Below are 49,263 nucleotides of genomic sequence, written 5' to 3'. Positions count from 1 at the left end.
CGCGTTGGGTGCGGGCTTGGGGTCTGCAATGGCCACGGGCATGGGGGCGGGGCGGGGCGCCACTTTGGGGGCCGGCTTGGGCGGCGGAGGGGGCGCGGGCGGCGGGGGAGTGACCTTGGGCGGGGCAGGCGGGGCGATGAATTCGCTCAGCAGTTCCGCCGGCACGATCACCTCGGCAGCTTTGCGCACCAGCCCGGACTGCAGAGCCCAGATGCCCGCCACATGCAAGGCCACCACGGAGCCCACGATCACGGCGTTGCGGCTCACGCCCCCAGGGGGGGCAAAACGATCAGGCTGAGACATAAAAATGATAGCTGCCAGCGCTTGCTGGACAAGCGCTAGAAGCCAAAAAGACCTAAATTATTTGCGAAAGATCCACCAGGCCGAGCCTGCGACGAGGATCAGGCTGCCTGCGAGTGTAGAGAGGAGTTCCATGACTTGCTTTCCAGAATGGAGCTGGCAAGCTGGATCGGCTGCGGCGCGGCTTCGTTGTGCAGGGCCGCCACCGGGCTCGACGCACTGCATTGCGCGACCACATCGCGGGCGCAGCTTTCGCAGCAGCCGCATTGGGTGGCTACGCCCAGTTCGAACTGGATCTCGTCAAAGCTCATGCCGGCACGCGCGTGGCGGGCAATTTCACGGTCGGAAATCCGGCGGCAGACACAGACGATCATGGCGGCAGGCAGTTTGGCTGGCTGTTGAAGGAAGTGATCGCATTATAAATACGAATCTATCGCATTTGCAATAAATCATTTCCGGCAACGCGGTCAATCAGGACGCTCCCGAGGTGTCAACGCGGGACTAGCAGCGCCGGGGATGCATCGGCCAATGTGGCGCAGCCGGTAAGCGCCATGGCGATCTCCAGCTCATCGCGCAGCAGCCGCAGCACATGGGCCACCCCGGCCGCTCCGGCGTTGGCCAAGCCGTGAACGATGGGGCGCCCCACCAGCACGGCGCTCGCCCCCAGGGCCATGGCTTTGAGCACATCGGTGCCGCGCCGGATCCCCCCGTCCACCAGCACAGGCATCGTGGGCTGGACGGCCCGGGCAGCCTCCACCACCAATGGCAGCTGGCGGGCGGTGGCGGGGGTGGTGTCCAGTGTGCGCCCGCCGTGGTTGGAAACGATGAGTCCTGCCACGCCCAGGCTCGCTGCCTCGCGGGCGTCGTCCGGGTGCAGCACGCCCTTGAGCAGGACGGGCAGCCGGGTGACGGACTGCAGCCACTGCACGTCGGCCCAGGTGGGGGCGTGGTGCAGCAGGCCGTCGAACAGGGCACTCTGGCCGGGGGCCAGCGCGACCTCCGGCGGGGGCAGCATGCCCAGCAAGTTGGCCGCGCTGACGCCCGCGGGCAGACGGAATGCGGCCCGCCGCTCGCGGTCGCGTGCGCCGTGGCAGGGGGCGTCCACCGTCAGCACCAGGGCTTCGTAGCCCGCGCGCTCGGCCCGTTCGACCAGTTCGCGGGTGAAGTCGCGATCGTGCTGCAAATACAGCTGGAACCACAGTGGCCCACGACCTGCGTCGTCCCGGACCGCATTGGCCACGGCCTCCAGCCGGGTGCTCGCCTGGGTGCTCAGCACCATGCCCGCCCCGAGGGCGGCTGCAGCATAGGCGGAACCCAGTTCGCCATCGGGGTGGGCCATGCGCTGATAGGCTACAGGCGCCAGCAGGATGGGGTGGGCGAGCGTGCGGCCCAGCAGTTGTACGCGCGTGTGCCCGCCCGCCAGCGGGCGCAGCACCCGGGGCAGCAGGCCGATCTGGTCCCAGGCCCGGCGGTTGGCACCCAGCGTGATCTCGTCGGCCGCAGCCCCATTGAAGTAGGCCCAGGCGCCGGGTTCCAGGCGGGTGGCGGCGTGGGTTTCGTGGTCCGCCAAGGTCACGATGCTGGGCGGCACCGCGGGGGGAGGGGCGGGGGCGGGTGGGCTCACGTGTCTGCCCACATGCGCAGCAGGTTGTGGTACGTGCCCGTCAAGGCCACGGTTTCGGGCGATTCGCCGTGCTCCTGCCGCAGGCGCAGCAGAGCCATGTCCATGTTGTAGAGCAGGCGCCGCTGCTCGTCGCTGCGCACCATGCTCTCAATCCAGAAGAAGCAGGCCATGCGGTGGCCGCGGGTGACGGGGCGCACCTGGTGCACGCTGGTGCCGGGATAGATCACCGCATGGCCTGCGGGCAGCTTGACGCGCTGCTCGCCAAAGGTGTCGTCGATGCACAGCTCGCCGCCGTCGTATTCATCGGGCTCTGACAGGAACACGGTGCAAGAGATGTCGGTGCGCAGGCGCTCGCGACGGTCGGCCATCTGGCGCACGGCGCTGTCCACATGGTCGCCATAGTGGTTGGCGCCGCCGCCGTAGCGGTTGATGCGCGGCGGAAATACGCGCTTGGGCAGGGTGGCGGTCAGGAACAGCGCGCTGCGGTCCAGCGACGCCATCACCAGGGCCGAGATGTGCTGGGCGGCTTCGCAGTCGCGCGGCAGTTGTTCGTTGTTCTTGGCCTGGCGCGCCTGGGAGCCCGCGCTGTCCTTGCCATCGGCCCAGGGGGCGTTGCGCAGCAGCTGGCGGGCGGTCTGCAGGTCTGCTGGCGAGAGAAGATCCGGGAGCGTGAGCAGCATGGCGTGGGTTGTAAAGCAAAAAAGCCGCCCCGATAAGGGGGCGGCGAATACCTTGAAGAGACGTTGTGATGCCGGTCAGAACTTGATGCTGGCCGTGACTTGGAACACGCGGCCTGCACCAGGCACGTAGTGGCCGCTGTAGATGGAGTCCGCGTAGAGCTTGTTCGTCACGTTGCTCAGGTTGGCCTTGATCGTGTAACGCTCGCTGATGGCGTACTCTGCCATCAGGTCTGCGGTCACGTAGCCGGGCACTTCCCAGCCGGGGTTGCGGTTGGGTGTCTGCGCGCTGCGGAAGTTCAGGCCGCCACCCACACGCAGGGCTGGCGTGATCTGGTAAGTGGTCCACACCGTGCCGCTGTGGCGCGGTGTGAGCGAGGGGCGTGAGCCCTGGCCTTCGGCACCCTCAGCACCGATATCGATCTTGGCGCTGGGCATCCACATGTACGACCCATAGACCTCCCACTGGGGCGTGAGGCGACCGGTGATGTCGATCTCGGCGCCCGCAGCATGGCGCTTGCCCGACAGCACGGCGATGTTCAGGTCCGGGTCGGTATTGCGCTCGCGGTACTTGGTGGAATGGAACACAGCCAGGCGTGTGGTGAAGCGCTTGTCGGCCGAGTCCAGCTTGGCGCCGATTTCGATGTTGCGGCTGGCTTCGGGCGGGGTGTTCACCGTTTGGGCACTGTACGAGTACGTGTCGCCCGAGGTGTTGAACGATGTGCCGTACGAGAAGTGGTACGACTGCAGGTCGTTCGGCTGGTACAGCACGCCCGCGCGCTTGCTCCATTCCGAAATCTTCTGGCGGTAGCTCGCCGTCGTGACCGGGCCAGGCGCGGTATTGGGAATGCCGAACGTGTTGTAGCTGCCGTCCATGTTGTCGTAGCGCAAGCCCACCAACACCTTCCAGTGCGGAGCAACCTGGATCAGGTCCTGGGCGTAAAAACCATACCCCTTGGCTTCAAAGTCGCTGGAAGTGCGCAGCACGCGGCTGCTTTCGGTTACGCCTGAAGCGCTGTTGGGTGTGGCCACCGTTGTGGGAGGCTTGGGCATGTCCACGCCGCCCTGCGCTGCGCTGCGCGCGGCGTATACGGTCTTTTGTTCATGCGCAAAGTCGGCGCCGGCGAGCAGTTCGTGCTTGAACCCTAGTGCCTCGAACTTCTTGCTGAAGTCGGATTGCAGGTGCACCGTGTCCATGTCCTGGATCTTCAGGTGCGTGCCACGGGTGAGGCGCGTGGCTGGGCCAAAGTTTTCCAGCGTTGCGGCCACACCGCCGGGTTGCTGGGCGGCCGGGGCCAAGCGCACGGCGCCCGCGCGCTGGTCGCGTTCGAAGCGGCCCGCGCGCAACTGGGTCTTCAGTTCCGCATCGCCATCAAAGCGATGGATGTGGCCCAAGGTGGCAAACGTTGCGCTACCGGCGTTGTAATCGCTGGCCGCGCCGTAGTAGTTCCTCGGATCCAGCGGCAGCAAGGTGGTGTCGCTGACGGGGGAGTTGGGGCCGCGGCGGATCCACGGCATGCCGTAGTTCATGCCGTTCTTGTTGTCCAGGTGGTACAAGCTCACGGAGAACTCATCGCGCGTGCCGATGCCGAAGGCGTACGTGCCTGCAATGCCCTTCTTTTCGATGCTGCTGCCTGCGCCGTTGTTGTCGGCCGTGGTGCTCATCGCGTTCAGGCGCAGGGCCGCGTTCTCGCCGGTGAGGATGTTGAAGTCGCCGGTAATGCGGCGGTATTGGTGGCTGCCCAGCGTCAGATCGACTTGGTGCGTGTCGATCAGGCGGGGGGCCTTGCTGACTTGGTTCACGGCACCGCCAGTGGAACCGCGGCCAAACAGCATCGACGCCGAGCCGCGCAGCAACTCGACCCGGTCCAGGTTGAAAGTGTCGCGGTCGTAGAACGCCGGGTCGCGCATGCCGTCGATGAACATGTCGCCCGTGCTTTGCAGCGCAAAGCCGCGCAGGCGGATGTCCTCCTCACCGCCTTCAGCGGCCAGGAAGGTTATGCCGGCGGTGTTCTTCAGGGCTTCCTTGACGGTGTCGAGGTTGCGGTCGTCGATGAGGCGCTCGGTGACCACGGTGACCGACTGGGGAATGTCACGCAACTGCTGCTTGCCTTTGCCAATGGTGGTCTCGGTGGCCCGCACGCTGTCTTTGCCCTCGGGGGCCTCGGCGCGCTCCTTGACCACCACGGGCGCGAGTGTCTTCTCTGCAGGGCCCGTTTGCGCCATGGCCCCCATGGATGCGGCCAGCATCAGTGCGCCAAGGGGCAGGAGAGCTTTGTCGTGCGATGCGCCCAGAGCGGCTGGAGCGGTGGATGTGTTTTTGCGCAGGGCGGTGCTGCGGCGCTGAGCGCGTGATTTTGCCAAGATGGCCTCCGTCGATGGGGATGTGCAGGTAGCGCCTACGGCGCCAGAAAGCGAGCGGGATGCGATGACGCTGGTGAGAAAGACTTCACAAGGTCTGCATCTTTGTGCAGCTTTATGTTACATCAAATGAGGGTCATTCTCATTTGCATTGATGTTTGGAAACCACAATTCATCCCCTCCAGACGAAAAAAAGCCGGCAGAGCCGGCTTCTTTCCTGGGCGCAAAACGCTGACTTACTTGACGTGCTTGCCGATCAGGCCGGCCAGTTCAAACATCGAGACCTGGGGCTTGCCAAACAGCTCCTTGAGCTTGGCGTCTGCGTTGATGTTGCGCTTGTTCGCGGCATCCTGCAGGTTGTTGGCCTTGATGTAGACCCACAGCTTGCTGATGATCTCCGTGCGTGGCAGCGGCGCCGAGCCCACCACGGCGGCCAGCGCGGGGCTGGGCGTGAGTGCCTTCATGAAAGCAGCGTTGGGAGTGCGCTTCTTGGCCGGGGCATCAGCCTTCTTGGCTGCGGGGGCTGTTTTTGCCGGAGCTTTTTTTGCAGTTGCCATGTTGGGTTGTCCTTGTTGGAAGTAAATTGCACCAGCGAAAACCATGCTGTCCCACTGGCAGGCCGATGCTAATGGGAAAAAAACGGGTTTCCAAGGGAGAAACACCTTTTTTTGCCTCGATTTGTAGCTGTGGAGCCCTGCTGCGGCCGATAAGGCAGTGCCAGGGCGCTCCAGCCTTGACAAAAGGGGCTGGCGCCTGCCGTTTTTCCTGGAGCTGGACGACAATGTCCGTCAAGCTCCTGGGCCGCGATGCACATGCGCTCCAGGGAAATTTGTCTCGATTGACCTCGTTCTGAAAGCCCTTTCGCAATGACCACTCCTGCCTCCCCAGCCCCCTTCAGCACCTGCGATTTTTGCGACGCGCACAAGGCAGAGGCCGGCGGCGCATTTCGTGTGCTGCCCCCGGTCTTTCAGAGCTTGGGCGGTCGGGCAACATTTGCTGGTCCGGTCAGCACGGTCAAATGCCACGAAGACAACACACAGGTCAAAGCGGCGGTGGAATCCCCCGGAGAGGGCAGGGTTCTGGTGGTGGACGGCGGCGGCTCGCTGCGCCGCGCGTTGGTAGGGGGCAATCTGGCGGCCGCCGCCGCGCGCAACGGATGGGCCGGCCTTGTGGTGGATGGCTGCGTGCGCGACGTGGCGGAGTTGAAGGAGGCGGGCGTTGGCATCCGCGCACTGGCCGTGATGCCGCTGCCCACCGAGCGCCGGGGGGAGGGGCAGCGCGATGTGGCAGTGCAAATCCAGGGCGTTTCAGTACACCCGGGTGACTGGTTGTATGCCGACGCGGACGGCATTGTGATCAGCGCGACGCCTCTGACTGCGTAGGGTCGGTCGCCATAGGCTGGCTCTCAATGTGTTTATGGCCGCCCGGGGAATGGACTGGCCTGTCACCCCGCCCTGCGCGCACCGATTGTCGGATTGTTGAAGAAAGTCTGCAGCCCATGCTCGACGAGATTCCGCCCTCTGGTCCCCTGCGCCATGTCTTTGTCTACGGCACGCTGCGCCGTGGAGGCATCAATGACATCAACCGGTTGCATCCGCCGCCCCGGTTCGTCGGCGCTGCCCAAGTGAGAGGGGCGCTCTACCACCTGGGGGCCTATCCCGGCATGACGCTCGGCGGCAACGAGTGGGTGCAGGGAGAGGTGTACGCGATAGATCCCGCGCTCGAGCCGGCGCTGGATGAGATCGAGGACCTGGGAGCTCACCCGACGGATGAATATGTGAAGCGCCAGATTTCGGTCAATGTGGGTGGCCAATGCCTGGAGTGCCTTGTGTATGAGATCAATCCGCGGTACGCAATTCCCGCTCTGCGAGTGAAAGAGGGGGATTGGATGAAGGCGATTGCCACCGCGGCAAATGACAGGCCATGAACTCAAGCAGCTGTTTTGCAATGCGAAATCAAAATTTCGCAATACAAAACTTGCCTCATTGTGCATTGCCGCAAATTTTCTCGATATGGAAAATTTGATCTCATATTGAGAAAATTGGACAACAAGTTATTGATTTATAAGAGAAAAATTTATCTCTTGTATAAGACATAAGAGCTTGCGCAAGTCTTATAGAAGACTTAAAGTTGTCTCCAAGGGCCGCATCAGCAGCCCGGCGTTTCAACCAACCTCTGGAGTGATCTCATGCCCCAATCTCTCAATGAACAACTGAGCCGCGAACAGCAAATTGCAGCCCTCGAAAAAGACTGGGCCCAGAATCCCCGTTGGAAGGGTGTGAAGCGCGGCTACTCTGCAGCTGATGTGGTGCGCCTGCGTGGCTCGCTGCCCATCGAATACACGCTGGCCAAGCGTGGTGCCGAGAAGCTGTGGGACAAGATCAATGGCGGCGCCAAGAAGGGCTATGTGAACGCCTTCGGCGCCATCTCCGCCGGCCAGGCCATGCAGCAGGCCAAGGCGGGCCTTGAAGCCGTGTACCTTTCGGGCTGGCAAGTCGCGGCAGACGGCAACACGTCTGAAACGATGTACCCCGACCAGTCCCTGTATGCGTACGACTCGGTGCCCACCATGGTCCGTCGCATCAACAACACCTTCAAGCGTGCTGACGAAATCCAGTGGGGCCGCGGCATCAACCCCGGCGACAAGGAATTCATCGACTACTTTCTGCCCATCGTGGCGGACGCTGAAGCCGGTTTCGGCGGCGTGCTGAATGCCTTCGAGCTGATGAAGAACATGATCGCCGCAGGCGCAGCCGGCGTGCATTTCGAAGACCAACTGGCTGCCGTGAAGAAGTGCGGCCACATGGGCGGCAAGGTCCTCGTGCCTACGCAAGAAGCCTGCGAAAAGTTGATTGCCGCGCGCTTTGCTGCAGACGTGATGGGCGTGTCCACCATCGTGCTGGCTCGCACCGACGCCGAAGCTGCCAACCTGATCACGTCCGATCACGACGCCAATGACAAGCCCTTCCTGACTGGCGAGCGCACGCAAGAAGGCTTCTACCGCGTGAAGAATGGCCTGGAGCAAGCCATCAGCCGTGGTGTCGCCTACGCTCCCTACGCCGACCTGGTGTGGTGCGAAACCGGCGTGCCGGACATCGGCTTCGCCCGCGAGTTCGCCCAGGCCGTGCACGCTGCATGCCCTGGCAAACTGCTCTCGTACAACTGCTCGCCTTCTTTCAACTGGAAGAAGAACCTGGACGACAAGCAGATTGCTTCGTTCCAGGAAGACCTGTCCGCGCTGGGCTACAAGTACCAGTTCATCACCCTGGCTGGCATTCACATCAACTGGTTCAACACCTTCCAGTTCGCCCATGCATACGCCCGCGGCGAAGGCATGAAGCACTACACCGAAATGGTGCAGGAACCCGAATTCGCAGCACGCGAAAAGGGCTACACCTTCGTGTCGCACCAGCAGGAAGTGGGCGCAGGTTACTTCGACGACGTGACCACGGTGATCCAGGGCGGCTCGTCCAGCGTGAAGGCGCTGACGGGTTCTACCGAAGAAGAGCAGTTCCACTGATCGTTCCAGGCATGCGCTGCTTCGTGTGGCGCAACTGCACCGAACGTCTAGCCCGAAGCGCCTGCTTCGGGCTTTTTGCTTTCGGCGGGGTTAAAATGCATGGAAATTCACTGCACAAGAGCGAGAAAGGCAATCTGGTTATGACACCGCGAACTACATCGGAGATGTTGACCAGCCGCTGAGGCTGGCTGTTCGCGCCTGCACGAGATTGCACACCTCCCTCCAAAGCGCGGACCTGTTCCGCGCTTTTTTGTTTTGGGCTTGGCGCGTGCCCGCACCCTTCCGTACTGATTGAAAAGAAAGAGTAGGAGTCCATGATCCATATCACGCTTCCAGATGGTTCGCAGCGCGAGTTTCCGGGGCCCGTCACTGTGGCCGAGGTGGCCGCATCCATCGGGTCGGGTCTGGCCAAGGCAGCGCTGGCGGGCAAGATCGGCGACAAAGTGGTGGACACCAGCTACCAGATCACGGCCGACAGCCCGCTGTCTATCGTCACGGCCAAGGATCCTGATGGCCTGGAAGTCATCCGCCACTCCACTGCGCACTTGCTGGCCTATGCCGTGAAGGAGCTGTTCCCCGACGCCCAAGTGACCATCGGCCCCGTGATCGAGAACGGTTTCTTCTATGACTTTGCGTACAAGCGTCCTTTCACGCCCGAAGACCTGGTAGCGATCGAGAAACGCATGGGGGAACTGGCTGCGAAGGATGAGCCTGTGGTGCGCCGCGTGCTGCCACGCGATGAGGCTGTGGCGTACTTCAAACGCCTGGGTGAAAACTACAAGGCCGAGATCATCGCCAGCATCCCGACCAATGAGGATGTCAGTCTGTATCGCGAAGGCAACTTCGAAGATCTGTGCCGTGGCCCGCACGTTCCCAGCACGGGCAAGCTCAAGCATTTCAAGTTGATGAAAGTGGCTGGTGCCTATTGGCGCGGGGACCATCGCAATGAAATGCTGCAGCGCGTGTACGGCACCGCGTGGGCTACCAAGGAAGAGCTGCAGCAATACCTGACGATGCTGGAAGAGGCTGAAAAGCGCGACCACCGCAAGCTGGGCCGCGAACTGGACCTGTTTCACATGGACGAGCATTCGCCCGGAACGGTGTTCTGGCACCCCAAGGGCTGGGCGCTGTGGCAGGAGGTGGAGCAGTACATGCGCCGCGTGTACCGCGACAACGGGTACCAGGAGGTCAAGGGTCCTCAGATCCTGGACAAGAGCTTGTGGGAGAAGACGGGCCATTGGGACAAGTACCGCGACAACATGTTCACGACCGAATCGGAAAAGCGCGACTATGCGCTCAAGCCGATGAACTGCCCTGGGCACATCCTGATCTACAAGCAGGGCATCAAGAGCTACCGTGACCTGCCGCTGCGGTATGGCGAATTTGGCGCCTGCCACCGCAATGAGCCTACGGGCGGCCTGCACGGCATCATGCGCGTGCGCGGCTTCACGCAGGATGACGGCCACATCTTCTGCACCGAAGAGCAGGTGCAGGAAGAGTGCGCCAACTACACGGCCCTGGTGCAGAAGGTCTACAAGGACTTCGGCTTCACCGACATCATCTACAAGGTGGCCACGCGGCCCGAAGCGCGCATCGGAACCGACGAGGCGTGGGATCGCGCAGAGAAGGCGCTGATGGACGGCTTGCGCCATTCGGGCTGTGAATTCGAAATCGCCGAAGGCGAGGGGGCGTTTTATGGTCCCAAGATCGAGTACACCCTCAAGGACGCGCTGGGCCGCCAGTGGCAGTGCGGCACGATGCAGATCGACCCCAATTTGCCCGAGCGTCTGGATGCCGAGTACGTGGCCGAGGACGGAAGCCGCAAGCGTCCGCTGATGCTGCATCGCGCCACAGTGGGCAGCATGGAACGATTCATCGGCATGCTGATCGAGCACTATGCGGGTGCGTTCCCGGTGTGGCTGGCACCGGTGCAGGTGGCGGTGCTCAACATTACCGATGCACAGGCCGATTACTGTCGCGAAATTGCCGCAAAACTGCAAAAAGCGCTGCCGAATCAAGACCTTAGGGTGGTGACGGATCTGCGCAATGAGAAGATTACGTATAAAATACGTGAGCATTCGTTGCAAAAGCTGCCCTATATCCTCGTCGCTGGCGACAAGGAAAAGGCGGCTGGCGCCGTCGCAGTGCGTGGCCGGGGCAATCGTGACCTCGGCGTGATGTCCGTCGAAGCGTTCGCAGAGTTGATCGCCCAAGACATCGCCACCAAAGCCTGATTTGAGTTCAAAAACTTGCTTTGGCGCTTGCCAAGTGTGCGGTATTTGCTACAAGTATTGTAGTGTTTTGATTGAAGGAAGATAGCCATCGCTACTGAATTTCGTGATCGTCGTCAGCGCGAAGAGCGCAAGCACCGCCTGAACCGTGAAATCATGGCTCCGGAAGTTCGTCTTTCCGGTCCTGACAACGAGCCGCTGGGCGTTGTGAGTCTGATGGAAGCCCTGCGCATGGCGGGTGAGCTGGATGTGGACTTGGTGGAAATTGCCGCTACGGCGAACCCCCCGGTTTGCCGCCTGATGGACTACGGCAAGTTCAAGTACCAGGAGCAAAAGCGTGCTGCCGAGGCCAAGGCCAAGCAGACGGTCATCGAGATCAAGGAAGTCAAGTTCCGTCCGGGCACGGACGATGGCGACTACAACATCAAGATGCGCAACATCCGCCGGTTTTTGGCGGATGGAGACAAGTGCAAGATTACGCTGCGGTTTCGTGGCCGTGAAATCACGCACCAGGAGCTGGGTTTGGCGCTGCTCAATCGTATCCGCGACGAGTTGGCCGACTCCATCATCATCGAGCAGTTCCCCAAGTTGGAAGGCCGCCAGATGATCATGATGATTGCCCCTGGCAAGAAGAAGCCTGCGGCTGCAAAGCCTGCAGCAGAAAGCGCCTCGTCGGCGGGTAACGCGGCCTGAGGCAGCGTTGTCGATGTGATTGAGATTTGAGTGCGGCGTCCGCAAAGGCGTGGCGCTCAAAAGGCGGCGCTCAGGCGCCGCCGAACGAAAGGCGGAAGTCTTTCGATAAAAGTGGCTCGGGGCCAACAAGTTTGCAGATCGGTTTGCAAACGCCTCGCGAGCACAATGAAGAAGGAGCATTCACATGCCCAAAATGAAGACCAAGAGCAGCGCGAAAAAACGTTTCCGCGTTCGTCCCGGTGGCACCGTCAAGCGCGGTCAAGCCTTCAAGCGTCACATCTTGACCAAGAAGACCACCAAGAACAAGCGCCACCTGCGTGGTGCAGTGAATGTGCATGAGACCAACATGGGCTCGATCGCACAAATGCTGCCCAGCGCTGGCCTGTAATAACTGACGAACAAGGAGTACATACATGCCTCGCGTCAAACGTGGTGTAACGGCCCGTGCCCGTCACAAGAAAGTTCTCGCCCTTGCCAAGGGCTTCCGTGGTCGCCGCGGTAACGTCTTCCGCATCGCCAAGCAGGCGGTGATGAAGGCTGGGCAATATGCCTACCGTGACCGCCGCACCAAGAAGCGCGTGTTCCGCCAGCTGTGGATCGCCCGTATCAACGCCGCTGCTCGTGAACTGGGCCTGACCTACAGCCAGTTCGCCAACGGCCTGAAGAAGGCATCCATCGAGATCGACCGCAAGATGCTGGCCGATCTCGCCGTGCACGACAAGGCTGCCTTTGGCAGCATCGTGGAGCAAGTCAAGGCCAAGCTGGCTGCTTGAGTTCACGATGAGCAGCTATCGTTCTGATAGCTGCTTGCGCAATAACAGCAAGGGCTAGGGCTTGAAAAGGCGCTAGCCCTTGTTCATTTTCACGAGTCGATAAAGAACGATTTACGCAAAGCAGGTTCCGGCAAGACGCTTGCCGCATGGAGATGTTGCTTGCTTGTGCGTCCTTGTTTGCGTAAATCTTGAAAGAGTCGGTATGAACGAGTTGGATTCCCTGGTCGAGAGCGCGACGCAGTTGTTCGCCCAAAGCGCCACCCCTGCAGATCTGGAAAACGCCAAAGCGCAGTTTCTGGGCAAGTCGGGCCGCGTGACCGAGCTCATGAAAGGCATGGCACAGCTGTCCGTGGAGGAGAAAAAATCCCGCGGCGCAGCCATCAACCTTGCCAAGCAGGCCATCGAAGGCGCGCTGACGGCACGCCGCCAAGCCCTGGCCGATGCCGAACTGCAGGCCCAGCTCAAGGCCGAAGCGCTGGACGTGAGCCTGCCGGGCCGCCAGCGCGGGCAGGGCGGACTGCACCCCGTGTCGCTCACGCTCGAGCGCATCGAGGGCATCTTCGGCTCGATGGGATTCGACGTGGCCCAGGGCCCCGAGATCGAGACCGACTGGTTCAACTTCACCGCACTGAACACGCCGGAAGATCACCCCGCGCGTTCCATGCACGACACCTTCTACGTAGAGGGCGGCACTGCCACCGCCCCCAACCTGCTGCGCACGCACACCAGCCCGATGCAGATCCGCCATGCGGTGCAGCATGTGAAGAAGCACCGCGCTCTGCTCGACGCCGGCCAGGCCATGCCCGAGATCCGTGTGATCGCCCCGGGCCGCACCTACCGCGTGGACAGCGACGCCACGCACTCGCCCATGTTCCACCAGTGCGAGGGCCTGTGGATTGGCGAGAACGTGAGCTTCAAGGACCTGAAGGTGGTGTTCACCGACTTCTGCCGCACCTTCTTTGAAAGCGATGATCTGGTGCTGCGTTTCAGGCCCAGCTTCTTCCCCTTCACGGAGCCCAGCGCCGAGATCGACATCCAGTTCCAGACTGGCCCGCTGGCCGGCCGCTGGCTGGAAGTGGCCGGCTCCGGCCAAGTGCACCCCAACGTGGTGCGCAACATGGGGCTGGACCCCGAAAAGTACATCGGCTTTGCCTTCGGCATGGGCCCCGACCGCCTCACCATGCTGCGCTACGGCGTGAATGACCTGCGCGTGTTCTTTGACGGCGACATCCGTTTCCTGTCGCAGTTTCAGTGACCCTGCCAACCTGCCCCAGCCAAGCAAAAAAGTGAGCTGCCAGCGCTTGATTTCATTGGAATTCAAAGCCGTTTCATACTGAAACCAAGCCCCGAAAAGCGCAAGCAGCTATCTTTTCAAGAGCAAACGCCTCGAGCACAAGAGTTTCTACACCATGCAATTCCCCGAGTCCTGGTTGCGCGAATTCTGCAACCCCCCGCTGAGCACGCAAGAGCTGGCCGATACCCTCACCATGGCGGGCCTGGAGGTCGAAGAGCTGCGCCCCGTGGCGCCGCCCTTTACCAAGATCGTCGTGGGCGAGATCAAGGAGGCCGTGCAGCATCCTGACGCCGACCGCCTGCGCGTATGCCAGGTAGACGTGGGGCAGGGCGCGTTGCTCAACATCGTGTGCGGTGCGCCCAATGCGCGCGTGGGCATCAAGGTTCCGTGCGCGCTGGTCGGCGCGGAACTGCCGCCCGGCGACGACGGCAAGCCCTTTCTCATCAAGGTGGGCAAGCTGCGCGGTGTGGAAAGCCAGGGCATGCTGTGCTCGGCGCGCGAGCTCAAGCTGTCGGAAGACCACGGGGGCCTGCTGGAGCTGGATGCTTCCGCGCCTGTGGGGCAGGACATCCGCACGTACCTGAATCTGGACGACACGCTGTTCACGCTCAAGCTCACGCCCAATCTGGCGCATTGCCTGAGCGTGTATGGCATCGCGCGCGAGCTGGCGGCGTTGACCGGCGCACCGCTCAAGCAGCCGTCGTTCCCCGCCGTGCAGCCCACGCTGAATGACAAGCTGCCCGTGAAGATCAGCGCGCCCGACCTGTGCGGTCGTTTCTCGGGCCGCATCGTGCGCAACGTGAACACGCGCGCGGCCACGCCGCAGTGGATGCTGGATCGCCTGGCGCGCTGCGGGCAGCGCGGCGTGTCGCCACTGGTGGACATCTCCAACTACGTGATGTTCGAGCTGGGCCGGCCTTCGCACATCTTCGACCTCGACAAGATCCACGGCACGCTGGATGTGCGCTGGGGCCAGCCCGGCGAGCAGCTCAAGCTGCTCAACGGCAACACCATCACGGTGGACGAGAAGGTGGGCGTGATTGCTGACGACAACCAGGTCGAGTCGCTGGCTGGCATCATGGGCGGCGATGCGACGGCCGTGTCGGACGACACCCAACACATCTACATCGAAGCTGCCTTCTGGTGGCCCAAGGCCGTGGCGGGGCGTTCGCGCCGCTTCAATTTCTCCACCGACGCTGGCCACCGCTTTGAACGCGGCGTGGACCCGAGCCTGACGGTGGAGCACATCGAGCGCATCACGCAGCTCGTGATCGACATCTGCGGCACGCCCGAGACTGCCTGCGGCTCCATGGACGACCAACAGGTGAACCTGCCCAAGCCCCAGCCTGTGACGCTGCGCGTGGCGCGTGCGGCCAAGGTCATCGGCATGCCGCTCACGCAGGCACAGTGCGCCGATGCACTGCGCGGTCTGGGCCTGCCGGTGACGGAAGGCGATGGCACGCTCACCGTCGCGCCGCCCTCGTACCGCTTCGATATCACCATCGAAGAAGACCTGATCGAAGAAGTGGCCCGCATGGTGGGCTACAACAACCTGCCCACCACGCCGCCACTGGCGCCAATCACGCCCAAGCTGCCGCCCGAAGCCACGCGCAGCCCGTTTGCCGTGCGCCGCCAGCTGGCCGGCCTGGGCTATCAGGAAACCATCAACTTCAGCTTTGTGGAAGAGCGCTGGGAGCACGAGCTGGCTGGCAACGCCACGCCCATCAAGCTGCTCAACCCCATCGCCAGCCAGATGAGCGTGATGCGCTCCACACTGCTGGGCTCGCTGCTGCAGGTGCTCAAGTTCAACCTCGACCGCAAGGCCGGGCGCGTGCGCGTGTTCGAGCTGGGCCGCGTGTTCTTGCGCGATTCCAGCGTGCAGAACACCGACACCACGGTGGAGGGGTTCCACCAGCCCATGCGCGTGGCGGGCCTGGCCTATGGCGCGGCCGACACGCTGCAATGGGGCCGCAAGGACCAGCCCATCGACTTCTTCGATGTGAAGGGTGATGTGGAGGCGATGCTCGCGCCGCTGCGTCCCACCTTCGAGGCTGCCACGCATCCCGCCATGCACCCGGGCCGCTGCGCGCGCGTGATGGTGGGCGGCCGCGCCATCGGCTTTGTGGGTGAGCTGCATCCCCAGTGGCGCCAGTCGTGGGACCTGCCCCAGGCGCCCGTTTTGTTCGAACTCGAGCTTGATGCCGTGCTGCAGCGCGCTGTGCCGCAGTTCAAGCCGGTGGCCAAGCACCAGGCCGTGGAGCGCGATGTGGCCGTGGTGGTGGCAGAGCGTGTCACGCACGCTGACATCATGGCCGCCGTTCACGCCGCAGCACCCGCGGGCATGTTGCGCTCGGCCGTGTTGTTCGACGTGTACCGACCCAAGGCACTGCGTCCCGGTGAAGAAGCCCCTGCGGGCGGCTTGGCTGCGGGAGAAAAGAGCTTGGCCGTGCGCCTGACCTTGGGCCGTGATGAAGCTACCTTGACCGAGGCCGAGATTGAAGCTGCCGTGCAGGCAGTGGTGGCACGCCTGGTCCAGGATACAGGCGCGCGGCTGCGCATTTAACGATGAGCTTGATGGGGAGTGATGCAGTGATGGAATTTGCTGTCGAAAGCCTGGAGACCCCGGCACTGACGAAGGCGCAATTGGCCGATCTGCTGTTCGACCAGATCGGTTTGAACAAGCGCGAGTCCAAAGACATGATTGACGCATTCTTTGATCTGATTGCGCAAAGCCTCGTTGAGGGCAAGGATGTCAAGCTGTCGGGGTTTGGGAATTTCCAGATCCGTACGAAGGCGCCACGCCCGGGGCGCAATCCGCGCACCGGCGAAGCCATTCCCATCAAGGCGCGCCGGGTGGTGACTTTCCATGCCAGCAGCAAGCTCAAGGAGCAGATCCAGACCTCGGCCGCAGGGTAACTATGTACCGATTTTGTGTCCTATTTGGCGGCTGCGGCTGGCGGGATGACCGCGTCTGCAGTACCCTTGTCGGCTTTCCCGTCTGAATCCCGATTCCATGGGCACCACCCTTCCTTCCATTCCTGCCAAGCGGTACTTCACGATTGGTGAGGTAGCGGAGCTGTGTGGCGTGAAGCCGCATGTCTTGCGCTATTGGGAACAGGAGTTCACGCAGTTGCGGCCCATGAAGCGGCGCGGCAACCGGCGCTATTACCAGCACCACGAGGTGCTCATGATCCGGCGCATCCGGGATTTGCTGTATGACCAGGGTTTCACGATCAGCGGTGCGCGCAACCGGCTTCAAGAGCTGGTCCACGCGGGCCGTGCCGATGCACAGGCGGATGGTGGCATGGACGGCGCTCATTCTGAGGGGGAGTGGGTCGAGCCACCGAGCATGCTGGTGGACAACGCGCGAGATCTTTCCATTGATGCGAAAGGGCTCGCGCTGGACTCCAATGCCATGCGCAAAGAATTATTTGAAATTCGTGCGCTACTTTCTCCGGGGTGACCTTTTTTGTGCATATAATCTAAGTCTTGTCGGCGTGTAGCGCAGCCTGGTAGCGCACTTGCATGGGGTGCAAGGGGTCGCGAGTTCGAATCCCGCCACGCCGACCATTGATAGCAAGAGCCCAGAACCGAAAGGTTCTGGGCTTTTTTGCTTGCAGCAGCCGATTTGGCGGCCTGGGTTGCACCGTTGGGCTGCATGGCCGACTTGCCCGCTGGGCGAAGGGATTCAATGATCGATGGACTCGTGGCGGGTCGCCTTTACGGCGACTGCGAACAACGTACCGACAAGACAGGGCGGCCTTTCTCCGTGGCCAAAGTCCGCGCCAGCACGGCAGAAGCCGAAATGTTGTTCGTGAACGTGATCGCCTTTGAAGCGAGCGTGTGCAGTGGCCTTCACCAATTGCGCGATGGGGATTCGGTAGCTCTGGCCGGAAGCCTGACACCCCGGGTATGGACGGACAAGCAAGGGATCACGCGGCCAGCACTCGACATGGTGGCGCATCGACTGCTCACATTGCAGGCCGGCTGATCGGCATTGGTGAATCGGTTGGCGTTGGCCCAACCTGTGCATTGTGCAGGCAGCCGGCAGGCGCTTGCTCCATGCGTTCAATTGGAATTTTTCGAGCCGGACGCGCCCGGCATGAATCCCAACGCCCGGAGTTCTTCCTCGCTGAGGTGTAGCTCGGTAAGCTCCGGTTGCCGAGGTTCCACGGCGCGCCGACGCTCGTAGCCCGCCGGTGGGCCATCCTCCTTCTTGCGTCTGTCTTGTCCACTGCGGCGGTCGTTGGTGGTCCGTCGTTCGACACTCATCTTCTAGCTCCTGGGGAAGGGAATCTCCACGGGCGGCGCTGGGAACAGCCGGAGCGGCCGCGGAGTTCTGGTCACTTCTGTGCAGGCAGTCTGCCGCAGCCGGAATCCTTTGCAAGCAAAAAGATGCCGGGATGACGGCGGGAGGACCATCCTTCGCCCAGCTTTGGTGACGCGCTGCACCGCCTTGAGGCGGTCGCCAGTATGGAAAGCAGGTCATCGAACGGCTGGGAGTCATCCATGCATCTGCGTGCGCCGCGAAGGTGCAGGAATGGTGCGGCACGGAATTTGCGATCTTCCGAGTACGTCCATGGGTGAGGCTGCCCGTGGACGGTTCGATCCCTCCGCTAATGATGGCGGAACCCCGGCTAGGAAGGATGTGTTCCTCCTCGCTGGCTCGTTCCATCCCCGCCGTGCCATCGCGGAGGATGCGCTGCGTTGATTGCCTCCGTGAAGGGGCGACGCACGGCATTCTCACCTGCCCTTCGAGATGGCCGGATCCCTTGCAGGAGATCCCGCATGAAAATCGTTCTTATCGGCCACGGCATGGTAGGCCAAAAGTTCCTCGAAAGTCTTGCCGACACCGGTCTGTCCGATGTGGAAGTGACCGTGCTGTGCGAAGAGCCGCGTGCCGCCTACGACCGGGTCCATCTTTCCGAGTTCTTCAGTGGCAAGGCCGCAGATGACCTCTCGCTGGTGGAGCCCGGCTTTTTTGAGCGAACGGGTTTTTCGCTGCGGCTCTCCACCCGTGCTGCGGCCATCGACCGGCGCAGCCGCACCGTCACCACCGCGGATGGCGAGGTGCTCAGCTATGACAAGCTGGTGCTCGCCACAGGCTCCAATCCTTTTGTGCCCCAGGTTCCGGGGCGCGACCGTGAACACTGCTTCGTCTATCGCACCATCGAGGATCTGGAGGCCATGCTGGCCTCCGGCGCCAAGTCCAAGACAGGCGTGGTGGTGGGCGGTGGGCTGCTGGGCCTGGAATGCGCCAAGGCACTGCGCGACATGGGCCTGGAAACCCATGTGGTGGAGTTCGCGCCGCGGCTGATGGCTGTGCAGGTGGATGAAGGCGGTGGCCGCGTGCTGCGCGCCAAGATTGAGGAACTGGGCGTGCAGGTGCACACTGGCCGCAATACGCAAGAGATCACCGATGGGGCCCGGGCGCGGCACCGCATGGTGTTTGCCGACGGCTCCTGGCTGGAGACCGACATGATCGTGTTCTCCGCCGGCATCCGCCCGCGCGATGAGTTGGCCCGCCAGTGCGTGCTGGCCATCGGCCCGCGCGGTGGCGTGGCCATCGACAGTGCTTGCCGCACCAGTGACCACAACGTGTATGCCATTGGCGAATGCGCTTCTTGGAACGAGCAGACTTTCGGCTTGGTGGCACCCGGCTACGACATGGCCCGCGTGGCCGCACGCCACATTGCGGGCGATGCCGACGCGGCCTTTGTTGGCGCGGACATGAGCACGAAGCTCAAGCTCATGGGTGTAGATGTTGCCAGCATCGGCGACGCCCACGGCAAGACGCCCCACAGCCGCACCTGCCAGTACGTGGACGAGCGCCGCCAGGTCTACAAGAAGATCGTCATCAGCGAGGACGGCAAGCAGCTGCTGGGCGCCGTGCTCATCGGCGATGCGGCGGAATACGGCACCCTGCTGCAGATGGCGCTCAATGGCATCACGCTGCCGGAAGACCCCGAGTTCTTGATCTTCCCGTCCAGCGATGGCAAGGCCAAGCCCGGCCTGGGCGTGGACGCGCTGCCCGACTCTGCACAGATCTGCTCGTGCAACAACGTCACCAAGGGCGGTATTTGCGCCGCCGTGGGCGAGGGTGCTTGCACCATCGCCGATGTCAAGGCGTGCACCAAGGCCGGAGCGACTTGTGGCGGTTGCGTACCCCTGGTCACCCAGGTCATGAAAGCCGAGATGGCGCGCCGCGGCATGGCCGTGAACAACCATATCTGCGAGCACTTCGCTTATTCGCGCCAGGAGGTCTATCACCTGGTGCGCGTGGGCCAGATCAAGAATTTTGAGGACCTGCTGGCCAAACATGGCACCGGCATGGGCTGCGATATCTGCAAGCCCGTGGCGGCCAGTGTGTTTGCTTCGTGCTGGAACGAGTTCGTGCTCAAGAAGGAACTGGCGGGCCTGCAAGACAGCAACGACTACTACCTGGGCAACATCCAGAAGGATGGCACGTATTCGGTGGTGCCGCGCATGCCCGGCGGCGAAGTCACGCCCGACGGCCTGATCGCCGTGGGGCAGGTGGCCAAGAAGTACGGCCTGTACACCAAGGTCACCGGCGGCGCGCGCGTGGACATGTTTGGCGCGCGGGTGGAGCAACTGCCACTGATCTGGGAAGAGCTGATCGCCGCAGGTTTCGAGTCGGGCCATGCGTACGGCAAGTCGCTGCGCACTGTCAAAAGCTGCGTGGGCTCAACTTGGTGCCGCTATGGTGTGCAGGACAGCGTCGGACTGGCCGTGGAGTTGGAGAACCGCTACAAGGGCTTGCGGGCACCTCACAAGATCAAGTTCGGCGTGTCTGGCTGTACGCGCGAGTGCGCCGAGGCGCAAGGCAAGGACATCGGTGTGATCGCGACCGAAGAGGGCTGGAACCTCTACATCTGCGGCAACGGCGGCATGAAGCCCCGCCACGCCGAGTTGTTCGCGTCCGACCTGACGAAGGAGGCGTTGGTGCGCCTGATCGACCGCGTGTTGATGTTCTACGTGCGCACGGCAGACCGGCTTCAGCGCACCAGCACCTGGCGAGAGAACCTGGAAGGCGGTTTGGCCTACCTTCAGGACGTACTGCAAAAGGACAGTCTGGGCCTGTGCGCTGAGCTTGAAGCCCAGATGCAGCAGGTGGTGGATAGCTACCAGTGCGAGTGGAAGACGGCCGTGACCGACCCAGAGACGCGCAAGCGCTTCCGCTCGTTCGTGAACAGCGACAAGGCCGATGAAAACCTGCTTTTTGTCGAAGAGCGTGGGCAGATTCGCCCTGCGCGCGCGGAGGAGCGCAGCCAGGCCAAGGTCATTCCCATCCGCCAGGCAGCATGAGCAAAGAAGAAGGAGAGAACATGAGTGCACTTTTGTTGAGCAGCACGCATCCCCTGTGGACCGACATCTGCACGGTCGATGACATCCTGCCGGGTACAGGCGTTTGCGCCTTGGTGGCTGGCCAGCACGTCGCGGTCTTCCGCACGAGCGACGACCAGTTCTTTGCCATCGACAACGTGGATCCGAAATCTGGGGCCAGCGTGCTCTCGCGCGGGCTGATCGGCAACCTGGGGGGGCGCATTGTGGTTGCCTCGCCGCTGTACAAGAACCACTTCGACCTGCGCACGGGGGAGTGCCTCGAGTTGCCTGAGCACTCCGTGCGCGCCCACGGCGTGCGTGCGGATGGTGGGCGAGTCCAGGTGGCGATGGTGTGATGCTGGGAAAAGCACTGAGCGAGGCGTGGCGAGTGAGTGGCCGGCGGTAGCATCAGCGAGATCGAGCCCTGGAGAAATGATATGCCCGACGTGGCCCTCGCACCCCTGACCGTTTCCAACCTTGTCCTGCGATCACGCCGGCTCGAGATTGACGCTGTGCGCCATCTGGCCGATCGTGCCATTTTGGTGGACGTGGTCGGCCAATTGATCGAGGGCCTTCAGCGGGAACGGGGCGCCTCGGGTGCCTACCTGGCGTCCAATGCGCAACGGTTCGCTGAGTTGCGCGCCAGCGTAGTGCAGGAAGTCTGCGCACTGGAGTCCAAGCTCAGGGAAGAGTTTGCGCGGCATCTGGAACCTGAACAGGGCGCCACAGCTAAAGCCCTCTCGCTGATGGCGTGGGTGCTGCTGGGGCTGGACTCGCTGCCGGCGCTGCGCAGCCAGATCGACAAGCATGCGATGACGGCGCACGACTCTGTCGCGGCGTTCAGCCACTTGATCGCCGGGCTGATCGAGCTGGTCTTCCATGTGGCCGACGCTGCCGGTCTGCCCAGCGTGTCCCGACAGTTGGTGGCCCTGCTGCACTTGGTCCAGGCCCAGGAGGAGGCGGGCCAGGAGCGGGCGATGGGTGCCTTGCTCTACGCATCGGGACAGGGCAGCGAAGCGCACCAACAGCGTGTGCTGCACCTCATTGACGCGCAAGAGCGCAGTCTGCGCGTGTTCACCGAGTTTGCCGATCCGCCGTTGCGCGCGCGCTGGGAACAACAGCAGCAACAGCTGGTACCCGCGATTGCCCAACTCGAGCGCCTGCGGCGAACCCTGTGCGTGGTGCGCCCTGGGGCTGCGCTGGACAGCAACCTGAGCGACCTGTGGTTTGACGTCTGCACCGAACGCATCACTGCGCTGTGGCAGTTGCAGGTCGAACTGGTCCGCTGCCTGCGGGAGGATTGTGCGGCCCTCATCCTTTCCTCCGAGAAAGAACTGCAGGACTCGCAAGGCTTGCTGCGTGGGTTGCGCGACAACCCGCCACAACGTACGCACGCCGTCGACCGCTTTTTTGACATGGCGATGGAGCCTGCCGCCGCGGCGTCCGACAACGGGCCACACGGCGCCGAGGCGACCTCTCTCATGGAACTCCTGCGGGCACAGTCGGTGCGCATGGCCAGCATGGAGGCGGAGCTGGAGGCCGCGCGCCGCGCGCTCAATGAGCGCAAGATCATCGAACGTGCCAAGGGGGTGCTGATGGCGCGGCTTGGCATGAACGAAGAGGTTGCCTTTCGCGTGTTGCAAAAGACCTCAATGGACCAAAACCGCCGTCTGCTCGAGGTGGCCGAGGCGACGCTGGCGCTGCCCGACCTGGCCTTTGCGAACCAGAGCCGCCGGGGGGACAAGTCCGCATGAGTTCTGCGACTGATGGCCAGAAGGTGTGCACCGCAATGGCGCTGAGGGCTTGGCACAGGCACGTCCTGATGGCGCACAGACAAGACACTCCGCCAATTGTTGTGGAACTGGTGAAATGCCGCCTCTCAAGGCCATGGAAGAGAGGGGGGCAAGCACCCGTGCGCTGGCCATGAAAAAAGCCCTGACTCTTGCGAATCAGGGCTTTTCATTTGGTGCCGGAGAGATGAATCGAACACCCGACCTTCTCATTACGAATGAGCTGCTCTACCGACTGAGCTACACCGGCGTAAGCCTCAAATTATAGCGCGGAATGATAGCTCGTCACGCGCTCTACTTCATTTTTTGAGCCCAGGATGACGCTCACGCGTTCGTGCAACTGGGTGGGCTGGATCTCCAGGATGCGTTGCTTGCCGTTGGTAGCAGCGCCGCCGGCTTGCTCCACCAGCCAGCCCATGGGGTTGGCTTCGTACATCAGGCGCAGTTTGCCGGGCTTGTTGGGTTCGCGCTTGTCCCAGGGGTACATGAAGATGCCGCCGCGGGTCAGGATGCGGTGCACGTCGGCCACCATGCTGGCGATCCAGCGCATGTTGAAGTCTTTGCCGCGCGGGCCTTCCGTGCCTTGCAGGCATTCGTCGATGTAGCGCTTCACAGGGGCATCCCAGTGGCGCATGTTGCTCATGTTGATGGCGAATTCCTTGGTGTCTTCGGGAATGCGCACGTTCTCCTCGGTCAGCACGAAGGAGCCTTGCTCGCGGTCGAGCGTGAACATGGCCACGCCGTCGCCCACGGTCAGCACCAGCGTGGTCTGCGGGCCGTAGATGCAGTAGCCTGCTGCCACCTGCGCGGTGCCGGGCTGCAAGAAGTCGCCGGCCTCCACGCCGCGGTCGTCGTCGGGCTTCTTGAGCACGCTGAAGATGGTGCCGATGCTGACGTTGACATCGATGTTGGAGGAGCCGTCCAGGGGGTCGAACAGCAGCAGGTACTCGCCCTGCGGGTAACGGTTGGGGACGAGGTAGATGCCGTCCATTTCCTCGGACGCCATGGCCGCAAGGTGGCCGCCCCATTCGTTGGCTTCAATCAGCACCTCGTTGGCGATGATGTCCAGCTTCTTCTGGATTTCGCCCTGCACGTTCTCGCTGCCTGCAGCGCCCAGCACGCCGCCCAGGGCGCCCTTGTTCACGGCATGGCTGATGCTCTTGCAGGCACGGGCCACCACTTCGAGCAGCAGGCGCAGCTGCGAGGGGATGAGGCCGTCCACCCGTTGTTGCTCAACGAGGTAGCGGGTGAGGCTGATGCGCTTCGTCATGGATGGATCTCTTTCGTGAAAATCAGTCGGCCAGCGCGCGGGTGACAACCTCGCGCACGTCGTTGGAGAGAGTGGGGCGGGCGGCGATGCGGGCGATGGCCTCGCGCGCGGACGTGCGCCAGGGTTCGGCCAGCTTCTTCCAGCGGTCCAGCGCGCGCGCCAGGCGAGCGGCCACCTGCGGGTTGATGGCGTCCAGCTCTGCCACGCGATCGCTCCAGAACACATACCCTGCGGCGTCGGCTCGGTGGAAGGCGCCGGGGTTGCCGCTGCAGTAGCTGAAGATCACGCTGCGTGCGCGGTTGGGATTCTTGAGGCTGAAGTCGGGGTGCTGCAGGAGCTGGCGCACCGCAGGCAGCACATTGCCGCCCCGGTCGGGCGCGCCGGCCTGCAGGGCAAACCATTTGTCGATGACCAGGGGTTCGTCCTTGAACAGCGCGTGGAAGCGGGCGAGGGCGGGGGCGGCTAGTGGGCTGCCGCTGACCACCAGGGCCGAGAGCGCGTTGAAGCGGTCGGTCATGTTGGCGGCGTCCTTGAAACGCTGGTAGGCCTTGCCGGGCCAGACTGCGTCCCCCGCTTTCTGGGCAGCGATGCACAGCATGTGCAGTGCCAGGCCGCTGAGCGCACGGCGGCCAGACGAAATCGGATCGGGGCTGTAGCCGCCCGTGTCCTGGTGTTGTTCCCAGGCCCATTCCCAGTCAGCCTGCAGCGCCAGCGCAAGTTGCTCGCGCATGGCTTCGCGCACGGTGTGGATGCGCTGGGGATCCACCACGTCCAGCTGCTCGGCAATGTAGGTTTCGGAGGGGAGCGTGAGCACCAGTTCCTTGAAGGCTGCGTCCAGCGCCGGGTTGCGCAGCACGGCCCGCATGGCGTCGACAAAGCCGCTGGGCAGGATGTGGTCGTCAAAATGGCTGCCAGCGCTTGTCTGTTGAGCGCTTCCAGCTATCTTATCGATAGCAATCCGAAGAGCGAGACGCTGGCCGGCTTCCCAGCGGTTGAAGGCGTCCGCGTCGTGGGCCAGCAAGGTCAGCAACTGGTCGTCGGTGTAGTCGATGTCCAGCACCACGGGGGCGCTGAAACCCCGCAGCAGCGAGGGCACGGGTTCGGCGTCCAGGTTGGTGAAGGTCAGCGTCTGCGATGCCTCGGTGAGCACGACCACGCGCGAGGTGGGCGCGGCGGCACCGTCCGCAGAGCCTTCGCCCGACAGCTGCAGGGGCAGGGCCGCTCCGGTGGTGGCGTCGATCAGGCCCAGGTCCACCGGGATGACAAAAGGCAGCTTCTCGCTCTGGCCGGGCGTGGAGGCGCAGCTTTGGGTCAGCGTGAGCGCATAGCACCGCGTGGCGGCGTCGTAGCGGCCCGTGGCGCGCACGCGGGGTGTGCCAGCCTGGCTGTACCAGCGCTTGAACTGCTGCAGGTGCTGCGCCAAGGGGCTTGCGGGGTTGGCGTCGGCAATGGCCTGCACGAAGTCGTCACAGGTCACGGCCTGGCCGTCGTGGCGCTCGAAGTACAGCTTCATGCCCTTGGCGAACCCTTCGCGGCCCACCAGGTTGTGCTGCATGCGCACCACCTCGGCACCCTTTTCGTAGATGGTGACGGTGTAGAAGTTGTTGATCTCGACGTAGCTATCCGGCCGCACCGGGTGGGCCATGGGGCCGGCGTCTTCCGGGAACTGGGCGGTGCGCAGCACGCGCACATCCTCGATGCGCTTGACGGCGCGGGCCGAGGGGCTGCCCGCCAGGTCCATGCTGAATTCCTGGTCGCGGAAAACGGTGAGGCCTTCCTTCAGGCTCAGCTGGAACCAGTCGCGGCAGGTCACGCGGTTGCCTGTCCAGTTGTGGAAGTACTCGTGGCCCACCACGCTTTCGATATTGGCGAAGTCAGTGTCTGTGGCAGTGGCTTCGCTGGCCAGCACGTACTTCGTGTTGAAGATGTTCAGGCCCTTGTTTTCCATCGCGCCCATGTTGAAGTCGCTGGTGGCGACGATCATGAAGCGCTCCAGATCAAGCGGTAGGCCAAAGCGGGCCTCGTCCCACGCAATGCTGGCCATCAGCGAGTTCATCGCGTGCTCGGTCTTGCCCAAGTCGCCAGGGCGCACATAGACCTGCAGCAGATGGTCGGTGCCAGCGCGGGTGCGGATCTTCTGTTCGCGCGCCACCAGCTTGCCGGCCACCAGGGCGAAGAGGTAGCACGGCTTCTTGTGCGGATCGACCCATTTGGCGAAATGGCGCCCGTCTTCGAGCTCGCCGCTGTCTACCAGGTTGCCGTTGGAAAGCAGCACGGGGTACTGCGCCTTGTCGGCGCGCAGCAAGACGGTGTAGCTGGCCATCACATCGGGACGGTCCAGGAAGTAGGTGATGCGGCGGAAGCCCTCGGCCTCGCATTGCGTGAAAAACGTGCCCTGGCTCACGTACAGGCCCATGAGCTGCGTGTTCTTGGCGGGGCAGCAGGTGGTGAAGATCTCCAGTGCAAAGGGCTCGGGTCCTTCGGGCAGGTTCTCCAGAACCAGGCGGGAGCCTTCCATCTTGAACGAAGTGCCCTGGCCGTTGACCAGTACGCGCGCCAGGTTCAATTCATCGCCATCGAGCTTGAGCGGCTGCGCGGCCACATCGGGGTTGCGGCGCAGGGACATGCGGTTGAGCACGCGGGTCTTGGCGGGGTCCAGGTCGAAGGTGAGCTCGACACTGTCGATCCAGTAGGCCGGGGCCGTGTAGTCCTCGCGGCGGATGGCGATGGGCTGGCCTGCGCCGTCGGCACTGCCGTCTGCGCTATGCAGTTGCTGCAACATGGATGCTCTCCAGAAAGTCGGTGTTCATGAGTTCGGTGTAGTCGCGCACGGCGGCAAGCACATGCGGCCCGGCCAATTGCTCGGGTGTGTGGGTGCTGCAGATGGCCACGGCGCGCATGCCCGCGCGGCGGGCGGCCTCAATGCCAAAGGGGGCGTCTTCAAAAACGATGCAATGGGCCGGGTCGGCCGCGACACGGCGCGCGGCTTCAAGGAAGATGGCGGGCTGCGGCTTGCCGGGCAGTCCCTCGTCGCCGCGTACGATGGCCAGCGGTGCGGGTGTCAGGGCCAGGTGGCCCAGCGCAAACTCCACGTTGCCGATGTCGCCCGCCGTGCCTACTGCCACCTTCAACCCGCGCGAATGCACCTGCGCTGCAAACTGCCGAAAGCCCGCCACCTCGGCGAAGCGGGGGGCGAACAGCTCACGGTAGATGGTTTCCTTCTCATGCGTGAGCGCGTCGGCCTCGTCCTGCGAAACAGGGCGGCCCAGCAGCTCCACGATGCATTCGGTGCCGTTCTTGCCCGTGGTGCGGGCCATGAGGTCGGGCACGTCGATGTCCATGCCGTGGCGGCGTGCAAACTCGACCCATGCACGCGCGTGCCAAGGCATGGAATCGATCATGGTGCCATCCATGTCGAAGATGATGGCGTCGGTGCGGGCCGTCATCGGTTACACGCCCTGCTTGAGCGAGGCTTCGATGAACACGTCCAGGTCGCCGTCCAGCACCTTTTGCGTGGCCGAGACTTCGACGTTGGTGCGCAGGTCCTTGATGCGGCTGTTGTCCAGCACGTACGAGCGGATCTGGTGGCCCCAGCCCACGTCGGTCTTGGTGTCTTCCAGTTTCTGCTGCTCTTCCTGGCGCTTACGCAGTTCGTAGTCATACAGGCGGCTGCGCAGGCGCTGCCATGCCACGTCGCGGTTGCTGTGCTGGCTGCGGCCGTCCTGGCACTGCACCACGATGCCAGTGGGGATGTGCGTGAGGCGCACGGCCGAGTCGGTCTTGTTGATGTGCTGGCCGCCCGCGCCGGAGGCGCGGAAGGTGTCGGTGCGCACGTCGGCCGGGTTGATGTTGATCTCGATCGAGTCGTCGATCTCAGGGTATACGAACAGCGACGCGAACGAGGTGTGGCGTCCCCCCGAGCTGTCAAACGGGCTCTTGCGCACCAGGCGGTGCACACCGGTTTCGGTGCGCAGCAGGCCGTAGGCGTATTCGCCTTCGATCTTGATGGTGGCGCTCTTGATGCCGGCCACGTCGCCGGGGGTTTCATCCTCAACCGTAGCCTTGAAGCCCTTGCGTTCAGCGTACTTGAGGTACTGGCGCAGCAGCATGCCGGCCCAGTCGCAGGCCTCGGTGCCGCCCGCGCCGGCCTGGATGTCCACGAAGCAATTCAGCGGGTCGGCCTCATTACTGAACATGCGGCGGAATTCCAGCTCTTCGATCAGCGGGCGCAGCTTGGCGGTTTCGGCCTCGATGGTGAGCAGGCCGGCTTCGTCGCCTTCCTCCTTGCTCATCTCGTACAGCTCGGCGTTGTCGGCCAGCTCGCGCGTGAGCTTGTCCAGCGTGACAACCACGCTGGAGAGCGATTTCTGTTCCTTGCCCAGTTCCTGGGCCTTTTTCGGGTCGTTCCAGACCGCCGGGTCTTCCAGCGATGCGTTTACCGTGCGCAGGCGTTCGAATTTGGCATCGAAGTCAAAGATACCTCCGTAACTCTTGCGTGCGCTGAGCCAGGTCTTCGAGGGTCGTGCCAATGAGGTTGATGCGTTCTGCGTCCATGGTGTTCTGTCCTGTGTGTTCTGTGGAGTAACCCACGATTTTCTCATGGGATGCCGATTCGTCCCGGCAATGCCCCCAGCGGGAACCGTTGGTACGCCCGCGCCAGCCCGCGCGGAGCAGAGTGCTATAAATTTGGTAGCTTCTGTCGCTGGATGGACAAGCGCGACGGCCGATTTTTACTAAGTTCTGGGGCTACGCGGCCAAAAACCGCTCGATCAGCTGCGCCAACTGCACGGGCTGGTCATGGTGCAGCATGTGCCCTGCGTCCTGCACTACAGCGATGCGGCAGTCGCGCACGTGGGTCAGCCGCTGGTGGTACTCATCCAGCGCGTACTTGCCCGCCCACCATTGGCCCAAGCTGTCGTCGCTGGCTTCCACCGCCAGCACGGGGGCGGTGATGGCTTCGTACAACGCCAGGGCTTCGTCCACGCGAAACAGCTGGGCGCTGGTGATCTTGTGGGCGGGATCGCCGAGAATCTCCCACTGGCCTTGCGCGTTGGGATGGGCCCAATGCTGTGCAAGCCACTGGGCCTTGTCTTCGGTGAGGCGGCGGTTGGTTTTCATCAGGCGCTGGGCCACGCCGGTCGAATCGCTGTAGGCCTTCAGGGCCATTTCCCCTCGCTCGAGCTTGCGGATCTCGTCAATCCACTGGGCGTAGCGGCGCGGTGCTTGCGAGGGGCGGGTGGCGGGCAGGCCGAAGCCTTCCAGGTTGACCAGCCGCCGGATGCGCTCCGGGCGCACGCCGGCATACATCATGGCCACGTTGCCGCCCATGCTGTGGCCTACCAGGTCCACGGGCGTGCTGCCCGCATAGTGGTCCAGCAACTGGTCCAGGTCGGCCAGGTAGTCTGCAAACTGATAGTGGTCGCAAGGCGCCGACAGGGAGGAGAGGCCGAACCCCCGCCAGTCCGGCGCAATGATTTGCCGGCCTCGCGCAAATGCCTCGTTGAAGGCGTCCACCATGAATTGATAGGAAGCTCCTACATCCATCCACCCGTGGGCCAGCACCAGAGGCGGCGTGCCTGGCGAGCCTTCGCCCCAAAGGCGAACGTGGTAGTTCAGGGTGCGGATACGGACGAATTCGGTGCGGAAGGCGCGCTGCGGTTGGTACATGCGGCAATTATTCAGCAGCCTCGACCGCCCCGTCAGTCAAGGCAGGGACAAAGCCAGGCACTCCGCGGATGGGTGCATAAGGTGCGTTTCACGTCGGCGGCCTGAGGCTGGCTGCACGCTGGCGCTTTGGCGTTGCGCACGGCCTGCCCTCGTCCCCGTAAAGACTTTGGCAATGGGCGCAGAAGTACGCCTTGCGCTTCGTTTGGCCGAAGGTGGCCTTGGTCAGCGGCAGATCGCAGCGCTGGCAGATGGATTGTCGGTGCGCCAGCCAATGCTGCTTGAGCACAAACGCTTTTTTCCATTCGAGAAAATCAAAGCTGTACTGCCGCGCCTCGCGCACCAGCTCGCGCAGCTTGGGCGCGGGCAGGGCGCCAACGGCAGACAGCGGATGCACACGGATGCGGTACAGCACTTCGTTCTTGATGATGTTGCCCACGCCCGCAAACACGTTCTGGTCGAGCAGTGCGTCACAGACCAGAGTGCCCGGCGCTGCCCGCAAGCGCTGAAGCGCGAGCGCGGGGCTCCAGGCATCCGACATCACGTCGGCCTGCCAGTCGTAGACCTGGTCCAGGGGCTCCTCGATGAACTTGACCGAGCATGTATAGACGTTGATCTCATCACCCCCATCGAACTGCAGGCTCAGGCGTGGCACGGCGTCCTTGCGTTCGTTGATGCGGTAGCTGCCAAAAAGAAGGAAGTGGATGCGCAGGCTGAACGTGGGCATCTCCACCAGAAAGTGCTTGCCCCAGGTGCGCAGGGCCACGATGCGCTGGCCCACCAGCCGGTTCTTGTCGATGGAGGTGTTGCCTTCTACCCGCGCGATCGTGCGGCCCGCAAAGGCGGCGGTCTGCTCACGCAGGATGACGAGGGAAGGGCCTTCGGGCATGGGGGCGGGGCTCTGCGCAATGGGGCGAAATCCATTATTCTGCGCAGTCCCTTCCTTGCTTGTAGTCCATCTTCCACCCTATGCAAAAAATCCAGCTCGGCACCAGCGACCTGCACGTTACCCCCATTTGCCTTGGCACCATGACCTTCGGTGAGCAGGTCAATGAAGCCGATTCGCATGCCATCCTCAGCCGTTCGCTGGAGCGCGGCGTGAACTTCATCGACACCGCGGAGATGTACTCGGTGCCAGCGAAAGCCGAGACCTGCGGATCTACCGAGACCATCATCGGCAACTGGTTTGCCAAGAATCCTGGAGCCCGCCAGAAGCTGGTGGTGGCCACCAAGGTGGCAGGCCCATCGCGCGGCATGCCGTGGGTGCGCGAGAACAAGGGCATGTCCGCCGCGGACATCGTTGCCTCTTGCGAAGGCAGCCTGCGCCGTCTGCAGACCGATGTGATCGACCTCTACCAGATCCACTGGCCCGAGCGCCACGTGCCCGCGTTTGGCACGCTGTACTACGACCCCGCCAAGGAGACCTCCGCCACCCCGATTCACGAACAGCTCGAAGCCCTGGCGGGGCTGGTCAAGGCGGGCAAGGTGCGCCACATCGGCCTCTCGAACGAAACTCCTTACGGCGTGCACGAGTTCGTGCGCCTGGCCGAGCAACACGGCCTGCCGCGCGTAGCCACGGTGCAGAACCCCTATTGCCTGATCAACCGCACGTGGGAAAACGGCCTGGATGAAACCTGTCATCGCCTGAACGTGTCGTTGCTGGCGTATTCGCCCCTCGGTTTCGGCCTGCTTACCGGCAAGTACGATGAGAGCGGAATCACCGGCCCGTCAGCGCCCAAGGGCGCTCGCATCGCGAGTTACGAATCGGTGCGCAAGCAGCGCTGGGGTCGCCCCGAGGCGCTGGCCGCATCGCGCCGCTACAACCAGCTGGCCCGCGACAACGGCATGACACCCACCCAGATGGCGCTGGCGTTCTGCTACACCAAGTGGCAGGTGGCCAGCACCATCATCGGCGTGACCTCGCTGGCACAGCTCGACGAAGACTTGGCCGCCTGGGGCACGACACTCACGCCCGAGGTGTTGCAGGCCATCGACGCGATTCGCTGGGAGCTGCGCGACCCCGCGCTGTAACCAGGCCCACCGCCACTTGCTGCTGTGAGCAGTGGTAGTGCCCGGCACGCTTGAGCGCAGCACGTTGCGTGCCCTATCGCAATTTCGCGCAAGGGGAAAGTGTTCAGTCGTCACAAGAGGTAATCCCTGCGGGTATTGCGGGAAGTCTGGTCACACCGCGGTTCTCGCGTTAGCCTGACGGGAACGTTGTTCCAAGGGTTTGCTGGCCTGGGCCCCCCTACCGATTGCTGCCCGGCCCAGGCACGCAGCCCGTTGCAAGCTGGCCACGTGCCTGACCGCCATGCCCGAACACCCTCTTGATAACTCTTCCATCGCGCTGGTCGATGCCTGCACCCAAGCATCCCTGGCACTGCTGGAAAACAACCTCACACCGCACGGCATCCTGGCTGCCAAGCCCACCAAGGCTGCCATTGCGCGGCGCTACACGCGCATCTTTGGCCGCGATGCCGCCATCTGCGTGATGGCAATGTGCGGTAGCGGCGTGCGTTCGCTGGAAGAAGGCGCTGTGGCCAGCCTTGACGCATTGGCTGCGCAGCAGGCTGCGAATGGACAGATCCCGAAGTACGTGGACCCCGAGGGGCAGGATGCGGATTTCTGGTACCTCGGCTGCATTGATGCCACGCTGTGGTGGCTGATCGCGGTGGACCATGTGCGCCGGCACGGCACTGTGGCCCCCGAGCACTGGGCGGATTCCATCGCCCGTGCCATCCATTGGCTGTTGGCCCAGGAACACCAGCACTTTCGCCTGCTGCAGCAGAACGAGGCCAGCGATTGGGCGGACATCATGCCGCGCTCGGGCTACGTGCTCTACACCAACGCACTGTGGTTTGAGGTGAAACGGCGCTTCGCGCTGCCGCAGGCGGAAGACACCTGCAATCACTTCAACCACCTGTTCAACCCCTTTCAGCGGGATCTGCACGAGTACCACCGGGCGCGGCTGCTGCAGCACTATGCCCGCCGTGGCCGCCGCGACCTTGACCTGTACCTGAGCTTCGTGAATCTCGCCGTGGTGGGTGATGAGGGTGATGTGTTCGGGAACCTTCTGGCCATCCAGTGCGGCCTGGCGGACAGGCCCCTGGCCCACCGCATCGTCAAGGCCATCGGCGCCGCGCACGCGCACGACCCGTATCCCGTGCGTGTGGTGCTGCATCCTCTTTCCGAGGCGCACGGGCTGTGGCGTGCCTACATGGGACGACACCGGCAGAACCTGGTGCACCAGTATCACAACGGCGGCATCTGGCCCTTTGTGGGTGGATTCTGGGTGATGGCCCTGGCCAAGCTGGGCCTGCGTACGGTGGCATGGAGCGAGCTGGTGAAGCTCGCGCAGGTGAACGCCCTGGACGAGTGGCGCTTTACCGAGTGGTTTCACGGCCGCAACCTTGCACCCATGGGGATGGCTGGCCAGAGCTGGAACGCCGCCACCTTTCTATTGGCGCGGCGGGCGCTGCAGGGGGACAAAGCCGCGTGGTAAGGCACGCGCCGCGTCTCCGCGCTTACCTTGGACCGCCCCCCGTACGCCTCAACGCGGGACTCATCAGCGAGGCAGACAGCCCGCAAAGCCCCTCGGGCTCGGTCCGGAGATGTCCGCCAGCGCCAGCGAAGTGATGGCGTCGCGCTGACCCGGGATCTTGGTCAGCTTCTGTCCGTTTTGCCAATGCCACTGCTGGCCATCAAAGCGGTAGATGAAGGTGTGCGTGCGGTTGGACAGCAAGTGTGCTGGCGTCAGCGGCACGGCTCGGGCCGCTGCCTCCGTAGTGGCCGTGGCCTGGGCCTCGTTGTCCTTGATGACGATCTTGGCGACGTAAGGGGTGACGGCCGATTCGGTACGGGTCACCTCGGATTGCACTTGCGCCGGGCTGTAGCCGGTCTTGATCCATTCGCCGCCAGAACCTGGCCGCAGATAGGGTTCGCGTGCTGCAATGAATTGCGTACACGACACCACGAGGGCATCGAACGCCTTCTGCGCCGGCCCGCCGGGCGCCTGCTGGCTGCAGCCCAGCAGAGGCAGGAGGCAGATGGCGGCCCACCAGGTCCGAGGTATCGAGAGCAGGGGCATCGGCGGGTGAGGCTTGAGTAGTGAGTGGATGTCGCGGTCGGCCACGATCTGGACCGGGCCCAGGTAGTCATTGTGCGGGGCAGTGCCACACGGCAGGCTTGATGGATGTCAAGTTTTGACTGGATCAACGCTGCAAGGGGCACTGGATGCCTGCCACCACGTGGGCAGCAGCGGGCGCAGCTCGGCGCTGGCAAAGCGCTCATCCATCAAATGCACCACGCCTTCATCAGTGGGCGTGCGTATCACGCGGCCGGCGGCCTGCACCACCTTCTGCAGACCGGGGTAGAGATACGTGTAGGTGTAGCCCGCGCCAAACAGGGCTTGCATGCGTTGGCGGATCTCTTCGTTGACCGGGTTGATCTGCGGCAGGCCCAGGGTGGCCACAAAGGCCCCGATCAGCCGCTGGCCGGGCAGGTCGATCCCCTCGGCAAATGCACCGCCCAGCACCGCAAAGGTCACGCCCTGGCTTGTTTCGGTAAAGCGGTCCAAAAACGCGCGCTGCTCGTCCTCGCGCATGCGGCGCGACTGGCACCAGTGCGGCACGTCGGGGTGCTGCTGGGAAAACAGTTCGGCCACCTGCTGCAGGTACTCGTAGCTGCTGAAAAACGCAAGATAGTTGCCGGGCCGGGCGCGAAACTGCCGGGCGATCAGCGCCCCAATGGGGGCCAGGGACGCTCGGCGGTCGGCGTAGCGTGTGGAGATGTGGTGCGCCACCCGCACCTGAAGCTGTTTGGCTTCGAAGGGCGATTCGGCGTCCAGCCAAACATGATCTTGCGGCAGGCCCAGAAGGTCCGCGTAGTAGTGCGCGGGCTGCAGCGTGGCGGAGAACAAGGTGCCGGTGTGCGCAGCGGCCAGCCGGGGCTGCAGGAACGGGGCGGGCACCACGTTGCGGATGCAGACCACCGAATCGCCGGCCTTGCTGGCCTTGGCGCCTCCGCGCGCCGAGGGCTGGTCCGGCCGGGTGATGTCCACCATCGAATGCGCGTCCAGCAGGTCGGCCATGCGCTGCAGGTGCAGCGCGTCGAAATAGAACGCCTGCAGCGCGGCATCGGGCTCCGTGGGGTGGTCGGTGAAGTGTTCGGTGAGCGTGGTGGTGCACTGCTGCAGCGCGGCCATCAGCTTGTCGGGGAATTCGCTCAGCACCGTATATGGCGCGGTTTGCGCCTTGTCCAGCGCCACCCAGACGCGGCGCACCTTGTCCAGCGCCTTCTTCACCGGCGCATGCTGCGCGGCGGTGGCGCTGCTGCGGGCCTGGGCCAAGGCGGCGGGCTGCAGCTCGGCGGTGAACATCTTGCGGCCGCGTTCCACCAGGTTGTGCGCCTCGTCCACCAGCAGCGCCGTGCGCCACTGGTTGGCCTGGGCCAAGCCATGCAGGAGCCCGCCCAGGTCAAAGTAATAGTTGTAGTCGCCCACCACCACGTCGGCCCAGCGGGCCAGCTCCTGGCTCAGGTAGTAGGGGCAGACATCGTGCTGCAGCGCTACCTCACGCACGCGGGCTTGTTGCAGGGCGGGGGCGGGGTGGCCAGCGCCGGTGGAGGCCAAGGCTGCGGCGCGGGCGGCGGGCAGGCGGTCGTAAAAGCCCCGGGCCAGCGGGCAGGATTCGCCGTGGCAGGCTTTATCGGGGTGTTCACACGCCTTGTCACGCGCCACCAACTCCAGCACGCGCAGGGGCAGCGCCGGTGCGCTGTCTGACAGGCGCGCCAGCGCATCCAGCGCCATCTGCCGCCCCGAGGTTTTGGCGGCCAGAAAGAACACCTTGTCGATGCGCTGCGTGGGCGCTGCCTTGAGCAGCGGAAACAGCGTGCCCATGGTCTTGCCAATGCCCGTGGGCGCCTGGGCCAGCAGGCAGCGGCCCGCCACCGCGGCCTTGTACACGGCCTCGGCCAGTGGGCGCTGGCCGGTACGAAAGCCGCCGAATGGAAACGCCAACGTGGCCAATGCCGCATCGCGGGCGGCTCGGTGGGCCAGCTGTTGTTCGGCCCAGGCAATGAAGCGCTGGCACTGGGTCTCGAAGTGCTGGCGTAGGTCAGCCGCGCTGCAGCGTTCGGTGAGCACCGTCTCTTGCTGCGTGCCCACGTCCAGATACACCAGGGCCACGTCGATGTGCGCCAGCTGCTCCTGCTCGCACAGCAGCCAGCCATACACCTTGGCCTGCGCCCAGTGCAGGTGACGGTGCGATGCCGGCTGGCGGTCCAGCTGGCCCTTGAACGTCTTGACCTCATCGATGCGCCGCTGGGCGGGGTCGTAGCCATCGGCCCGGCCGCGCACGAGCAGGCTCTGGTAGCTGCCGTTCAGCGCCACCTCGGTGCGGTAGCCCGCGCCGCGGCGCGATGCAGCCACGGCGTGGCCCGCTATGCCTTCCAGCGCGGTGGGCGCGGGTGTGAAGCGCAGGTCCAGGTCGCCCTGCTTGGCGGTGAACTCGCACAGCTCGCGCACTGCCACGGTGTAGGTCATGGCGCGGCGTCGGGGCTGCCAGCGGCAGCGGCGGGGGGCTCGCCCAGGTGGGCCTGGGCCAGCTCGTCCTCGCTGCGCAGCGGCGGTGCCTTGCACAGCGCCATCCACACCGAAAAGGGCAGCGTGCAGCGGTTGTGCCGCGCAGGGCGCAACAACTCGAAGCGGCCATCCTCCACGCTGCCATGCAGCACCCAGATGCCGAAGTGCTCGGGGATTTCATCAGGCTCGGCAATGCCTGCCGGGAAGACGTAGTAACACTCCTCGCACAGCCACTGATAGGCCTGCCGCTTGGCGTCGTGCCGCAGGTCCGACAGCAGGTCGGCCCGGCTCGCCTTCACCTCGTGCACCATGGGCTGCAGGTAGGCGGGCACCGAGGTATTGCGCACCGAGAACAGATCGGGCCGGGCCATGCGCCACACATTGGCAGCGGCGCGGGCAGCAGGGGCGTGGTCATCTTCGGCCCACAGCGGCGCCATGGCGGGCGCGGTGTTGGTGGGTGTATCGGCCGTGGCCGCAGGCGGCACCACATCCCCCATCGGCACGGTGTCGATCACCGCGCGCAGTGACAGTTCGGTCCACACGATGCGCCCCGAAGCCAGCAACTGCGCCGCAAACTTTTGCCCAAGCCGGTCGTGCAGGCTCAGCGCCCGCACGCCGCGCTGTCGGGCCTGCGCCAACGTGCGGATGCCTTCGTCGGTGAGGCGTAGGGTTTCGCAACCATCGGGTGCTGTGTGCAAACTGATCAGGCCCGCAGCCAGCAGGTCAATCTCCAACCCATCCTTGCACGGCCACCCCGCCGAGCGCCAGATCTGCATCAGGCGGGTGCGGTGAAAGCGGCTGAGCTGGGCAGGTGTAGAGGCCAACGTCTCGGATGCGGGCGCCGTCATATGAGCGAGGGCGGGGTGGTAAGAATACTGATTTTAATCACAGTATGAAATGGCCGCGCACCACCCAGTGCTCCCCTCACGGGCTTGTGTTTGCTGAAGGTTGGACAAGAAGTCCGTAGTGCTCAGGTCTGCGGTGTCGTGCAAAGTCAAACATGGTTCGCTTCAAGTTAGCTGCCATGTCCAGATCGCAGTCGAACGAGGCCACCTCGTCCTCTTCCGTGAGCGTCTTCGCCACGATTTCGCCAGTCGGCGCCACGATCAGAGAATGGCCAAACATCCTGAAGCCATCTTCCCGCCCACACTTGGCCGTTTCCACCAGCCAGGTGGCATTCTGGTAGGCCATCGCCTGCGCCATGATGAGGTGGTGATGCACCCGCAGCGGCTCCGGCTCGGCGTAGTGCAGGTTCTCGGCGGGCGTGTTGTAGCCCAGCGTGACCAGCTCGGCTCCCTTCAGAGCGAGCACCCTGAAAGCTTCAGGCCAGCGGCGATCATTGCAGATCAACATGCCCACGGCTGCGTTCATGTATTGCCAGACTCGAAATCCAAGGTCACCGACTTCGAAGTACTTCTTTTCCAGGTGTTGAAACGGCGCATCGGGTTTGTATTCGGCGTGGCCCGGCAAATGGATCTTGCGGTATTTGCCGGCAATTCGGCCATCGGGGCTGACAAGAATGGAGGTGTTAAAGCGCCGAATCTCGCCATTTGCGTCTACGACCTTTTCGGCGTATCCGATCGAGAACCCGACCGACAGCCTGCGCGCCTCGTCAAACAGCGGCATGGTTTCTGCGGATGGCATTGCCTCCTCGAAGTACAGGCGATCAACTTCGTCCTGGGCGTCCAGCCACCAGCGCGGAAAGAAGGTGGTAAAGGCCAGCTCAGGAAAAACCACGAACCTGGCTCCCACCGCATGGGCTTCGCGCAGTAGTTCGACCAGTCTGCGCGTGGCGTCGCTACGCGTGTCGCTACGCTGGATGGGGCCGAGTTGCGCCGCTGCGATCTTCAGTTTTCGTGTCATGCGCAATCCCTTGCGGGCTCGCCCAGCAGGTGAGCGACACGCATTGCACTGCCTGCAGCCAGGGTGAATCCCAATCCGCCATGGCCAAGGTTCAGCACTGCGTTGGGTACACGCGATCGACGCACGATGGGCACTGAATCCGGCGTTGCGGGCCGCAGGCCTGCCCAGGGAGCCGTGTCTTCCCGCAAGCAGAGGCCGGGATAGATCGTCTCCACTGCGTCCAGCATTTGGTCCACCCGCTCCGATGGGACATCGCGGCTGTAGCCGACCACTTCCGCCATCGCTGCAACGCGCAATCTGCCGCCGAGTGGAGCGAGCACCATCTTTCGGGAAAGGTCGGTCACACTGACGGTGGGAGGCGGGCTATCGGGACGCATTGCCAGTGTGACGCTGTAGCCCTTGATGGGGTAGATGGGGAGTCGCTCGCCAAGGGAGGCCGCCAACCCGCGGCCGCCAACCCCTGCGCAAAGGACAAACGCGTCCGCTTCCACCTCGCCTGCCGCAGTGACTGCGGCGCGTGCCCGTCCATGGCGCTGAACTATCCTGCGCACCTCCGAGCCGTATACAAAGCGGGCTCCGCGGGCTCTGGCGGCGCCCTCCAGAGCCTGGCAATACAGGTGAGAGTCCCCCACGCATTCGGTCGGCGTCCATACACCGCCGGCGAAGCGGGACGCATAGTGCCGTAGCGCGGGTTCTCTGGCCACGCACTCGTCGCGGTTAAGCAATTCCTGCCGCACGCCGGCATGTGCTTGGGCGGCCACCTGCGCCGCCTGGCTGGCGAGAACGCGCGCGTCTGGGCACAAAACAAGCTTGCCATTGCGGGCGAAATTGAACGCAAGCTCGCCCTCATTCATCCAACTTTCAAGCGCAGCCCGGCTCTCCTGCGCCAGCGCAAGCAGCGCGTTTGTACCGGCCAATGTTCGCTTGCGCCGACATGCCCATAGGAACCTTGCACCCCACAGCCACTGTCGGGTGTCCGCCTGCAAACGAAAGCGCACGGGGCTGCTTGCGCCAAACAGGTACCGTGGCAAGCTGAAAAACGTTGATGGGCTCGCGAAAGGTTCCACATAGCTGTAGCTCAGTTGGCCACCGTTGGCGAAGCTGGTTTCCGTGCCGGCCGCAGAAGCGGCATCCACCACCGTCACCTCGTGTCCCGCCTTCTGCAGGGTATAGGCCGTTGCGCAGCCAATCACGCCAGCCCCGATGACGCAGACTTTCATACCGTTTCCCTTCGAGCCGCGGCCTTATGGCGCGCACAAGCCAGCCAAGCCGCAGCCAGGTCCGCGAGGCCGATCCCCACCGACTTGAATACCACGATGTCTGACGATGACTCCCGCCAGTTGGCGCGTCCTGTCAACAGTTCGGGAAGATCCACGAGGCGGTCAGGCGACAGGGCACCACACTTCAGTCCCAGCACTACCTCGCCGGCTTCTGAAATGCTCTGTGGTTTCCATTCGACGACGACCCGTGCTGCGCGACACAGTGTGGTTTCATCCAGCTCGCTGCCATTGGGCAAGCTGGTCCCCATGGCGATCACCGTCGTGCCGGGAGCCAGCCGCTTTCCGTTGAACACCGGAGTTTTTGACCGGGTGGCCGTGATGACGAGGCCCGAGCGCTCAACGCTATCGACGCTGGCGATCTTCAAGCGACATTTGAAGGCTGGCTGCATGGATGCAAGCAGTTGCGCGTCCACCGCGGGGTCCACAATGTGAAGCTCCTGCATGGGTAGGGCGCCATCGAGAGCGGCACCGATGCTTCGGCCAATGGTCCCGAAGCCGAATATGCACGCGATCTCGGGCACGCCCTGGCAGGCCGCCCGTGCGGCCAAGCGCGCCATCGCGGCGGTGCGGAACCGGGTGATCTCAGTGCCCGGCAGCACTGCGACGAGTTCGTTGCGATGCAAGTCGAAGAGGTTCAATGCGAAAGCAAAACGGCCCTCGATGGTCGGGTAGCATTTCACGGCCGCAATTTGGTGCCGAAGCCAGATGGCGCCCATGGCGCTGAGCTTGACTGGTCCGCAGTCCACGCGACTGCGGACCATGGCCTGGGCCTGCGATCGGCCGAGGTCGCCAAAGGCGGAAACCAAAGCATCTTCAGTTCCTTCATAGTCCAGCAGGTTGCTCACCTGCGCGTCGTTCAGAATGTTCACGGTGTTGTTGTCATCTAAGGGGTGAGTCGGCGTCCTGCGTGGCTTTCCAGGACTTGCCCGTTCTGCATGGCCAGCTTGCCGTTCACGAAAACGGCATGGATGCCTGCGGGCGGGGCTTGCGGGTTCTCGTAGCGCGCCCGGTCTTCCACTGCCTCTGGATCGAACAGCACCAGATCGGCGACATGGCCAACAGCCACCGTCCCCCGCTGGGCCAGACCGAAGCGCTGGGCCGGCAAGCCCGTCATCTTTCGGACGGCTTCCTCCAGTGTCAGTAGCCGGCGTTCGCGAACGTAGTGCGACAGCACGCGCGGAAAGGTTCCCCACAGCCGAGGGTGGGGGCGAGCATCGTGCGGCAAACCGTCGGAGCCCACCATCGTGAGAGGGTGCGCCAATACCCGGTCCACGTCTTCGGTCGACATGCCAAAGTAGATCGCCCCGCCAGGCAGAAGGCGTGTCGCAGCTTCCTCGAGTCCCACATTCCAATCCCGCGCGATCGACTCCAGCGTCCGGCCTGCACATTCGGGATGCGGCTTCGACCAGCTGATCAGTACATGGCCTGTAGCGGCGGCCTTGGCGGGCGACAGCATCGTGGACGACGCTTCGTAGGGGTAGCAGTCCAGGCAGACCGCTTGCGTGCGAGCGGCGATGTCGACCGCGCGAAGCGTGTGGCGCGTGCGACCGAAGTTCTTGCTTCCCACAACCTTGTGATGCGACAGAACAAGCCGCACGCCAGCCATGGCTCCCACATCGAGAGCCTCCTTCAGCGCTGCGTCGATCTGGTCGCCTTCGTCCCGGATGTGCATCGCCACAATGCCGTTGCGTTCACCCACAGGCCCGCACACCGCCAGCAGTTCATCCGTGCCTGCCGCTCGCGAGGGCGGGTAGAAAACGCCAGTGGAGAGGCCAAAGGCCCCGTCATCCATCGCGTGCGCTACCCCACGGCGCATGCACTCGGTTTCTTCTGCGGTTGCAGGCACGCGCCAGTCAGCAAGGTGGGCTACCCGCAACGTGTTGTGGCCCACCAGCGGCACCACGTTCAGGGCCGGGCGCGCATTGTCGAGCGCGTCCAGATAAGCGCGAAAGCTGGGGAAGCGATAGCTGTCCGGGCCCAGCAGGTCCAGCGGTGCGGGCGGATGTTGCGTCACCAGCGGAGCCAAGCTGATGCCGCAGTTTCCGGTCACGACCGTCGTCACGCCTTGCATCAACTTGGGGTGTGGAATGCGCCGCTCAAGCACCAATGCGTCGTCGTGCGAGTGCGTGTCGATGAACCCGGGGCACAGGATCTTGCCGCTGGCGTCCATCTCCCTGGGCGCAGTTAGCTGACCAGGTGGTGCAACTGCCACGACGGTATCGCCTTGCAGCAGTACGTCGGAGCGCACGCGCGGAGCACCAGTGCCGTCCACCACCTCGGCGCCACGGATCAGCAGGGGAGAACTAGGGTCACCCATTAGTCGACCCTCGCACCAGAGCGCTTGATCACATCCCCCCACTGCGTGCTTTCAAGCTTTGCCATCGTCATGATGAGGTTGGACGTGGACGCCATGGTCTCAAAAGCCAGGTCCTTGTATTTCTCCCGGATCGCTGGGATGGAGAGGATCCTGTTGATTTCCGCATTCAGCCGCGCGGTGATGTCTTTGGGCAGGTTTTTGGGCCCGACGATGCCGCCCCACGCCGTGGTTTCGTATCCCTTCACCCCCGCCTCCTGAATGGTCGGCAGGCTAGGAAAGTAGGGAGAGCGGCGCGCGCCGCTCACACCAAGAGCGCGCACACGCTGCGACCGTATATGCGGGCCACAGGACGAAAGGTTGTCAAACATGACGTCGATGGTCCCGGCCATCAGATCGTTCAGGGCGTTCGGACTGCCCCGGTAGGGCACGTGCGTCATGAATGTCCCGGTCAGTGACTTGAACAGCTCGCCGCCCAGATGTCCCGTCGTTCCGTTGCCCGCCGACCCCATGGATAGCTTGCCTGGGTTTTGCCTTGCATACGCCACGAGTTCCTGGACTGTCTTCACCGGCAGAGTGTTTCGCACCATCAGCGCGTTCTGCACGGTTCCGATCAGAGCGACCCCGGTGAGTTCGTCCGGGTCATACGGGAGCTTCGCATACAAGTGTCGGTTGATCGCGAGCGTCACCACGTTGCCGTAGCCCAGCGTGTAACCATCGCCTTGCGCTCTGAATACCTCCTGCATACCAATGTTGCCGCCTGCGCCGGGTTTGTTGTCGATCACGATTGATTGACCGATGGCGGGGCCGAGTTCGGCGGCCAGAACGCGACAGATGAGATCAGGCGTGCCGCCTGCGGCGGAAGGAACCACCAGCTTGATGGGCCGCGATGGCCAGGCGTCCGCACGGCCCAGGGCAGGCGCCGCGATGGCGGCAGCCCCGACCGCCAGTCGCTCAAGCGCCCGACGACGGGGAAAGTTGGTTGTATTGAAAGTATTCATGGAAGATTGCTCCTCATTGCGGGTGAAGCAACTTTATTGCCTTGAATAACTCAGTCACAATCGAATTGTTTTAGATATCGCATCAATTTTCCGCATATGACTTCTCTTCCGTCTTTGATGTCCCTGAGGTGCTTCGAAGCCAGCGCACGGCTGGCAAGCTTCACGCGCGCAGCCCAGGAGGTGCATCTTTCTCAGGGTGCAGTGAGCCATCAGGTGATCGGCTTGGAAGAAATGCTTGGGATTCGGCTGTTCACGCGGCGACGGGCGGGGCTGGAACTCACCGCAGTCGGTCGCGGCTATCTAGACCAAGTCGCCATGGCGCTGAGACAGATTGAGCGCGCGACCCAGGAAGTTTTGACAAACAAGGGACGAGGAGGAACCTTGAACCTTTCGGTCGCTTCGAGTTTTGCCTCTTACTGGCTCATGCCGCGTCTCGCTTCGTTCGTGTCCGCGCATCCTGAGGTCACGTTGAATCTTTCCACCAAGATCGGCCCAGTGGACTTTCGAGCTTCCCCGCACGACGCGTCCATCGAGTTCTGCTCTGGAGCATCGGGGGACATCATTGCGGACAGAGTGTTGGATTTGAAGTTGCAGCCCTATGCAGCTCCATCCGTGGCGCGCCGTTACATGAAGGCAAGGGCTCGACAGCTCGCGCCGGACGCACTGCTAAGCCTGCTGGGGAACGAGCCTCTGATCCGGCACACTACGGTGCAGGAGGCGTGGCCGGGCTGGATGGCGACCGCGTTCCCCAATGCTGAGTTGGACCCGCGCCAAATGCATGGCGGCCCGGTCTACGACCTTTTGTCGATGGCATTGAATGGAGCGATCGCTGGAATTGGCGTGGCCTTGCTTCCGCAGTATGTGGCGCATGGGGCCGTTGGTTCGGGGCAACTTGTTCAGCTTTCGCGTTTGAGCTGGACAGCGGCTAACGCCTACTATCTGCGCCAGCCCTCATGGAAAGGTGATTTCGCTCCGCTGCAGAAGTTTCGCGATTGGCTGCTTCGGTCGGGCAGCGGGCAGGAGAAGGACGGCGTGGGCTGATCTCCAAAAGACCAGAGGGGTCCGGTGTGTCGATTGAAAAGCGCCCAGCGGCATAGCCGCACCCATCGCGAGGACAACGGACACGGCTTGCAAACTCACGATCAAAATCACGATAGGCGTCGTGCTCCTTCTGAAAGAGTGCAAACAGAGGTTTCGATTCGCCGTGTTGACTGTGGGTTTGAAGCGGCCGCAGTGTCAAAAATAGAACCGGCAGAGAATCCTCAGCAGCTGCCTGGCGGCTTCACCACTCCGCAAAACTCCCGTCCCGATGTCGCCACACGGGGTTCCTCCACCGGTGTCCCTCCTGCGCCCGCTCGCGCACATAGTCTTCGTTCACCTCAATGCCTAGCCCCGGCCCGGTGGGGATGGCCACCATGCCGTCCTGGTACGCAAACACCTCGGGGTTGGACATATAGTCCATCAAGTCATTGGCCTGGTTGTAGTGGATGCCCAGGCTCTGTTCCTGGATGAAGGCGTTGTAGCAAACGGCGTCCAGCTGCAGGTTGGCCGCCAAGGCAATGGGCCCCAGCGGGCAGTGCAGGGCCAGGGCCACGTCGTAGGCCTCGGCCATGCTGGCGATCTTGCGGGTTTCGGTGATGCCGCCTGCGTGTGAGGGGTCGGGCTGGATGATGTCGGCGTAGCCTTCGTGCAGCACGCGCTTGAAGTCCCAGCGGGAGTACAGCCGCTCGCCCAGGGCGATGGGGGTGGACGAGATGCGGGCGATTTCCTTCAGCGCCTCTTCGTGTTCGCTCAGCACGGGCTCTTCGATGAACATGAGCTTGTAGGGCTCCAGCTCCTTGACCAGCACCTTGGCCATGGGCCGGTGCACGCGGCCGTGAAAGTCCACGCCAATCCCCACGTTCGGCCCCACGGCCTCGCGTACGGCGGCCACGTTCTGCAGGCAGCGTTCCACCTTGTCGTAGCTGTCCACGTACTGCACTTCTTCGGTGCCGTTCATCTTCACGGCCGTGAAGCCGCGTGCCACGGCGGCCTGGGCAGCGGCCGCCGTCTCGCTGGGGCGGTCTCCGCCGATCCAGCTGTAGACCTTGATGTGGCTGCGGACATTGCCCCCCAGCAGCTCGGACACGGGCACGCCCAACGCCTTGCCCTTGATGTCCCACAGGGCCTGGTCGATCCCGGCCAGTGCGCTCATGTGCACGCCGCCGCCCCGGTAAAAGCCGCCCCGGTACAGCACGGTCCAGTGGTCTTCGATGTGGCGCGGGTCTTTGCCAACGAGGTAGTCGGCCAGTTCATCGACCGCAGCCGCCACGGTGTGGGCGCGGCCCTCCAGCACGGGCTCACCCCAGCCGGTGATGCCTTCGTCGGTTTCGATTTTGAGGAAGCACCAGCGCGGCGGGACGATGAACGTAGTGAGTCGGGTGATCTTCATGGGGGCTGGGCAGTCGGTTCAGAAATGCTGGGTTGTCTGGAGCGAGTAGGGGGCAGTTCAGGCAGTGGCGGGCGCGGTTCCAAACGACGCCTGCCACGCCCGCGCAAACGCCGCGGCTTTGTGTGCCACCTCGGGGGCCTGGTCACCGGGCCGGTACAGGGCCGAGCCCAGGCCAAAGCCGCTGGCGCCCGCTGCCGCATAAGGGGCAATGCTCTCGGGCACGATGCCGCCCACGGGCACCAGTGCCATGGGCGGCGTGATGACGGCGCGCCAGGCCTTGAGCACATGGGGCGGCAGCGCCTCGGCAGGGAACAGCTTGAGCATGTTGGCGCCCGCTGCCAGCGCGGCATAGGCCTCGGTCAGCGTGGCCACGCCGGGCGCGCAGGCCATGCCGGCGGCGCGGGCCGCGCGGATCACGTCGGGGTCGCTGTGGGGCATGACGATGATCTGCCCACCGGCTGCGGCCACATCGGCCACGGCATCGATGGAGAGCACCGTGCCTGCACCCACGAGGCAGTCGGCGGGCAGTGCATCGCGCAGCGCGCGGATGCTGGCCAGCGGCTCGGGGGAGTTGAGCGGCACTTCGATGATGCGAAACCCTGCGTCGTACAACGCATGGCCGATGGCCACCACCTCGTGCGGCTGCACGCCGCGCAGGATGGCGATGAGCCCGCAGCGCTGCAGGATGTGGAACAGGGCTTTGTCGATGGGGTTCATGCGGCCAGACTCCCGGCGGTGAAGGGGTGTGAGGAGGAGGGGGCTGGCGCAACGACCAGCCCTGCCGCCAGCGCGATCTGCCACAGCCCGATGGCCGTGGCTTGCGTGGCGATGGTGGGGGCGGCAAAGCCGTAGGTCTGCAGCGCGATGGCGTAGCGGCGGCACAGGTCGGGCTCGCCGCAGAGCACCAGCGTTGGTGGTGTTGTTGGGGTTTGACCCTGCACGCGGCTCAGACTGGCCACCTCGTACCCGATTAGCAGGCCCGAGAGGTAGTCCGCTTGCGCGGTAGGCGCCAGCGCGCCGGTCAGCCCCAGCGTGCGGGTGCTGAAGATGTGCGAGAGCAGTCCCAGCGCGGCATCGCTGCCCCGCGCCACCTCCAGCCCGCGCGCAAAGGCATCGTCGTCGGGTGCCGCTGCGGCCTGCATGGTCTTGCCCAGAATCGTGTGGCCGCGCAGTGCGGCAAACACCTCGCCGGTCATGAAGGTGTGGAACTGTTCGATGCGACCCCGGCGTGCCAGCACCCATTTGCTGTGGGTGCCGGGCAGGCCGATGAGCACGGGCGCATCCGCAGGCAGCGCAAGGCCCGCCAGCACGCCCAGCACCTGGGTTTCTTCGCCGCGCATCACGTTGGGCAGCGCGCCTTGCTGCAACAGGCCCGGCACGATGTGCAGCGGCGGACCGTCGCGCCGCTCCACCAGCGTCAGGCCCCGCGCCAGTGCATCGAGCGAGGTGGGCGTCGGCAGGTACTTGGCCTCGCGCCAGCCCTGGGCGCTGCCCACCATGCCGCAGGCCAGCAGAGGCAGGCCGGGTGTGGCGGCCAGCCAGTCGCCGCAGGTGTCTTGCAGTGCGCGTTCAAAGGCCGCGCCAGGTTCGGGATCCGCAGTGCCGTTGATCGCAGGGGGCAAGTTCATAATGCCCCAGGGACGGTGCCGGGTTTCCAGCACGTGGCCGCGGGTATCCATGCGGAAGGCGCGCAGCGCGCTCGTGCCCCAGTCCAGGGCGACCAGGCTGGTGCCTGAGAGGTCGGCGGTGTCGGCCATAGCCTGCTTATCTGGCCCAGCGCAGCACCAGCGGGTCCAGCCGCCGCGCGATATCGATCAGGCCGCGCCGCACCTCGGGGTGCATGGGGGGGAAGGGGTGGCGGCCTGCCTCGCACGCGATCACGCCGCCTTCCTTCATCAGCGCTTTGGCCGTGAGGATGCCGCCCTGGCGGTTTTCGTGGTTGATGAGGGGCAACCAGCGCTGGTAGAGCGCAAACGCCTGGTCCATGTCGCCCTGGCGGTGCGCCTCGATGATGGGGCGGATACCGTCGGGGAACGCGCCGCCTGTCATCGCGCCGGTGGCGCCGGCATCCAGGTCGGCCAGCAGGGTGACGGCTTCTTCGCCATCCCACGGGCCTTCAATCGCGTCGCCGCCCAGGCGGATCAGCTCGCGCAGCTTGCTGGCGGCGCCGGGCACTTCGATCTTGAAGTAGGCCAGGTTCTCGATCTCCTGCGCCATGCGCGCGAGGAACGGTGCCGACAGCACGGTGCCACTGGCGGGCGCGTCCTGCACCATGATCGGAATGCGGATCGCGTCGGACACACGGGCATAGAACTCGTAGATCTGCGCCTCGGGCACGCGGAAGGTGGCGCCGTGGTAGGGCGGCATGATCATCACCATGGCCGCGCCCATGGCCTGCGCGGCGCGGCTGCGCTCGGCACACACGCGCGTGCCATAGTGGGTGGTGGTGACGATGACGGGCACACGGCCTGCCACATGCTCCAGCGATGTGCGGGTGAGAACCTCGCGCTCCGCATCCGACAGCGAGAACTGCTCGGAGAAGTTAGCCAGGATGCAGACGCCATCCACGCCCGCATCGATCATGAAGTCGAGGCAGCGCTTCTGGCTGTCGAGGTCGAGCGTGCCGTCTTCGTGGAAGGTGGTGGGCACCACGGGGAAGATGCCTCGGTAGCGAGGGTTCTGGAGGGAGTGAGTGGCTGGCATGGCGGGTTTCAGAAAATACTGAAGAGAAATATGGCTCTAGCGCTTATCTGTAAAGCGCTGACAGCTATCGAACTTGTAGCATGCTTCTGTGGCAGGCGCGAAGCGCCTCAGGGGGGTGTTCCACATCAATGTGAATGGCGAGGCACCGCAGCTCCCCGGCAACCCACCAGGAAGTCGAAGTCGCAGCCGTCGTCCGCCTGCAGCACATGGTCCACATACAGCCGCCGGTAGCCGCCGCGCCCGCCCTGATCGGTGTTGTCCAGCGCCGCCAGGCGCGCGGCCAGTTCCTCGTCGCTGATGTCCAGGTGCAACCGGCCGTTCTCGCAATCCAGCTCGATGTAGTCGCCGTCGCGCACGGTGGCCAGCGGGCCGCCGGCAGCCGCCTCGGGTGCCACGTGCAGCACCACGGTACCGTAGGCCGTGCCACTCATGCGAGCATCGGAGATGCGCACCATGTCCTTCACGCCCTGGCGCAGCAGCTTGGGCGGCAGGCCCATGTTGCCCACCTCGGCCATGCCGGGGTAGCCCTTGGGGCCGCAGTTCTTGAGCACCATCACGCAGCTGGCGTCGATGTCCAGGTTTTCATCGACGATGCGCTCCTTGTAGTGCTCCAGGTTCTCGAACACCACGGCGCGGCCCCGGTGCTTGAGCAGTTCCGGCGACGCGGCCGAGGGCTTGAGCACGGCGCCCCGCGGTGCCAGGTTGCCGCGCAGGATGCAGATGCCACCGTCGGCAATCAGCGGGTTGCTGATCGGGCGGATCACCTCGTCGTTGTATTGCGGGGCTTCGCGCACGTTGTCCCACAGGCTCTTGCCGTTGACGGTGAGGGCGTTGGGGTGGGGCAGCAGGCCGTTCTCGCCCAGGCGGCGCAGCACGGCGGGCAGGCCGCCCGCGTAGTAGAACTCTTCCATCAGGAAGCGGCCCGAGGGCTGCAGGTCCACCAGCGTGGGTGTGCCGCGCCCGATGCGCGTCCAGTCCTCCAGGTCCAACTGCACGCCGATGCGGCCTGCGATGGCCTTGAGGTGGATGACCGCGTTGGTCGAGCCGCCGATGGCGGCGTTGGTGCGGATGGCGTTCTCGAACGCCTCGCGGGTCAGGATCTTGGAGAGCGTGAGCCCTTCGTGTGCCATCTCCACAATGCGCTTGCCCGACATGTGGGCCAGCACATACCGGCGCGAGTCCACTGCCGGGATGGCTGCGTTGTGCGGCAGTGATGTGCCCAGCGACTCGGCCATGCAGGCCATGGTGCTGGCCGTGCCCATGGTGTTGCAGGTGCCGGCGGAGCGTGACATGCCGGCCTCGGCCGCGAAGAACTGGTGCTCGTTGATCTCGCCGGCTTTCAACGATTCGTGCAGGCGCCATACGGCGGTGCCCGAACCGATGTCCTTGCCGTCGAGCTTGCCGTTGAGCATGGGGCCGCCCGTGACCACGATGGCCGGCACATCGCAGCTGGCCGCGCCCATCAGCAGCGCGGGCGTGGTCTTGTCGCAGCCCACCAGCAGCACGACCGCGTCGATGGGGTTGCCGCGAATGGCCTCTTCCACGTCCAT

Annotated in this window: 42 protein-coding genes, 2 tRNA genes and 1 pseudogene; 19 read left to right on the top strand and 26 right to left on the bottom strand. The window is 63.9% G+C overall.

Annotation, left to right across the window (positions count from 1 at the left end):
* The 6 genes and pseudogenes from MRY84_RS07335 to MRY84_RS07310 form a co-directional block, all read right to left on the bottom strand.
* A pseudogene (locus tag MRY84_RS07335) lies at positions 1 to 303 on the bottom strand (energy transducer TonB); the annotation flags it as partial.
* Between the two features lie 98 nt (positions 304 to 401).
* Positions 402 to 674 (bottom strand): (2Fe-2S)-binding protein, encoded by a 273-nt coding sequence (locus tag MRY84_RS07330; RefSeq protein WP_291505079.1) that lies wholly within the window; start codon positions 672 to 674, stop codon positions 402 to 404.
* A 116-nt stretch (positions 675 to 790) separates the two neighbouring features.
* Positions 791 to 1,924 carry an alpha-hydroxy acid oxidase gene (locus MRY84_RS07325; RefSeq protein WP_291505078.1) on the bottom strand — a complete coding sequence of 378 codons (1,134 nt, stop codon included), beginning with the start codon at positions 1,922 to 1,924 and terminating at the stop codon, positions 791 to 793.
* Complete coding sequence (locus MRY84_RS07320; RefSeq protein WP_291505077.1) at positions 1,921 to 2,604, bottom strand: Fe2+-dependent dioxygenase; 684 nt, start codon at positions 2,602 to 2,604, stop codon at positions 1,921 to 1,923. The genes MRY84_RS07325 and MRY84_RS07320 overlap by 4 nt, the downstream gene beginning before the upstream one ends.
* A gap of 75 nt (positions 2,605 to 2,679) precedes the next feature.
* Positions 2,680 to 4,851 (bottom strand): TonB-dependent siderophore receptor, encoded by a 2,172-nt coding sequence (locus MRY84_RS07315; RefSeq protein WP_291505081.1) that lies wholly within the window; start codon positions 4,849 to 4,851, stop codon positions 2,680 to 2,682.
* A gap of 347 nt (positions 4,852 to 5,198) precedes the next feature.
* A complete protein-coding gene (locus MRY84_RS07310) occupies positions 5,199 to 5,519 on the bottom strand; it encodes an SWIB/MDM2 domain-containing protein (RefSeq protein WP_142145426.1) in 321 nt (106 codons plus the stop codon).
* A 309-nt stretch (positions 5,520 to 5,828) separates the two neighbouring features.
* Between MRY84_RS07310 and rraA the strand changes: the two genes are divergently transcribed.
* From rraA to MRY84_RS07230, 16 genes are all read left to right on the top strand, one after another.
* A complete protein-coding gene (gene rraA / locus MRY84_RS07305; protein WP_291505076.1) occupies positions 5,829 to 6,344 on the top strand; it encodes a ribonuclease E activity regulator RraA in 516 nt (171 codons plus the stop codon).
* 116 nt (positions 6,345 to 6,460) lie between these two features.
* Positions 6,461 to 6,889 carry a gamma-glutamylcyclotransferase family protein gene (locus MRY84_RS07300; RefSeq protein WP_291505075.1) on the top strand — a complete coding sequence of 143 codons (429 nt, stop codon included), beginning with the start codon at positions 6,461 to 6,463 and terminating at the stop codon, positions 6,887 to 6,889.
* A 261-nt stretch (positions 6,890 to 7,150) separates the two neighbouring features.
* Positions 7,151 to 8,482 carry an isocitrate lyase gene (aceA, locus tag MRY84_RS07295; RefSeq protein WP_291505074.1) on the top strand — a complete coding sequence of 444 codons (1,332 nt, stop codon included), beginning with the start codon at positions 7,151 to 7,153 and terminating at the stop codon, positions 8,480 to 8,482.
* A gap of 314 nt (positions 8,483 to 8,796) precedes the next feature.
* Positions 8,797 to 10,716, top strand: a complete 1,920-nt coding sequence (thrS, locus tag MRY84_RS07290) for a threonine--tRNA ligase (protein ID WP_291505073.1) — start codon at positions 8,797 to 8,799, stop codon at positions 10,714 to 10,716.
* 87 nt (positions 10,717 to 10,803) lie between these two features.
* The gene (gene infC / locus MRY84_RS07285; RefSeq protein WP_291505080.1) at positions 10,804 to 11,406 is read left to right on the top strand and encodes a translation initiation factor IF-3; all 603 of its coding nucleotides are present in this window, start codon (positions 10,804 to 10,806) and stop codon (positions 11,404 to 11,406) included.
* A 184-nt stretch (positions 11,407 to 11,590) separates the two neighbouring features.
* Entirely contained in the window at positions 11,591 to 11,794 is a 204-nt protein-coding gene (gene rpmI, locus MRY84_RS07280; protein ID WP_005795135.1) for a 50S ribosomal protein L35, read from the top strand.
* 25 nt (positions 11,795 to 11,819) lie between these two features.
* Positions 11,820 to 12,179 (top strand): 50S ribosomal protein L20, encoded by a 360-nt coding sequence (gene rplT, locus MRY84_RS07275; RefSeq protein ID WP_005795139.1) that lies wholly within the window; start codon positions 11,820 to 11,822, stop codon positions 12,177 to 12,179.
* A 202-nt stretch (positions 12,180 to 12,381) separates the two neighbouring features.
* On the top strand, positions 12,382 to 13,434 hold the full coding sequence (gene pheS, locus MRY84_RS07270) for a phenylalanine--tRNA ligase subunit alpha (RefSeq protein WP_291505072.1): 1,053 nt from the start codon (positions 12,382 to 12,384) through the stop codon (positions 13,432 to 13,434).
* Positions 13,435 to 13,588: 154 nt separating this feature from the next.
* Positions 13,589 to 16,036 carry a phenylalanine--tRNA ligase subunit beta gene (gene pheT / locus MRY84_RS07265; protein ID WP_291505071.1) on the top strand — a complete coding sequence of 816 codons (2,448 nt, stop codon included), beginning with the start codon at positions 13,589 to 13,591 and terminating at the stop codon, positions 16,034 to 16,036.
* A 29-nt stretch (positions 16,037 to 16,065) separates the two neighbouring features.
* Complete coding sequence (locus MRY84_RS07260) at positions 16,066 to 16,389, top strand: integration host factor subunit alpha (protein WP_291505070.1); 324 nt, start codon at positions 16,066 to 16,068, stop codon at positions 16,387 to 16,389.
* A 97-nt stretch (positions 16,390 to 16,486) separates the two neighbouring features.
* A complete protein-coding gene (locus MRY84_RS07255; RefSeq protein ID WP_291505069.1) occupies positions 16,487 to 16,936 on the top strand; it encodes a MerR family transcriptional regulator in 450 nt (149 codons plus the stop codon).
* A gap of 30 nt (positions 16,937 to 16,966) precedes the next feature.
* Positions 16,967 to 17,043 (top strand) — tRNA-Pro (locus MRY84_RS07250).
* 121 nt (positions 17,044 to 17,164) lie between these two features.
* Positions 17,165 to 17,464: a single-stranded DNA-binding protein gene (locus tag MRY84_RS07245; protein ID WP_291505068.1), complete on the top strand. Its 300-nt coding sequence runs from the start codon at positions 17,165 to 17,167 to the stop codon at positions 17,462 to 17,464.
* Between the two features lie 797 nt (positions 17,465 to 18,261).
* Entirely contained in the window at positions 18,262 to 20,799 is a 2,538-nt protein-coding gene (gene nirB / locus MRY84_RS07240) for a nitrite reductase large subunit NirB (protein WP_291505067.1), read from the top strand.
* A gap of 20 nt (positions 20,800 to 20,819) precedes the next feature.
* Complete coding sequence (gene nirD, locus MRY84_RS07235) at positions 20,820 to 21,173, top strand: nitrite reductase small subunit NirD (protein ID WP_291505066.1); 354 nt, start codon at positions 20,820 to 20,822, stop codon at positions 21,171 to 21,173.
* Positions 21,174 to 21,254: 81 nt separating this feature from the next.
* Positions 21,255 to 22,571, top strand: a complete 1,317-nt coding sequence (locus MRY84_RS07230) for a nitrate- and nitrite sensing domain-containing protein (RefSeq protein WP_291505065.1) — start codon at positions 21,255 to 21,257, stop codon at positions 22,569 to 22,571.
* A gap of 210 nt (positions 22,572 to 22,781) precedes the next feature.
* Here the strand turns inward: MRY84_RS07230 and MRY84_RS07225 are convergent.
* The 7 genes from MRY84_RS07225 to MRY84_RS07195 all read right to left on the bottom strand — a co-directional run bounded on the left by MRY84_RS07225 (position 22,782) and on the right by MRY84_RS07195 (position 30,430).
* Positions 22,782 to 22,857: transfer RNA gene (locus MRY84_RS07225), tRNA-Thr, on the bottom strand.
* A gap of 12 nt (positions 22,858 to 22,869) precedes the next feature.
* Positions 22,870 to 23,877 carry a class 1 fructose-bisphosphatase gene (locus MRY84_RS07220; RefSeq protein ID WP_291505064.1) on the bottom strand — a complete coding sequence of 336 codons (1,008 nt, stop codon included), beginning with the start codon at positions 23,875 to 23,877 and terminating at the stop codon, positions 22,870 to 22,872.
* 22 nt (positions 23,878 to 23,899) lie between these two features.
* Entirely contained in the window at positions 23,900 to 26,659 is a 2,760-nt protein-coding gene (gene pepN / locus MRY84_RS07215) for an aminopeptidase N (RefSeq protein WP_291505063.1), read from the bottom strand.
* Positions 26,640 to 27,323 (bottom strand): HAD family phosphatase, encoded by a 684-nt coding sequence (locus MRY84_RS07210; RefSeq protein WP_291505062.1) that lies wholly within the window; start codon positions 27,321 to 27,323, stop codon positions 26,640 to 26,642. Before MRY84_RS07210 ends, pepN begins: the two co-directional genes overlap by 20 nt.
* 3 nt (positions 27,324 to 27,326) lie before the next feature.
* Positions 27,327 to 28,431, bottom strand: a protein-coding gene (gene prfB / locus MRY84_RS07205; RefSeq protein ID WP_291505061.1) for a peptide chain release factor 2 whose coding sequence is annotated in 2 segments (ribosomal slippage) — positions 27,327 to 28,349 and positions 28,351 to 28,431 — 1,104 coding nt in all. Because the reading frame shifts where the segments join, the coding sequence is not laid out codon by codon here.
* Positions 28,432 to 28,623: 192 nt separating this feature from the next.
* Positions 28,624 to 29,544: an alpha/beta hydrolase gene (locus MRY84_RS07200; protein ID WP_291505060.1), complete on the bottom strand. Its 921-nt coding sequence runs from the start codon at positions 29,542 to 29,544 to the stop codon at positions 28,624 to 28,626.
* A gap of 88 nt (positions 29,545 to 29,632) precedes the next feature.
* A complete protein-coding gene (locus MRY84_RS07195) occupies positions 29,633 to 30,430 on the bottom strand; it encodes a DNA-formamidopyrimidine glycosylase family protein (RefSeq protein ID WP_291505059.1) in 798 nt (265 codons plus the stop codon).
* An 80-nt stretch (positions 30,431 to 30,510) separates the two neighbouring features.
* Between MRY84_RS07195 and MRY84_RS07190 the strand changes: the two genes are divergently transcribed.
* Both MRY84_RS07190 and MRY84_RS07185 read left to right on the top strand, forming a co-directional pair.
* Positions 30,511 to 31,572: an aldo/keto reductase gene (locus tag MRY84_RS07190; protein WP_291505058.1), complete on the top strand. Its 1,062-nt coding sequence runs from the start codon at positions 30,511 to 30,513 to the stop codon at positions 31,570 to 31,572.
* A gap of 280 nt (positions 31,573 to 31,852) precedes the next feature.
* On the top strand, positions 31,853 to 33,043 hold the full coding sequence (locus MRY84_RS07185; protein ID WP_291505057.1) for a glycoside hydrolase 100 family protein: 1,191 nt from the start codon (positions 31,853 to 31,855) through the stop codon (positions 33,041 to 33,043).
* 63 nt (positions 33,044 to 33,106) lie between these two features.
* Here the strand turns inward: MRY84_RS07185 and MRY84_RS07180 are convergent, their stop codons facing one another.
* The 8 genes from MRY84_RS07180 to MRY84_RS07145 all read right to left on the bottom strand — a co-directional run bounded on the left by MRY84_RS07180 (position 33,107) and on the right by MRY84_RS07145 (position 42,579).
* Positions 33,107 to 33,628, bottom strand: a complete 522-nt coding sequence (locus MRY84_RS07180; protein ID WP_291505056.1) for a hypothetical protein — start codon at positions 33,626 to 33,628, stop codon at positions 33,107 to 33,109.
* 108 nt (positions 33,629 to 33,736) lie between these two features.
* Positions 33,737 to 36,082, bottom strand: coding sequence for an ATP-dependent DNA helicase (locus tag MRY84_RS07175; protein WP_291505055.1), 2,346 nt, complete (start codon positions 36,080 to 36,082; stop codon positions 33,737 to 33,739).
* Positions 36,079 to 36,969 carry a hypothetical protein gene (locus tag MRY84_RS07170; RefSeq protein WP_291505054.1) on the bottom strand — a complete coding sequence of 297 codons (891 nt, stop codon included), beginning with the start codon at positions 36,967 to 36,969 and terminating at the stop codon, positions 36,079 to 36,081. The genes MRY84_RS07175 and MRY84_RS07170 overlap by 4 nt, the downstream gene beginning before the upstream one ends.
* 76 nt (positions 36,970 to 37,045) lie before the next feature.
* Positions 37,046 to 37,984, bottom strand: coding sequence for an N-carbamoyl-D-amino-acid hydrolase (locus MRY84_RS07165; protein ID WP_291505053.1), 939 nt, complete (start codon positions 37,982 to 37,984; stop codon positions 37,046 to 37,048).
* Positions 37,981 to 39,204, bottom strand: coding sequence for a D-amino acid dehydrogenase (locus tag MRY84_RS07160; RefSeq protein ID WP_291505052.1), 1,224 nt, complete (start codon positions 39,202 to 39,204; stop codon positions 37,981 to 37,983). Before MRY84_RS07160 ends, MRY84_RS07165 begins: the two co-directional genes overlap by 4 nt.
* Positions 39,201 to 40,133 carry an ornithine cyclodeaminase family protein gene (locus MRY84_RS07155; protein ID WP_291505051.1) on the bottom strand — a complete coding sequence of 311 codons (933 nt, stop codon included), beginning with the start codon at positions 40,131 to 40,133 and terminating at the stop codon, positions 39,201 to 39,203. Before MRY84_RS07155 ends, MRY84_RS07160 begins: the two co-directional genes overlap by 4 nt.
* A gap of 14 nt (positions 40,134 to 40,147) precedes the next feature.
* Positions 40,148 to 41,581: a D-aminoacylase gene (locus tag MRY84_RS07150; RefSeq protein ID WP_291505050.1), complete on the bottom strand. Its 1,434-nt coding sequence runs from the start codon at positions 41,579 to 41,581 to the stop codon at positions 40,148 to 40,150.
* Positions 41,581 to 42,579: a tripartite tricarboxylate transporter substrate binding protein gene (locus MRY84_RS07145; RefSeq protein ID WP_291505049.1), complete on the bottom strand. Its 999-nt coding sequence runs from the start codon at positions 42,577 to 42,579 to the stop codon at positions 41,581 to 41,583. The genes MRY84_RS07150 and MRY84_RS07145 overlap by 1 nt, the downstream gene beginning before the upstream one ends.
* Positions 42,580 to 42,675: 96 nt before the next feature.
* On the opposite strand from MRY84_RS07145, the gene MRY84_RS07140 reads away from it, so the two are divergent.
* Positions 42,676 to 43,620 (top strand): LysR family transcriptional regulator, encoded by a 945-nt coding sequence (locus MRY84_RS07140; protein WP_291505048.1) that lies wholly within the window; start codon positions 42,676 to 42,678, stop codon positions 43,618 to 43,620.
* Between the two features lie 241 nt (positions 43,621 to 43,861).
* On the opposite strand, the gene dgoD is transcribed toward MRY84_RS07140, so the two are convergent.
* The 5 genes from dgoD to MRY84_RS07115 all read right to left on the bottom strand — a co-directional run.
* The gene (dgoD, locus tag MRY84_RS07135) at positions 43,862 to 45,010 is read right to left on the bottom strand and encodes a galactonate dehydratase (protein WP_291505047.1); all 1,149 of its coding nucleotides are present in this window, start codon (positions 45,008 to 45,010) and stop codon (positions 43,862 to 43,864) included.
* A 57-nt stretch (positions 45,011 to 45,067) separates the two neighbouring features.
* On the bottom strand, positions 45,068 to 45,727 hold the full coding sequence (locus MRY84_RS07130; RefSeq protein WP_116749616.1) for a 2-dehydro-3-deoxy-6-phosphogalactonate aldolase: 660 nt from the start codon (positions 45,725 to 45,727) through the stop codon (positions 45,068 to 45,070).
* Positions 45,724 to 46,767 carry a 2-dehydro-3-deoxygalactonokinase gene (locus MRY84_RS07125; RefSeq protein WP_291505046.1) on the bottom strand — a complete coding sequence of 348 codons (1,044 nt, stop codon included), beginning with the start codon at positions 46,765 to 46,767 and terminating at the stop codon, positions 45,724 to 45,726. The genes MRY84_RS07130 and MRY84_RS07125 overlap by 4 nt, the downstream gene beginning before the upstream one ends.
* A 7-nt stretch (positions 46,768 to 46,774) precedes the next feature.
* Positions 46,775 to 47,713 (bottom strand): dihydrodipicolinate synthase family protein, encoded by a 939-nt coding sequence (locus MRY84_RS07120; RefSeq protein ID WP_291505045.1) that lies wholly within the window; start codon positions 47,711 to 47,713, stop codon positions 46,775 to 46,777.
* Between the two features lie 125 nt (positions 47,714 to 47,838).
* Positions 47,839 to 49,263, bottom strand: a 1,425-nt coding sequence (locus MRY84_RS07115; RefSeq protein ID WP_291505044.1) for an IlvD/Edd family dehydratase, incomplete at its 5' end; no start/stop codon positions are given.

The organism is Acidovorax sp. (assembly GCF_022763525.1).
Classification (GTDB): Bacteria; Pseudomonadota; Gammaproteobacteria; order Burkholderiales; family Burkholderiaceae_C; genus Acidovorax.
The sequence above is the reverse complement of the archived record's forward strand: the minus strand, read 5'-3'. Positions and strand labels throughout refer to the sequence as shown.

What these genes read in the sequence shown, in the direction of transcription:
- MRY84_RS07140 (WP_291505048.1), top strand. Translation starts at nt 42,676, where the DNA reads ATGACTTCTCTTCCGTCTTTGATGTCCCTGAGGTGCTTCGAAGCCAGC.
- MRY84_RS07210 (WP_291505062.1), bottom strand. Translation starts at nt 27,323, where the DNA reads ATGACGGCCCGCACCGACGCCATCATCTTCGACATGGATGGCACCATG.
- MRY84_RS07320 (WP_291505077.1), bottom strand. Translation starts at nt 2,604, where the DNA reads ATGCTGCTCACGCTCCCGGATCTTCTCTCGCCAGCAGACCTGCAGACC.
- rraA (WP_291505076.1), top strand. Translation starts at nt 5,829, where the DNA reads ATGACCACTCCTGCCTCCCCAGCCCCCTTCAGCACCTGCGATTTTTGC.
- MRY84_RS07220 (WP_291505064.1), bottom strand. Translation starts at nt 23,877, where the DNA reads ATGACGAAGCGCATCAGCCTCACCCGCTACCTCGTTGAGCAACAACGG.
- MRY84_RS07120 (WP_291505045.1), bottom strand. Translation starts at nt 47,713, where the DNA reads ATGCCAGCCACTCACTCCCTCCAGAACCCTCGCTACCGAGGCATCTTC.
- dgoD (WP_291505047.1), bottom strand. Translation starts at nt 45,010, where the DNA reads ATGAAGATCACCCGACTCACTACGTTCATCGTCCCGCCGCGCTGGTGC.
- MRY84_RS07145 (WP_291505049.1), bottom strand. Translation starts at nt 42,579, where the DNA reads ATGAATACTTTCAATACAACCAACTTTCCCCGTCGTCGGGCGCTTGAG.
- rpmI (WP_005795135.1), top strand. Translation starts at nt 11,591, where the DNA reads ATGCCCAAAATGAAGACCAAGAGCAGCGCGAAAAAACGTTTCCGCGTT.
- nirB (WP_291505067.1), top strand. Translation starts at nt 18,262, where the DNA reads ATGAAAATCGTTCTTATCGGCCACGGCATGGTAGGCCAAAAGTTCCTC.
- aceA (WP_291505074.1), top strand. Translation starts at nt 7,151, where the DNA reads ATGCCCCAATCTCTCAATGAACAACTGAGCCGCGAACAGCAAATTGCA.
- nirD (WP_291505066.1), top strand. Translation starts at nt 20,820, where the DNA reads ATGAGTGCACTTTTGTTGAGCAGCACGCATCCCCTGTGGACCGACATC.
- MRY84_RS07310 (WP_142145426.1), bottom strand. Translation starts at nt 5,519, where the DNA reads ATGGCAACTGCAAAAAAAGCTCCGGCAAAAACAGCCCCCGCAGCCAAG.
- MRY84_RS07245 (WP_291505068.1), top strand. Translation starts at nt 17,165, where the DNA reads ATGATCGATGGACTCGTGGCGGGTCGCCTTTACGGCGACTGCGAACAA.
- MRY84_RS07185 (WP_291505057.1), top strand. Translation starts at nt 31,853, where the DNA reads ATGCCCGAACACCCTCTTGATAACTCTTCCATCGCGCTGGTCGATGCC.
- MRY84_RS07130 (WP_116749616.1), bottom strand. Translation starts at nt 45,727, where the DNA reads ATGAACCCCATCGACAAAGCCCTGTTCCACATCCTGCAGCGCTGCGGG.
- MRY84_RS07260 (WP_291505070.1), top strand. Translation starts at nt 16,066, where the DNA reads ATGGAATTTGCTGTCGAAAGCCTGGAGACCCCGGCACTGACGAAGGCG.
- MRY84_RS07330 (WP_291505079.1), bottom strand. Translation starts at nt 674, where the DNA reads ATGATCGTCTGTGTCTGCCGCCGGATTTCCGACCGTGAAATTGCCCGC.
- MRY84_RS07175 (WP_291505055.1), bottom strand. Translation starts at nt 36,082, where the DNA reads ATGACCTACACCGTGGCAGTGCGCGAGCTGTGCGAGTTCACCGCCAAG.
- pheS (WP_291505072.1), top strand. Translation starts at nt 12,382, where the DNA reads ATGAACGAGTTGGATTCCCTGGTCGAGAGCGCGACGCAGTTGTTCGCC.
- MRY84_RS07180 (WP_291505056.1), bottom strand. Translation starts at nt 33,628, where the DNA reads ATGCCCCTGCTCTCGATACCTCGGACCTGGTGGGCCGCCATCTGCCTC.
- MRY84_RS07125 (WP_291505046.1), bottom strand. Translation starts at nt 46,767, where the DNA reads ATGGCCGACACCGCCGACCTCTCAGGCACCAGCCTGGTCGCCCTGGAC.
- pheT (WP_291505071.1), top strand. Translation starts at nt 13,589, where the DNA reads ATGCAATTCCCCGAGTCCTGGTTGCGCGAATTCTGCAACCCCCCGCTG.
- MRY84_RS07165 (WP_291505053.1), bottom strand. Translation starts at nt 37,984, where the DNA reads ATGACACGAAAACTGAAGATCGCAGCGGCGCAACTCGGCCCCATCCAG.
- MRY84_RS07255 (WP_291505069.1), top strand. Translation starts at nt 16,487, where the DNA reads ATGGGCACCACCCTTCCTTCCATTCCTGCCAAGCGGTACTTCACGATT.
- rplT (WP_005795139.1), top strand. Translation starts at nt 11,820, where the DNA reads ATGCCTCGCGTCAAACGTGGTGTAACGGCCCGTGCCCGTCACAAGAAA.
- MRY84_RS07195 (WP_291505059.1), bottom strand. Translation starts at nt 30,430, where the DNA reads ATGCCCGAAGGCCCTTCCCTCGTCATCCTGCGTGAGCAGACCGCCGCC.
- MRY84_RS07160 (WP_291505052.1), bottom strand. Translation starts at nt 39,204, where the DNA reads ATGAAAGTCTGCGTCATCGGGGCTGGCGTGATTGGCTGCGCAACGGCC.
- MRY84_RS07300 (WP_291505075.1), top strand. Translation starts at nt 6,461, where the DNA reads ATGCTCGACGAGATTCCGCCCTCTGGTCCCCTGCGCCATGTCTTTGTC.
- MRY84_RS07200 (WP_291505060.1), bottom strand. Translation starts at nt 29,544, where the DNA reads ATGTACCAACCGCAGCGCGCCTTCCGCACCGAATTCGTCCGTATCCGC.
- thrS (WP_291505073.1), top strand. Translation starts at nt 8,797, where the DNA reads ATGATCCATATCACGCTTCCAGATGGTTCGCAGCGCGAGTTTCCGGGG.
- MRY84_RS07150 (WP_291505050.1), bottom strand. Translation starts at nt 41,581, where the DNA reads ATGGGTGACCCTAGTTCTCCCCTGCTGATCCGTGGCGCCGAGGTGGTG.
- MRY84_RS07230 (WP_291505065.1), top strand. Translation starts at nt 21,255, where the DNA reads ATGCCCGACGTGGCCCTCGCACCCCTGACCGTTTCCAACCTTGTCCTG.
- MRY84_RS07170 (WP_291505054.1), bottom strand. Translation starts at nt 36,969, where the DNA reads ATGACGGCGCCCGCATCCGAGACGTTGGCCTCTACACCTGCCCAGCTC.
- MRY84_RS07315 (WP_291505081.1), bottom strand. Translation starts at nt 4,851, where the DNA reads ATGCTGGCCGCATCCATGGGGGCCATGGCGCAAACGGGCCCTGCAGAG.
- MRY84_RS07190 (WP_291505058.1), top strand. Translation starts at nt 30,511, where the DNA reads ATGCAAAAAATCCAGCTCGGCACCAGCGACCTGCACGTTACCCCCATT.
- pepN (WP_291505063.1), bottom strand. Translation starts at nt 26,659, where the DNA reads ATGTTGCAGCAACTGCATAGCGCAGACGGCAGTGCCGACGGCGCAGGC.